Source organism: Mesorhizobium sp. M0815, from assembly GCF_040319995.1.
GTDB lineage: Bacteria > Pseudomonadota > Alphaproteobacteria > Rhizobiales > Rhizobiaceae > Mesorhizobium.
In genome coordinates, this window is the sequence record NZ_JAMYOU010000005.1 from 1 (window position 1) to 56,349 (window position 56,349).

The following is a 56,349-nucleotide window of genomic DNA, read 5'->3' on the forward strand; positions in this document are numbered from 1 at the left end:
GATACGACCGATGTGCTCACACCTTCCTGTCGGCGATCGCATTCGCTGCAGCCTTCATCTTCTGGATCAATGAGTCCTGACCCTAACTGCAGACGTTCGGCTCACCACCCCATTTCAGTCGGGGCTTTTACGCTTACGGCTGCGCACGGACGATGCGAGCCCTATCGAAAATCCCGTGTCTTCACCTTGATCGGCTCAACCTGGAGCGTTGGATCCACGAGGTCCCGTGGCCGCAGGCCCTTCGGCAAGCGTTGCGGATCGGCTTCGTCGCCCCGCCCATGGGAAAGCGGAAACGGCGTCTCGCGATTGCCGACACTGGCGAGTTCCCTAGAGAGGTCGATCAGTTGGTGGGCGACGAGGTGGACCACTTCGCCCTCACGCTGAATCTTGCCCCGGACGCCGAGCATCGAGGAGGAGAGCAGCACGCGGCGAAACTTCTCGAAGACCTTGACCCAGACCACGACATTGGCGGCGCCAGTCTCGTCTTCCATGGTCAGGAACATCACGCCCTTGGCCGATCCCGGCCGCTGCCGGACGAGGACTAGGCCCGCCGCCTCCAGCCAGCGGCCATCACGCGCCTGCATTGCGTCGCGGCAGGTGACGATGCGACGGCGGGCAAGATCCGCGCGCAGGAAGGACAGCGGGTGGCTGCGCAGGGTGAGGCCGACATGGCCGTAGTCCTCGACCACTTCCCGACCGGCCGTCATCGGCCGCAGCACCAAGGCCGGTTCATGGATTTCCGAGACGGTCTGCCGTTCCCGAGCCGAGGCAGCGGCAAAGAAGGGCAGGGGTTCGTCACGCAACCCCTTGAGCGCCCATAGCGCCTCGCGGCGCGCCAAGAACAAATCGGAGCGGAAAGCGTGGCTTCGGCGAGTTGGACCAGAGATGCCGCCGGCACGCCGGCGCGTTGCCAGAGATCGTCGATGGATGCGAAGGCCTCGTCGGCCCGGGCTGCGACGATCGCCGCCGCGTCGGCATTGGCTAGCCCTTTAACTAGCCGCAGGCCGAGGCGAACCGCGAAGCGTCCGTCCTCGCCAATCGATTCCAGCGTGCAGTCCCAGCGGCTCGTATTGACGCAGACGGGCCGGATCTCGACGCCATGGGCTTGAGCATCGCGCACGATCTGGGCCGGGAGATAGAAGCCCATTGGCTGGGAGTTGAGCAGCGCGCAGCAGAAGACATCGGGATGGTGGCATTTCATCCAGCTCGAGGCATAGGCGATGAGTGCGAAGCTGGCGGCATGGCTCTCGGGAAAGCCGTAGCTGCCGAAACCTTCGAGTTGCTTGAACGTGGTCGCCGCGAATTCCGGGGTATAGCCATTGGCGATTATGCCGCCGATCAGCTTGTCGCGAAATTTGCTGACGCCGCCGGTGTGCTTGAAGGTTGCCATGGCACGGCGCAACTGGTCGGCCTCGCCGGCACTGAAGCCAGCGCAGACCATGGCCACCTGCATCGCCTGCTCCTGGAACAGCGGAACACCTAGTGTCTTGCCGAGCACGCGCTCGAGTTCGGGGGTCGGGAACTCGACCGGCTCCTTCCCCTCGCGGCGGCGAAGATAGGGATGGACCATGTCGCCCTGGATCGGACCGGGGCGCACGATGGCCACCTCGACGACCAGATCGTAGAAGGTGCGCGGCTTGATGCGTGGCAGCATCGACATCTGAGCGCGGCTCTCAATCTGGAACACCCCGATCGTGTCGGCCTTGCGGATCATGGCGTAGGTCGCCGGGTCTTCGGCGGGGATGGTGGCGAGGTCGACGGTGACGCCCTTATGTTCCGCCAGCAGATCGAAGCTGCGCTTCATGCAGGTGAGCATCCCCAACGCGAGAACGTCGACCTTCATGAATTTGAGAATGTCGATATCGTCCTTGTCCCACTCGATGACCTGCCGGTCGACCATGCGGGCCGGCTCGATCGGCACCAGGTCATCGAGCCGGTCATTGGTCAGAACGAAACCGCCCGGATGCTGCGACAGGTGCCGGGGCGTGCCCTCGAGCTGCTGCGCGAGTTCGAGGGTCAGTCGAAGCCGTCGATCGGCAACGTTGAGATTGAGCTCACGGGCGCGGGTCTCGTCGATGCCCTCGCCATGGCCCCAGACTTGAGACGACAGCAGCTTGGTCATGTCCTCGGGGAGGCCGAGGGCCTTGCCGATGTCACGGACGGCACCCTTGGTGTGATAGCGGACCACGGTCGAGCACAGCGCACTGTGGTCGCGGCCATAGGTCTCATAGACCCACTGCATGACGATCTCGCGCCGCTCATGCTCGAAGTCGACATCGATATCCGGGGGCTCGTTGCGCTCCTGCGAGACAAAGCGTTCGAAGAGCAGGTTGTTGCGCTCGGGATCAATGCTGGTGATGCCCAGGACATAGCAGACGGCCGAGTTGGCGGCCGAGCCTCTGCCCTGGCACAGGATGTCCTTGCTCCCCGCGAACTGCACGATGGCGTTCACCGTCAGGAAGTAGGGGGCGTATTGCAGGATCTCGATCAGGCGCAGTTCGTGCTTGATGAGCGCCACCACCTTGTCAGGTACACCCTCGGGATAGCGCCGCTCCGCACCCTCCCAGGTCAGCTTTTCGAGCGCCTGCTGCGCCGTCAGCCCGGGCAGCATCTTTTCTTCGGGATATTGGTAGGCGAGTTCGTCGAGTGAAAAACGGCATTGCCGGGCGATCTCGAGCGTTCGCGCGAGGGCTTCGGGATAGCGTGAGAACAGCCGCGCTATCTCCTCCGGCGGCTTGAGATAGCGGTCGGCATGGCGCTCGCGTCGGAATCCCAACTCATCGATCGTGATGTTGTGGCGAATGGCCGTTACCACGTCCTGCAGGATGCGGCGGCCGGGCTCGTGGAACAGAACATCGTTCGTCACCACCGTCGGCACGCGCATTTGAGTGGCAAGGTTGGACAGTTCGTGCAGCCGAACTTGGTCGTTGGGCCGGCGCCGCAAGGTCAGGGCCAGGTAGGCGCGATCGCTGAAGGTCTCCCGCAGTCGGCGCAACTGCAGCGCGCAGGTGTCATCGGCTCGGTCAGGGACAAGAACGGCGATCAGGCCGTCGGCATAGTCGGCCAAGTCGCTCCACTCGAGATGGCATTGCGCTTTGCCGCCGCGTTTCTTGCCCAAGGTCAGCAGCCGGCACAGCCGGGAATAGGCGGCCCGATCGGTGGGATAGACGAGCAGGGACATTCCGTCGACGAGATCGAGGCGACAGCCGACGATGAGCCTGACGCCAGTGTCCTTGGCGGCCTGATGGGCCCGCACGATTCCGGCCAGAGAATTGCGGTCGACAACCGCCAGAGCCTCGATGCCGAGCGCGGACGCCTGCGCAAACAGGTCGTCACAGGAACTGGCGCCGCGGAGGAACGAGAAATGGCTGGTGACCTGCAATTCGGCATAGCGCGGGGAGGTCATGCGAAGACCCCATGCAGGAACCATTTGTGCGAGCCGGTCCCCGGATCCTCGCCGTCGCCGGCCCGGTAGATCCAGAAACGCTCGTCTGACTCGTCCTCCACCTGGAAATAGTCGCGCACCGCGATCAGTTCGCCATCGCGCTCCCACCATTCGCCGAACACGCGTTCGGGACCGTCGGCGCGGGTGACGCGGCGACGGACGCCGCGCCAACTGAACCAGACCGGCGGATGGTCGGGCAGCAGGGCCATCGTCTCAATGGGTTCGGGGTGGGTCAGCAGACGCGGTGGGCGAGGCCAGTCACCGGGCCAACTCGATCCGTCGTCCGGCGCATTCGGCGCGATGTGGCGGACTGAGCGTTCGGGAACGTCACTCTCGACCGGGGCAAAGCGGTAGAGCCGCTGCTCACCAATACGGTTGGCAAGCACGTCGATGAGATCGGTGATGTCGGGCTCCGGCTCCTCGACCAATGAGGAGATGATCTGCTTGGCTCCGAAGGGCTCGGCGAGCGTCGCGGCGAGGGTCATCAGTTCGATGCCGAAACCGGGATCGACAGTTTCGATCCGGTCGGTCAGGAGACGGGTCAGCCGTTTGACATCGCGCACCGGCACAGCGGTGCCGACGCGAATGGTCTCGATGCGGTTGTCGACGCGATGAAAGAGCAAGTCGAGCCGGCGCGCGCCGAGCCCCTTGGCCTCAAGCGCCTCGCAGATGGTTGCGACGAGCTTGCCGGTATAGCGGGCTATGGTTTCGGCGGCGCCGATCGGCTCACCGAAGGCCCGGCGAACCTCGATGAGTTCCGGAGAGCGGGCGGGCTCGAAGGGTTCGCTGCGTCGCCCCATGGCCTGGTCCAGGCGACGGCCGAGTTCGGGCCCGAAGCGCAGGGTGAGAGAGGCGCGCGGCGCCGCCTCGACTTCGCCCACCCGCTCGAAGCCGAGCGTGAGCAGGCCTTCGACGATATCGTGGGGAAGTCGCAGGGCGCCGATCGGAAGGGCGCGCATAATCGCCGGGGCTTGCCTCACTGGCGCGACGAAGGTCGGCCGGGCGAGGAAGCGCGCGCAGGCATGAGCGGCGCCCCACGTGTCCGCGACAGCGGCGCGCGCGTCGATACCGGAGGACGCCATACGCGAGACCAGTCCCTCGAGCATGGCGTCCTCACCGCCATGCAGATGGTCGGCGCCCGTGGTGTCGATGATGAGGCCATCTGGCGGATCGGCGGCGACGATTGGCGCATAGCGGAGCGACCAAAGTGCCATTCTATCGAGTGCCTCGGCATCGCCGGCAGCATCCAGGTCGAAGCTCTGCAGGTTGGGCACCAGCACCTGAGCCTTGCTCGCCGATATGCCCACGCGCAGGCCGGCCGCGCGTGCCGCGGCATCGGCGGCCAGCACGAGCCGCCGGTTTCCCTGCCGGCCGAGCATGACCATCGGGGTTTCAGCCGAGGGCGCGGACTGGCCCATGGCGCGCCGCAGGCGATCGGTCGGCCAGTTCGGAAAATAGAGCGAGACAACCCTTGGCATCGCAGGCTTCCACTTCAAAATCGGCGCTTTCTCCCGCCCGCACCCGGATCAGTTCGAGCTGCCAGTGAGCGCGGCCGATACCGGGGACCGGCAAGGGACGGGAGGGGAGCGCGGTGACGCGCCAGCGGGTGACCGCGGCGGTTGGTTGTCCAAAATCGGTTGCTTCGGTTTGTCGTCGCCAACGGCGGATAGCGATGCCGATGGCGCCGGAGGCTTCGGCGGCGAGTTGCAGTCGGCGGGAGGCGGTCATGGAGAGGCGCGCCAGTTCGGCAACAACAGCGCCCAGACCGCCATGGCGAAGCCCTTCCTCGAAGCAGGCGAGCACGGACGCTTCGTCGCCGGCCTCGACATAAACAACGCGGCCGGGCAGCAGCCCAGCCTGGGCGAGGGCAGGGGCGAAGAGATCCTGCCGGGTGACGCACCAGAGCACCTTGCCCTTGGTGCGCGCGGCAATGCCGGCGGCAAACAGCGCCGCCGCGGCGCCATCGATCGCCCCGTTGCGGCCGCCGGCAACCTCGTGCAGCGCCCCGAGCGCCAGCCCGCCTCCCGGCAAGACCTTGTCGATAGCGGGAATGCCGAAGGGAAGTGTCGCACGGTTGCGCGCCGGCCCGCCTTCGAGGCGCGCGATTCGCTCGCGAAGCGCGGCGATAGCAGGGCTGGCAGCCGGCTGACCCATGAACGAAACACTCTAAACTGTCTTCCCAATGGATTTCGGGGCTGATATGTTCCTTATTTGTTCTCTTGGGTGTCCGAGAGTCAATCGGACTCGTTGCGCCGCTGCGAGAGTTGATCCCAGACTGCCCTTGATCGAGGTGCGGTCTATCTTGATATACCGCAGGTGATGCAGGGACGGCGAAGTGGGCGAGGGAAGCGACAGGAGCCAAGAAGCTGATGCGTCGGGGGAAAGGCATGGCCGTCCTTCGCAAGATCATCCATGTCGACATGGACGCCTTCTTCGCCTCGGTCGAACAGCGCGACAACCCGGCGCTGCGCGGCAAGCCGGTGGCAGTCGGCGGCTCGGCGGCGCGGGGTGTTGTGGCCGCTGCGAGCTACGAGGCCAGAAAGTTCGGGGTGCGATCGGCCATGCCCTCGATCACCGCAAAACGCAAATGCCCCGAGTTGATCTTCGTACCCCCACGCTTCGATGCGTACCGGGCCGTCTCCCAGCAGATCCACGCGATCTTTGCCGAGCATACGCCACTCATCGAACCGCTCTCGCTCGACGAGGCCTATCTCGACGTCACCGACAATCTGCAGGGCATCCCGGTCGCCACGACGATCGCGGAAATGATCCGCGCGAAGATCAAGTCCGAGACCGGCCTGACGGCTTCGGCCGGCGTCAGCTACAACAAATTCCTGGCAAAGCTGGCCTCCGGCCAGAACAAGCCGGATGGACTGTTTGTCATCACCCCGAAACTGGGGCCGGCTTTTGTCGAGGCGTTGCCCGTGCGGAAATTCCATGGTGTCGGCCCGGCAACCGCCGACAAGATGGCTCGGCTGGGCATTGAGACCGGCGCCGACCTGCGCGCACAGAGCCTGGCGTTCCTGGAGGAAAAGTTCGGGAAGGCGGGTCCGTACTATTACTGGATCGCCCGGGGCATCGACGAACGCCCGGTGCGGGCCGACCGCGAGCGCAAGTCCGTGGGGGCCGAGGACACCTTTGCGAGCGATCTATTTGACCTCGAAAGTGCTCGCAAGGAGCTGGCGCCATTGGTCGCCAAGGTCTGGCGGTATTGCGAGGAGAGATCGATCCAGGGTCGCACGGTGACATTGAAGGTGAAATTCACCGACTTCCAGCAGATCACGCGTAGCCGCACGATCGGGGGCGTCATCGAGGGCGAAGCCGACCTAGCGACCGTCAGCGGCACCCTCCTCGATCAGGTATTTCCTGTCAGCAAGGGGATCCGCCTGCTCGGGGTGACACTTTCAAATCTAAGCGGAACGCGAACAGAGGCCGATCGGCAGATGTCGCTGACGATCTAGGACTGGCTGCCGCTATCGGACTGCTTTTCGGATCCGCTCTGTCAGCGTTTGTTCGACATCGAAATAGCCCTCCCAGGCGTCGCACTCCTGAGCCAGGGCGGCGGCAGTGAAAACGTCAAACGCGCTGGCACTCTTGAAGGTCGGTAGCTCATCCCAAGTGACGGGTACGGCGCACGACGCACCGGACCGCGCGCGGGTCGACCACGGGCAAATCGCCGTGGCGCCCTGTCCATTGCGCAAATAGTCGATGAACATGCGGCCTTTGCGCCGCGCCTTGCTCATATTCGCGACGAAGCGGGACGGATCCGTGCGGGCCAGCAGTTCGGCGAAGTCCTGGCAGAAGTTCTTGACTACTTCCCAGTCGGCCTCGGGAACGAGTGGCACGACCACATGCACGCCCTTGCCGCCGGACAGCAGCGGCCAGGATTGAAGGCCGAGTGCCTCTAGAACGCCGCGGATGTCGATCGCGGCCTGCTTGACGTCATCAAAGCCCAGGCCCTCGTCAGGATCGATGTCGAAGATTATCCGGTGTGGAAGGTTTGGCTGCTGGCGCAAACTCCCCCAGACATGCAACTCGAGCACGTTCATCTGGACGCCGGCGATCAGCCCAGCCAGGTCGTCGACCCAAAGAATGCGGCTCTCCTTGCCGGACATCTTCTCCAACTGGCCGTCATGGATGGCCTTGGGCATCCCTGGCAGTTTGTGTTTTTGGAAGAAGGTCTGCTGCAAGTCGCCGTCGGTGTCGCGCACCAACGACAGAGGCCGGTCTTCGATATGTGGCAGCATCTTTTCGGCTACAGCGGCGTAGTAGGCGGCGAGCGTCGCCTTTGTCACCGTAGTGCCGGGATACATCAGCTTGTGTCGGGATGGGTCAGGTTAACGCCAACAGCGCGGGCGATCTCCTTGCCCATGGCGGGATCGAGATTGGCCGTAGCGGCACGCACGACGGTCTTGGGCGTTTCCATCACCACCTGGTCGGCGCGCTTGTCTTCGCGCATGCCTTGGAAGCTCGGGTGACGCAGGCTGCCGTCCGGTGTCACCTCGGAATAGGTGACTTCGGCGACGAGTTCGGGCTTTACCCAGCGGGCGCGGCGCGCAATGTCGTGGGGCACGGACACGAAGGCGGGTTTGTCCAGCGGCCGCTTCTCCAACTGCGCGAGAATGGATTTGCGCATCGCGTCGGTGAACCCGGTGCCGACGCGGCCGCGGTAGATCAGCTGTCCGTTCTCATAGGTACCAAGGATCAGCGAGGCCATGCCGCGGCCCGTGTCGCTCGGGCGGTAGCCGCCGACAACGAATTCCTGTCGTTTCGTGCACTTGATCTTGAGCCAGCTCGCGGTGCGGTCGCCGACATAGCGACTGTCCGCGCGCTTGGCGATGATGCCCTCGTGGCCGCCGGCGCACATGGTGTCGAAGATCTTCTTGCCGTTGTCGGCGATATGGCTGGAAAACTGCAGCCTGTCGTCCGGGTCCCTCTCGCCCAAAAGTTCCGCAAGCCGTTCCTTGCGCTCGAGCAGAGGCCTGCTGGACAGATCCTCGCCGTTCAATTCCAGCAGGTCGAAGGCATAGAACTTGAGCGGCATGCCTGCGGCAATGCCGGTTTTCAGCATTGAGAAGTTTGTGCGGCCCTGACTGTCGATGGCTACAATCTCGCCGTCGATTAGCGCCGAGCCCTTGGTCAGTGCCTGAAGCGGCGGCAGGATCACCTTGAACTGGCGGGTCCAGTCGTGGCCGTTGCGGGTGTAGGCGACGACTTCCGCTCCCGAGATGGCGACTTGGGCGCGATAGCCATCGAACTTCATTTCGAAGAGCCAATCGGCGCCAACCGGTATGTCGTCGGTTAGCGTGCAGAGTTGGAACGGACGAAACTGGGGTAGGGGGTACCTCGGGGTAGATTCTGAGTCCCTGCGCCGTGTGCGCTTTTTGGGGAGGGCGGCCTCTACGGCCGACGTGGGGAACCCGAATACATAGTCCAATTCAATACTCTGCCCTGGGTTTCAGTTCCAGCTGCGCCCCGATGAATTGAACCGGATGAGTCCGGCCGCGTTGTTGGGAAACTGGAACACAATCCTTGGAGGAAAGAAATGGCTACTCAAACAACTCGCGGGCGGAGCCAGGACCACGCAAAGGTCGCTGGTGGGCAGGATCATGAAGTGACGTACGAGGCGGGCAAGACTGGGTCGAGCAAGGCTGACGTCAAGTCGGCTGTGAAATCGGTCGGCAATAGTCGCAAGAAGGTCGAGGACAAGCTCGGCAAGAAGTGAGCCACGGCCGCGAGGGCAGATGGTTCGCATCGCCACCTTCAATGTCAACGGCGTCAATGGTCGGCTGCCCGTGCTTCTCAGGTGGCTAACGGCTACCAACTACGACATCGTCTGCCTCCAGGAATTGAAAACGTCCGATGAGAAGTTTCCGGCCGAGGCCATCCGCGAGGCGGGGTATGGCGCCATCTGGCACGGCCAGAAATCCTACAACGGTGTGGCCATTCTATCTCGCGGGGCGGACCCGGTTGAACGCCGGCGCGGCTTGCCTGGCGATCCTGACGACACCCACAGCCGCTACATTGAAGCCGACGTGGATGGGCTCGCCGTCGGCTGTCTCTACCTGCCAAACGGGAATCCGGCGCCCGGTCCCAAGTTCGATTACAAACTGCGCTGGTTCGACCGCCTGATCAGCTACGGCCAGGACCTGCTCGAAACGGGAGAGCCGACTGTGCTGTGTGGAGACTACAATGTCGTTCCGACCCCGATCGACGCGGTAGCGCCGCGACGATGGCTCGGCGACGCGGTTTACTTCCCCGAGAGCCGGCAAGCCTATGCCGAGATGCTTGACAAGGGATGGATTGATGCGGTTCGGCGCGTCCATCCGGAGAAGGGTATCTATACCTATTGGAATTTCTCTTATGGAGGCGGCTACGACAGGAGTTCGGGCCTGCGAATGGACCATCTGCTCGTCAGTCCCTCGTTGTCGCCCCTCCTCCGTAATGCCGGGGTGGATGTTGATACGCGAGGGTGGGAGAAGCCCAGCGATCATGCGCCCGCATGGATAGAGCTCGAGTAGCGCGATTTTGACGGGCCAATTCAGACGGGCGTTGAACAGGGTTACACGTGCGGTGCTTGTCCAAATTTGTAGCATTCTTCGGACATGCATTTGGTTGAACCTGACAACGGTCCCCTCTTGCTTGCACGGATTGAGGCTAGACCCGACGAGGTCTGGACCGCCGGCAACCTTGGCGATCTCGGCGCGCTCGTGGGCATGGCGCCGAGCCTTGACGACTTCCTGGCGTCGGCGAGGCGGGATCGGGAAGACCCTCAACGGCGGCAGATAGGTTTCACATCCGACTGCGCCGTCTCTCATCCCTCGCGCCGCCCTACGCGCAACCCTGAGTTCATCGAGACTCGGCAGCCGCCAAACCGATCTCTAAAAATTTCTTGCCTCCACCAGTTTAAGCTCCAGAAAGATTATCGATCTCGGGCCTTGTCGGAAAATCCGACATCATCTATATATGTGTCGGATTTCGAGACGCGAGGCACAGATGACTGTTTCGTCCGTATCAATTGAAGCGATTATCCGAGACGAGATCCGGAGCGCTCAGGCCGACAGACCGACCCCAAAGGCGGGTTGGGAGCCGCAAGTCGACTCCCTGATCATGGTGTCGATTGCTCTTCGGATCGAAGAAGAATTCAACGTCAAGCTACCGGAGGCGGCAATGCCCCCAGGCGGCTTCGATGACGAGGAAACATGCGTCGCTGTCTTTACCCAGCGCGTTGTGGAGTTGCTGGAAGAGCAGCAAGCGCAAAAGCAGCCGGAAGGAGAACAAGTGTCATGACCGCTGAACGGATCGGCTTCGCCGTTGCCGAGGATGAGAGCCTGATCCTCGGCGCAAAGCTGCGCGAGGCAAGAGAATATGTTGGGCTTAAGCAGGAGCAGGTCGCAAAACACATGGAACTGCCGCGCACTGCCGTGTCGGAAATCGAGAACGGGCGAAGGGGCGTTAGCGCAATTGAGCTAAAAAAGCTCGCTCGCCTCTATCAACGTCCAGTGACGTGGTTCACCGGGGAGGAACCGGAGGCCGCCGTTCCTGCCGATGTGGCGTTCCTCGCCCGCACCGCGAGCGCTCTGTCAGATAACGATCGCCAGGAGCTGCAACGATTTGCAGAGTTCCTCCGCTCCAGATCGAAGGTCGCCGGTGATGGTCCGTCGTAGCGAGCGCGAATCCATCCTCCGCGGCATTCGCGGCGCCAAGCGCCTACAGCGCGATCTGCGTCTCGACATTGGACCGTCTCGCGCCCAGCGGGTAGATGTCTTTGGATGCATCGCCCGAATGGGGGCGATGCTGATGTTCCAGCCGCTTGAGCCTCTCCTTGGGGCGTTCATTCGCGAAGATGGCGCTGCAGGAATCATCCTGAGCACGCGGCGGCCGCTCGGCATGCAGAGGTTTACGGCCGCTCATGAGTTGGGCCATTTGTTTCTCGGTCACGATCCGCATGCCGATGACGAGGGCATCCTCCGCCGCGCGCCCTGGGCCAATGATGCTGCCAGAGCGCCTGCAGTCCCTCCTGAGGAGCGGGAAGCGGATGCGTTCGCGTCGTATTTCTTGCTTCCTCCCTATCTCATCAAGGAACAGATGGAGCTCCGCGGCTGGGAGCCCCGGCATTTCGAGCAGCCCGAGACCGTTTACCAGGCGTCTCTGCGGTTCGGAACGAGTTACCGCGCCACGGTCTTCGCGCTCGAACGGGAACACGTCATCGGTCGCACCATGGGTCAACAGCTCCGAAACGCGGAGCCACGCGACCTGAAACGACAGCTCCTGGGCGACTACACATTGCAAAACGCCCAACGGGTCGATGTCTGGCACCTGACGGAACGTGACGAAGGCGCTGTCATCGAGGCCAGCCGCGACGACCTCTTCCTGCTGCGATTGAAGGAGGACAGCGGTAGTGGCTACGTCTGGACGTTCGACGAACTTCGCGACGCCGGATTCGCGATTCTGAGAGACGGACGGGAACCTATTGCCGTAGGCCAGATTGGCGCGCCTACGGTGCGCCGCGTGCTAGCGCATGCGGAGCGGCCCTTGGCCGGACTGCTGACGCTGCGTGAGGTGAGGCCGTGGGCGCCGGACGACGATCCGCAGCTTCTCACCCTCTACTGCAAGACCGCAACGAGTGACGAGGCTGGTTTGTTTGAGCCCCAGCGCGAGGAGCTTTTGGCTGCCTCATGACGCTGGATGTCTTGCAAGATCTGCGGTCCGTCCTCGGGCCCGTGCGCGATCAGGGTCGCCGCCCGACGTGCTTGTCGTTTGCTGCCTCAGCGGCACACGAGCAGGCACGCGGTGACGTAGATCCCCTGTGCGTGGAGTGGCTGTTCTACCACGCCGCTCAGCGTGCTGGCACCGGGCCGGGTGAGGGCACCACTCTGCCGGACACCCGCCAAGTCCTGCAGGACATCGGCCAACCCCTCGAGGCGATCTGGCCGTATGATGGTCGCCCCCAAAACGGCGCTATATGGCGGCCTCCGGTCGGCGTGCCGCTCCTTTTTCGGTGCGGCTCAGACGGCTGCGGCACGAACCTTGCGCAAGTTCGCCAAGCGCTGAATGGCGGTAAGCCTGTGGTCCTTGCTCTCTTTGTTTCGGCCGCCTTCACTGCGGCGACAACCTGGCTACGGACAGGGAACGAAATCATCCTCCCCGAGGATGGCGAGCCGATACACCGTCAGCGAGGACACGCAGTGGTCGCCGTCGGGTACGGCCGAATCGGAAGGGAGGATCTCATCTTGATCCGCAATTCTTGGGGTCCAGCATGGGGCACCGATGGGCACGCCTGGGTGCGGGAAACATACCTTAGCCGCCGTCTGTTCGGTGGATTCAGCATCAGTGAAGGAGATGGCGATGTTCTACAATCCGATGCCGGCGGCATCGACGCCCGCGCGCGCGTGGGTTGAGGCAGCGGCCCGCCTCCGGGCACAACCCAACCTCACCCTCGGCGGGCTCATGCTTCACATCGAGCAGCCTCTTGCCGTCGATCCCGACGACGAGGCCGTAATCATGACGATCGACCGCTTTCTGAAGCAGCACGGTGCCCATCCCGTCGTCACCGTGGCCAACACCATCTTTCCCTCCGCGCTAGACCGAGGCGACGGCATCGACGCGCTCCGCGAACGCTACCTGCAAGTCTACAAGCGCCGTATGTGCACGCCCGGCGAATGGGGTCGCTATTTTGAGCGCATGGTCAGTTGGCAAGACCGGAAGGGCGGCCGTATCGACCAGCTCGCCGAGAATATCCGCATGCTGAAGGATGCCCGTGAAGGGCGCTTCTACGAGAACCGCTATGAGATCATCATCTCGGATCCAGCGAGGGATTTGCGCAAGGCGCTGAACCGGCAGTGCCTGAGCATGATCGAGTTGAAGCCGGAGCGGAACGGCTCACTACACATGATCGCGCTCTACCGGAACCACTACTACGTGCAGAAGACTTTGGGCAACCTGTTGGGCTTGGGCCGCCTTCTGGAATTCATCGCGCGTGAAAGCGGCTTCGAGGTCGGCACGCTGACGGTGAACTCCACATCTGCCCGCCTCGACACGGAAGGCTGGGGCAAACCCGAAGTAATCTCTCTAGTTGACGACTGTGCTGCGCGTCTGGTTAGGGCGGCGGCTTGAGAGCCAACCTGAGGCTCGCCTCACCCCAGTGAGCGTCCCAATAGGGCGGCGGCCGGGCCGCCCCCTTAGGCGAAGAGCGGAAAGGTTTCCTGCCTGTCAGCGACCCCGAGACCGTAATGAGTGCTGACGCCCTCGATGAACTCAGCCTGCCCACCGTAGCTGGGATGCCTGACCTTCTCCGCGGTCACACCCAGATCTTCTAGCGCAAGCTGGGCGTCGCGGCCGATGGCTAGGACCCGCTGCGGTGATAGCAGATGGATGAGCCCAACCATCACGTGCCTACATGCCAATCGTTCGCTGCGGGTGTGGCAACGATTGGACATAGGGTCTCCGGCAGCATGCGGATGGAGCGGAAAGACGTTCCAGAGAAATACGGGCCGCCTGATTGCTATCAGCATCTGCCAGATCACGGTCGCGGTGCGCTCAGCCACAACGGGGCCATTGGTAGAACGCGATAGCGGGGGAGTGCCCAAAAGGTCGGCGTGAGCGGTTAGGTGTACTTCGTCGGTCAGGGCCAACCCGGTACGGCGTCCACCGCGATATCCGAGGTCGCGGGCCACCCAGATGGAACCAACGCCTCTGTCGATCGCTGCTTCCAGAACCATCACCAGGTTGTGGCGCCGTATTTGAGCGGCGTCGGGACGGTCAAAGTCTGAGCAAAGGTCCGAGTATGGATTGAAGGCATCCTCGAACCTCAGGGCGGCGACGAGTTCTACGAACTCTGCGGCGTTCTGCGGGTAGTCACTCATGGCAGCTCTTCAAAATCGACCGTCCGCTTGGTGAGGTCAATGATGACCGCGCCATTGCGATGCTTTTTGAGTTCTCGAAAAACGCGAAACCCTTCGAGGATCGCCCGCTCCCATTGCCAGAGCGGACGTTTCTCAACCTCGTAGCCGCGTACCAGCTCATGCACGGCCTTGAGTAGGCCGTAGTCGAGAGAGGTTGCGTTCCGAAACTCTGCCTGCCGTAGACCATGATTGAAGATCCACGTCGAGATGCCTTCTTCTATGATGTTGGCGCGAGCGCCATCCTCGTTTTCATCGATCTCCGGCCGGCTCTTGCGCTTTAGGCGCAGCAGGGCCCGCATTGTGGGCGACCAGCCAAGTATCCCTGCGAAAGCTAGGTGAAAGACGTCGTGGTACCGGTAGTCGTCCTGTTCGTGGCGATTGTCGGTCAACGGGCTGCCGAGATTAACGCCGTTCCATCGCTGGACAACGAACGTTCGACCGTTCACCGTTCTCTCGATGAACTCGACCCGCATCTTGCGCGGCAATTGCTCATATTCGGGGAAGCCGTCATCGAACAGAGGTCCCCATTGCTGCTGATCGGGCCAGCGACCGAGCGTCTTGGCTACATTGTTGCGGGCCGCCTGTTCGAGGCTCACATGAGCGTCGTCTGCCGCCATCAGCATCGCGCGGAAGATCTCAACCAGGTCGGCCGACAGACGGTCGCGGTTCTCCTTGATCTGCCCTTCGCTCCAATCAGCCAAGAGCACTCCAACCTTGCCTGCCAGGGCAAGCAAACGGTGCTCCACCTCCTCGCCAGCCAGGGCACCCGAAAAGGGCACCTCGGGCTGCTGTAGGTCCTCGAACGTCGAGGCTCCTGATCGACCCTTGTAATCCCAGTCCTCGAGTCGAGCGGGAACGCTCCGGGCGATCTGGCTCAGCGGCAGCTCGGCGCGGAGTGCAGCGTTCGCAAAGTACCAAAGAGCGTCGCCCAGCTCTTCGATAACCTCGTCGTGGTAGGCTGCGAAGGCATCCTTGTCGCGCTGCTTTTTCTTGAGAGCACTGAGAAGGCTGCCAACTTCCCCGAACAAACCGAGGAGCACAAACCCCAGGCCATCGACGCCTGCCTTGTCGTTGCGATCGGTTCGGGTGGTGAAGGCTTGGTACTCATCAAGACCGATTGGCCGGTCGCTATCACGGAAGAGGGAGCCTTGGCTCCTTAGCAGCGCGCGCCCGTCTACAGCCATGCTGATTCCCCCTGCCGAGAATCTTTGCCGCACCCTAACCATTGACGCAAGTGAATCGGAGAGCGAATTCTTTCGACATTGGAAGTGGCTAAGCATAGTCGTCAACCGCGATTGGCCACAGGAGGGGAATTAATGGATTCGACTTCAGCGACGTTCCTGCATGTTACGGATGCCCACATCGCCTATGCGGGAACGGCATTGGAGCGGGACGACCGCAAGACCGCTGTCGTTGGCCTGCCGGCACAAACACGTGAGGCAGCCCTTCGACAGGTGTTCGAGCGCCTGGCGGAACGATTGAAGCGCGAAGGTCGCAGTCTCGATGGGGTGATTTTCTCCGGAGACGCGCAGGACCGCGGAAGGCAGGGCGGCCACGAGCTGCTGCTCGATCTGCTGCTCAACCATTTTGCCCCCTTCGGCATAACAGCCGAGCGGATCGTCGCCACGCCTGGCAATCACGATGTCGATCGAGCGTATGACCCCAGTACGGCGGAGCGGTACAGGGACTTCTGCGCGACGTGGCGCGACCGCGGATGCGTTGTACCCTGGCTCGACGGGGTCGATGACGCTGGCTCTACAGCACCCCATTCGCTTGTTGATGCCGAAGGACGCTGGGCGATCTTCCCGATCAACTCGAGCAATTGGTGCCACGCGGCGGCTATCCTTCCCGAGCCTCTCGCAACGGTCTGGGCAAATCTGCCTCGGTTGGCGGCCGGATCTGACAAGGAGATGGAAGCCGACCTGCGCAAGCAGCTCGACGCCCTTGCTCGATACGACATGGCGCGGGTATCCGAACAGCAGTTGGAACAGGTGAGACGGCTGGTCGAAACGACACCGCCCCCGGACTATGGGCGGCAGCTCCGCATCGCGGTGCTACACCATCATTTGCGGGCGCCAAGCCTCCGAGAGGAGATCAAGGCGTTTGCTGACCTCTCCAATCTCGAGCAAGTGCGGGCTTTCCTTCGTGACCGCGAGTTCGATGTCGTCGTTCACGGCCACAAACACGAACATGCAGCGCAGTTCGACCATGCCTATGATCATGCAGGGATCGATGCCCGGCGTGTGTTGATCGTTTCGGGCGCCACCTTTGACAGCGGGCGCGAAGCCGACGCAGTGCGTTTGCTCACCTTCGAGGGATTGCCCTACATCCCATCAATTCGCGTTGAGCCTATTCCGCTGCAGCGCGGCGGAGTCGATGCGCCAGCTATCCCGGCGATCACGAAGCGCCTTTGGGCGTCGGAAAACATCACCGACGGACCGACGACGATCCAAGGCAGCGACATCGACGAGGTCTACGAGCGCGTGGTGGAGGTGGCGCGGTTGGAGGCCGAGGGCAATACGCTAATTGTACATCTCGACCTGCCGTCCCACGAGACCGACAGGTTGCCATTGCCAGACAATTACCCAATGGCTGAGCCCCTTGAACCTGGTGCTCGTCAGGAATGGCTGCGCGAACTCGTTGGCTGGTGGCAACTCGACCGATCGAAGCTGGAACAGCGGATGCCTTTTGTGCATGGCACCCGGCTGCGCCGCTATGGCGGCAAAATCGATCAGATCGAGCGCATCAAGAAGCTTCTCAAGCAAAAGGCCAGCACGCGCGCTCTCGCCGTACTGGTGGATCCGTTTCGCGACTTCACCGCCGATGGAAGCGGCGAGGGAGTTTGCCTCGTTCAGTTTGGTCGAGTTCAAGCGCAGAAACCTTGGAAATGGTCGGAGCTCGGTGGAAGTAATCGCGTTCTATCGAGCGCAGGAGTTTGCGCGATGGTGGCCTATCAACGTAGCCGAGCTGAGATCCCTGCAGATTGAGGTATGCCGTCATCTGAATTTTGATCCGGGGAGGATCACCACCATTGCCGCGGATGCCCGAACGCATTCCCGCAGCCCCACACAGGTCGCCATGCCAATCGTGGATCGCTGGCTCGACCAAGCGCCTGAACGATTGCATGCCCTTGCGAATGCGCTCGTTCAGAAGGGAGCGCGAAATGACAAGGAGCGTGCAGCACTCTCGGGATGGGGCCGCTGCCTCACGGAGCTTGAAGATGTGGCCAAGAACTATAATCCTGATGGCGTGCCTATTGCCGTAGAGGGTCTCGAGGTCCTGGCTTCGTACGTGCAGATTAGCGTCGAAGGTGACCCTGCTCTAAATGGGCTGGTGCGCGAACTGACCAGGCTCGCCGAGGATAATCGGGGTTTCGAGCATGGTGCACGCGATCGATCAGCCTTCGACACCTGGTCCAAGCGTACGCTCGTATCGATCACGGACCTGCGCGAAATGACGGCTCTGCGCATTTCGTCAAAGTCTGCGTAACGCGAATTGTCGCCGGAGCACGCGACCTCGGAGGGTTTTCTCGACGAAGACCTCGTGGTTGTCTTCGAGCATTTCTTGATCAACGGGCTCGGCAACGCTGTAAGGAATTCCGGCGCGTTTCGGCAGGCTTGGGCGGCAAAGAGGCTCCATTTCGTCACACCGCGGCGCTCTCCCCTCGTGGATACCCCCGGCGAAAAGGGATGGTCCCGCTATGGTTCGCCTGCGCTTACCAATCCAAGCCATCACCGAGTGTGAAGTGTACGTCGAGCCTCGGTAGTCGCGAGGCGCCCGCTCTGAAGGTCCGCGTCGGCGTGGGAATTGGCCATGCCGCACGAGTCAGGTAGCTAGGACATTAGAGGCAGCCGCTGTCGTAGTAGGAAGCAAATGAAGCTCGATGACGAATTCGACCTAAGCCCCTTGTCGGCGACTGTGCTTGAGAACGCCGAAAGGGTGCTGGGCGACGCCAGAATCCTGTTTGACGCGGGCTCCTACGCAACGGCTTGTGCGCTAGCATGCGTCAGTATCGAGGAGGCTGGGAAAGCCTGCCTGATTCTGTGGCGGGACAAGGGGCTTATCAAGCGCGACATCGCGAAAGATGTCAGGGACCATCACGCAAAACACCGGGTGTTTGCAGGATTAAAGGAAGCCCTATCTTTTGTCCCCTTGCTTACTGAGAAGATGGATGCGGACGATCTCGCGCGGCGCATTGAGACGGAAGTGCTAGACCCAAACCGCGAGAGCAGTTTTCTCGCGAAGTTGGGCGCCTTCGATGCTTTTAAGCAGTACGGGTTCTATGTTGACGTCGATGATCAAACCCACTTCCAGCCTACGAAGGTAATTTACCGCAAAGATGCGGAGTACTTACTCGCTGAGGCCTCGCAAGCCATCGTTTTGGTCAAGGAGGTCCCGGCCGTGCATTTTGTTGCATGCGGAATGTACCTTGAGGAGGAAGCGCCCAAGCGCGATCCCAAAATGATGCGCGAAATTCGCGAGCTAATGGCATCACGAAAGGTGCGGCCGGCCATCCCGGAAAACCAATCCTAGAAGAACAGCCGCCGCAGGAGCTTCTTCAACCGATTGTCCCGCGTACCGGGCAGCTTGGGCCTCGACAACCACCAAAGCACCAGCGCCAGCAAAGCGGTCAAGACAGTCACAATGTTAGCGGCGTCCTGCATGCCGACCCGCCACGATTCCAAACTCCACATGGTATCGAAACCATGCTGAGCAATTTAAACTCGATTGCTTAACATTCCCTTCGCGCATCCGCGTTTCCGTTAACTTTTTTTACATGCTTTTAACCACTCATTAATCAACGTAAACGTTAGTCCTGACAGACACTTGGCGGGGTTGTGAGGCAGAGAGTGCGCCACTCTCGTCGTCCGAGCAGTAAAAAATACTCCGAAAAACATTTAGTGGTTAACGCCTGTTTGGCTGCCCGTTCCGCGCTGATTCGCGGTTAACTCGAAGGCGCTAAGATATGAGCTCGCTCAAAGCCAAAATGCTGCGGCACAAGCTGGAGGGAAAGCTTGCCCGTGCGGATGACGCCGGATTCCTGCAGCTCATGTGGGCCACGGTCATTATGCAGTCGGGGAACCCCGGACCGGCTATGGCCTATATCAAGGCGCCCGAAGACGCTATTACGGATGACCCACGTTCGAAACAGATCATCCGGAAATGGGAAATTGAAACACTCATCAATCTCCTCCTGACTTCACCTAAGGCTCCAGCGCACCGATATGCGCACCATGAGCTGAAGAAGGGCATCCACCAGGTTCTGACCATCGACAACTTCGACTCGGTTGGTTCTGTATCAACCTTCTGAGGGAACTTGAGAATGCCGAGCACGAGGGGCGTATCTCCAAGGAGAATATCCTTCAGGAGCTAAGCCGTATCGCCCAGCGCCAATTCCATTGGCAGGGAGGGGGTTATTTTCATCCGGAGGCGATCAGACGAACCCTGTTTGTGTACGCCCACGAAGAAGCCAGAAAGTATTTCGAGGCAAGGAACGGCTTCACCATTGATGACCTGACTTTGATGAGCGTCGGCCTGACATTCGAATTCATGCTTCAACCGTGGCTGGTCGCGCCGAAGCACGACATCCTTTCCAGCCGCAAGGAAGCACTCGCAAAGGTATTGGGTGCCGTGTCACTGCCAATCCCAGCGGCGCGCAAGATAGCCTTGGCACTCCGCAACGAGATGATTGCTGCCACGAAAGGTAACCTGCTGACCGCACACCGGCCGAGCATCCTGCGGCAGCATCCTGTCATCCAGAAGGCCGACGGCGCCTATATCGCCCCTATACCCGAGTTGCTCATCCAACGGGCGACCAGCGGCCTGTATTATGATTTCATCGGCGTGGACGCGCAGGGCATACGTCAGCAAGCTGCAAGGCGGTTCGAATTGTACGTGCAGGAGCTGATTCCCGCATACCTGCCCGGGCTGCAATGCCTTGACGAGCAGGAGATCGGGACCAAGAAGAGGAAGTTTCTAAGCCCTGATGTCCTGGTGCTAAATGACGACACGATAACGGTGGTGATCGAGTGCAAAGCCACCAAAAACACGTTCTCTGCGCAATTCGCGGCCGACCTAGCCGTGGGGGCCATCCGTGGAATAAATGAGCTTGCCAAGGGCGTGTTTCAGGTGTGGAGATTTTATGCCGCTGTGAGGCAGGGGATTTATACCGAATATCCTGTCGCCGACACCTTGCATGGTATGGTGGTTACCATGGATGACTGGTTGCGGCTTGACACCTACGTGCGGGCAGAGGTCGTGAAGGAAGCCCATCGGGTCGCAGACAAGTATTCCGAGATAGAGCCCGCCGACCGGCGCCCTGTCGTTTTCACATCGGCACACCAACTCGCTGAAACTCTCGCACTCACCGACGAGCAAGGCTGGTACACCGCGCTCACCAATGCGGCGACCGAGAAGTACCAAGGCTACGACCTAAGTTCGATTCTAGAGGAGCTTGGGGTGCCCGCCGAACGAAAGGCGTTCCCCTTTAACATGGAAGAGGTCATGCCTTGGCAAAAGGAATTGCCCAAATAGCATCATTTTCTTCCCCGCCTTGTGGTAGCGGACAGCGATGACCCAATCCAGCAACCGAGCCTTCGACCTGACAGCGGTGGTCGGCGATTTGCATCCGACGCGGCACAAGGATCTCGTCCGCGCAATAAAGGCGTTCCATGCCGTGGAGTCTGTGGGGCTCGACCTAAAAGATGCTGAAGAATCCATCGCCTTCCTCCAAAAGATCGACCGGGAGGTCTCTGACGAGACCTTGGGCCTCGGTAAAGCGCTTCTCGTCCACGCGATCGTCGTCTACTCCCGCGCCACACACACCAAGGCAATAAACAGGTTCAATGTCGGGGTTATGGGCGGCTACGACCAGGCATTGAAAGCAAAACATGCCGAGGTCATAACTCTTCGTGACAAGTGCATTGCCCACTTCGGACCAGGCAAAGATCTTTGGCACGATGAGCGCGTAATCTACGTCGAGAAAGAAACGGAAAATGGCCTTCACCTGGTCCATCGCCGGACCAATTTTAGCGCGAAGGTGATAGCCGACCTTCATGACCTCCTGACGGCCGCGATCCGTCGAGGGAAAGAACTCGAAAGGGAGCGAGCCATTGATCTCGGCACCCTCATCACCGAAGCGGACAACGATGCCTGGGCTGCCATCGACCGACACCAATTTGATATGGCGGCTTTCTTTCACACCAAGGGCGTCGAGATTTGGCAAGACGGCGCTTTCTCGCAGGACCTTTGGGAGCGTGGCCCAACCAGGCGCTGAACAGTGAAAAGCACCATCACGCGATTACGTGAGCTTTAAGCCAGCACGGGCGGATGAAGACCGCCCGCGCTGAGGGCTCGGGCTACCGCGAGGCGAGCAGCGCCAACAAAGCGAACACCGATCCGACGAAGATATTTTCAGCCAGGCTGGCGATGCGATCAATTTTCGGCGGCTGGACATTTTTGGGCGCGAACTTGTGGAAAGCCATGGTCAGACCCGACCAGAGCAGCAGCATAGTCAATACGGAGAGGAGGGTGTCAGCGGTCATCTACAAGGAGCTCCTATAATAGGTGAGGAGCTCTTGGCGCACGCGCAGAGAACCTCACCTGGTGAAGGTGAAAGTTCCCGACGGGGTGCGCACTTGCAACTTGCGTACAGTCGAGACAGATAACGGGTTAGGGGTTGCCGCGCGCCGCATTGCAAGACTTCCGGCGCACATACTGCTAGTTATGGAGTGATATAGGGGCGAGCACCATTTCCGACAAGGACCAGGTCGCAGCCACCTTATTTTGCTTCCCTTGATGTCGCGACCCGATCGCCCGTTGGGCGGCCACCGCGCGCAGCGAAGGTCAAGGGCAGCCGGACGCTTGCTCGTCCTCCCGGAGCTTCATTGCGCAACGCTTGCGGCAAGCAAGTCCGATCGGCGAAGCCTTGCCCTTGACGGAAGCGAGCACGATGGCAGGCTCACTGTGCCAGCCCTGACAGGAAATTGGCGGCGTCGATGATGCGGTTCAATTGCACCGTGGCGGCAAGCTTGTGCAGTTTGAGTTCATTCCGATCGGCGCGACTTCGATCGGTCGGTGGCTCCTCATCGATAATGCGCTGAAGGACAGCCCGATCTATCTCGGCGAATGGTGGAGAGCCTTGCGATTTCCGAGGCGACTTTGGCCCAATGCCAGAAGCCTACACGATCGCCTGCTTTCGGCTGCGTGCCGCGGAATAGTAAGCACGAGGCCCGGTCTCCGTCGATCAACCGTCGGGCATCGACCTGCCAACGGCGCCAGATGTCGCGCCGTTGCTGGAGCCATCGAAAAAGCGCGCTGAGCATGACCTCCCAGTCGTCCGAGAGGATACGCATTCATGCCGCCAGCGTGAATGTGTTCCGCGCCAGCATCTTTCTTACATATGCGTCCCATTTCTTCATCGCTGCGCGCTTCTCAGGCATGTAGGTCCAGCGATCGTAACTCTTCGAACTGACATCCTGCAGCGCATGGTTCTGCAGGCGGTCGCGGATTTCCTTGGAGATGCCGGCTTTGCCCGCGAGGGTCTTGAAGGTCCTTCGCAGGTCGCGGTTGGTCGCGTAGGGTATGACTCCGCGGTCCCGTTGCCGCCAGACGAAACTGTAGAGCGAGCCGTGGCTGACCGGCCGGGATGGATCGTTCGCCGATGGGAAGTACCAGCCATATTCGTTCGGAGTGATCGACGCGATGAGTTCTGCAGCCAGGGACGGTACGGGCGCGGCGTGCGGCTGATCGTTCTTCGTCTTCGACCAGTCTATTATCTTTTCGGCCGCATCCCATTGTTCCACATGGAGACGTGCGATCTCTTCAACCCGCTGGCCGGTGAGCATGATGAGTTGGATTGCGCGCGGATAGGAGGGGTGGACCGGAACGTCAGGGCAGTCGAGCCACCAATAGAGACGGGCGAATTCGGCCTCATCGAGCCAGCGTGTGCCCCGTACCTTCGGCTCGGTCGGAATCGCGGAAGCGGGATTGAACGGAATGCGGAACCGGCGCGGTGATGAGTTCCGATAATCGTGTTCGGATTTCATGCCCCAGCTATAGGCGGCGTGGACATAGCTTCTGACGTGGTCCGCCATGGCGCGGGCGCCGCGCTCATAGATCGGCCGGATCACCTCCACAATTTCCTCAGGGTCAATTTCGCGGGCAAGGCGGTGGCGGCCGAGCGTGTTGGCGATTTTGTTGAGACCCTTTTCTGTCTCTTTCCAGGAGGGCTTGCCCGCGCTCTTGAGGGCGGCGACATAGCCTGAGAAAAGGTCTTGGACAGTTCCGGCCCGTGCGTCGGTCGCGATCTTGATGCTCCGGCCCTTCTGAATAAGTCTTGCAAAATCGCGGTCGAAAATCTCGCGCGCCGTGGCGAGGGACATCGACGGGTAGGATCCGATCTTCTTTTTTACGCGCTTCTTGTCGCGCCATTGTTGCGCCATCCAATCGGCCGTCACGCGAGTCGGTATGGGCTTGAGAATGAGTGAGTATGAGCCGGCCGGTGCCGTGCCCGTCGCCATCAACAAGCGTTTCCTGCTTTCCACTTTGTTCGATCCGCCTGATTGCGGCGCGTATTTCTCCGTCTGAAATAATCGGCATGCTTGTTCTCCCTTGGGTTGAGAGTGGGCTTTGCCGACGGATGAGGAGTGGGGTTTATACCCACCAAAAAGAAGGGTCGGCAACTGGGGTCTGAAGGGGTTTTGATCCCCCTAAAGGCACCTCGAATCTGCCACGCTAACCGGGTTTACGACAAGCTAGAAAATAGAGATGAATCAGTGTGATAGAGCGTGATCCTGCGGGATCGAAACGGGCGCTTGGGGGTGGTGATGAACCAGTCCTTCCGCGACCTGGCTCTGTACTTCAGGCCGCGGCGCGAGCGAAGCGTGCCGCGGGAGCCAGCAAACCCATGAAAAATGATCTGCTACAGCAGCCAAGCAATGGGCTCGCATCGATCAACGAGCATCGACCTTCAATTTCCTCGCCTATCAACAGTGTCAGGCCAGCCGGATCGCAGATGGGAGATGAGCCCGCCATGAACGATAAACCTGCCATTCTCGAACTGAGAAACGTCAACAAGTCCTTCGGACCAATCGACGTCCTGCACGACATTTCGCTGACGGTGCGCGCTGGCGAAGTTCTTTGTCTGCTCGGTGACAACGGCGCCGGCAAGTCGACCCTCATCAAAACGCTCGCCGGTGTCCACAAACCCACCAGCGGCCAGATATTGATGGACGGTCAGCCGGTTACCTTCTCTGGACCTCGGGAGGCCCAGGCACAAGGAATCGCTACAGTGCACCAGTTCGGCGGCACCTTCCCGCTGATGAGCATCGGGCGGTCCTTTTTCGTCGGTGAAGAGCCGACCAAAGGCTGGGGACCGTTCAAGATCTACGACCGCAAGCGCGCCAACGAAATCGCGGTGAAAGCGGTACGCGATTTCGGAATCACCCGCATCTGCACGGCACCGGTCTCGGCGAAGGCGGTATTCCTATTGTGAAGTCCGAAGTCGAGACCGGCCCTATGTGGCTGAAGGCGCGGGACACCTTGAACCGTATCTGCGACATGGCCGAGGCCGAAGATGTCGTCTTCACGCTTGAAAACCTGAACCTGCTTGACCACCCGGGCTGCCGCTTCGGCTCAACGGCAGCGGTGCTGGCATTGGTGTCATCGATTAATAGACCCCAACTGCGGATCAACCTCGACCTTTATCACACTCAGATCGGCGAGGGCGATATCGTGCGCTGGTGTCAGAAATGCCTGCCCTTCATCGGTGAGGTGCAGGTGGCTGATAATCCGGGTCGTTGCGAGCCGGGAACAGGCGAGATGAACTGGCCCTACATCGCGAGAGCTCTGTTCGACATGGGGTATCGCGGGCCGGTGGGTCTGGAAGCCTTTGCCCAAAACGATCCGGAGGCAGCGCTGGTTGCTTTCCGACGGGCTTTTACCGTGTGAGCCATGCGGGGATGCTCATCGGCACGACGGGGCGGGCGTCATGATCAAGGGCTGCCCTGTCCGACCATGCTTTCCGATCGAGCGCTGCTCGCAGATTCATTTCAAGTTCACCTGACCTGCAGTGGAGGCTGATTATGGCCATGTATCACAAGCGCCCTCATGTCGAGGATATCCGAAAGATGAAGAGGAATGGACAGAAGATCTCCATGCTCTTCGTCAGCACGCCCGACGAGGCAGCCGCCGCTGCCGCGGCAGGCATTCACATGCTCTCCATAGAGGGCCGATACTTTGACCAGGAAATGCGACAGGCAGCCGGCGACTGTTTCGTCCAGGTCGGTCTGCCTTACGGCGGCTGGGGCAGCTTTGCTGGCCGTCCGCTGGCTACGGCAGAGGACTATCTGCGTGCGGCTTTCCACTTTGCTGGCATTGGTGGCGACGCCTTCTACTGCTCCGCGTCCTACGACATCCAGAAGGCGCTCTGCGACAACCACCTCCCTGTCGTCGGGCATATCGGCCTAATCCCTTCGTACATCACTTGGACGGGTTGGCGCGCAGTCGGAAAGAGCGCGGAAGAAGCGATCCGCCTCTGGCAGCACACCCAGAAACTCGAGGAGATAGGTGTCTTCGCGGCGGAACTGGAAGTCGTGCCCGACCGGGTGGCCAAGTTCCTGTCCGAAAACTCGTCGCTGATCATGCTCGGCATGGGCGCCGGTGAGCATGCAGATGCGCAGTACCTCTTTACGGAGGATGTCTGCGGTTATGGCAAGAACCATAAGCCGCGGCACGGAAAAGTCTACCGAAACCTCGGCCCTGAGCTGCAGAAGATCCAGGACGAGCGCGTGGCGGCTTTCAGAGAATACAAGGCCGACGTCGATTCCGGCCGGTACCCCGGTTACGAGCATACTGTTCCGATTGGGGATGCCGAGTTCGACACGTTCATGCAAGCAGCCAAACGGTGACCACCATGAGCGTGGGGCGAAGAGATCTCTCACGGCCGGGCGGTAGACAGTTCGTAGTAGGCAACAGTGCGACGCCAACGCTTGACGAAATCAAAATGCAAATTGCGAAGAGGGAACTCATACTTCCGGCGAAGTTGGAAACTGTTGCCCGGGTGATGTTTGCGGAGCCGGATTATGTCGCTTTCGAGAACGCCGCCGCGATTGCACGCCGGTGCCAAGTGTTCCCGCCAACCTTATCCCGCCTCGCGCCGCGCCTGGGCTTTAGGTCCTTCAAGGAAATGCAGAATTGCTTCCGAAGTTATATCCTAGGTCGAAGAAACCAACCCAAACCAAGCTGACGAACGGTCCCATTGTAGTTGAGTCTCGGCAGACCTGCCCGGCGTATTGCGCCACAGCCTCGCGATCACCGGATTTGGCCTGGCTGGAGTGCCGGAGCCGAGGTTTGCCGGGTAGTTAGCAGTCCCTACCGAGCGCGGGAATCCTTTGGCGTTCCATTGAGCACTGTTGGAGTGCTCGCTACGCATTCCGGCTCCGCGCGCAAATGGCCAAGGTGCGTAGTAACGACGGATAGTTCCGGATAGAAATCGGATGGCGGATGGCAGATAGTAAAATAAAATCAGTCATTTGCGGGAGACCGTGTGCAAAAATCGCACACGAAAGTTCTGCTTCTCTTCTTTTTTCGGACGCTCTTCTGCCGCCGACTTGACCGTTGCTGTGCAGATGTTCGCCGGGATCGTCCCCGCGCTGGTTCGACACCTTCGACGAAGCAATTGATGAAGGCATAGGATACGTCCTGATGCTCCTTCTCCTGCGGGAAGGAGTTGGGGACCGGAAGAGACGCGTTCAGTCCGCCCATGTCCATCTCGCGCGTTGTCACTTCGCGGGTCGGATCAAAGCGGGTATCCTGCAGTAATACGACGTGAGACAGTCTAGGATAAACCGGCGCGGGAGACCGAGAGGCCCAGGTTCTCCAATATTGATTCGTGACTCGCGGCACCGAGGTTGCGGGATCTCCATGCCACTTGCCGGAGACGGCTTTCCTGCCCTGGTCGGCACAAGCGCAACGTTGCGACCGCGCGATCGGTGCTTCAGTCGGCATGAAGCCCGTCAGCAGCGACAAACGATGCGATCAACCAAACGCATGAAACTCACCGGTACATACATCGGCTACTTGGGTTTCTCCTCAAGCTTTTCATCCCCGAAAGAATTGCCTCCCAGGTGCGGCTCGATATCCGAAGCTTGACGATTCTATCCCACATCCGCCTCACGTCCGCACCCTCAGCGCCTGCTCCAGCCTGTCGGCAATCTGTGTGACGATATAGGCAATCACCATATAGATCACGACGGCAATCACGAAGGCTTCGAGGTAGTAGTAGTTCAGCGCGGCGGTCAACTGGGACTGGGCGAAGATATCGACAACCTCGATGGCGAATCCGAGAGAAAGGGCCTTCATGATGACCATCATCGAAGTTGTCAGGTCAGGAATTGCCGTGAGGGCCACCTGGGGAAACAGGATACGTCGGAACAGTTGGCCGCTCGTATAGCCCAGCGAATGGGCTGCGTCCGACTGACCGGTGTCGAATGCATTCAGGGCTCCCTTGATAATCTCCGATTGGAACGCAGCGACACAGCCGGTAATCGCAACTACAAGGATGACCCAATTGGGGGTTTCGTGGGCGTTGAAGTTGATCCCGAGCAATGAGAACAGGAACTGGAATGCGGGCGGCAGACCGAAATAGGCGAGGAAAATCACGATGACCATCGGAACGCCCTTGAAGACGATCTTGTAAGTCATGATGAGCTCTCGCAGCACCGGCACCCGTCTGTATTCGATAAGCGCGAATATGCTGCCGACTATCGTCGACAGGACGAAAATCATGAGCGCCATTCCAATCGTCACGGGTACGGCACTCAGAATTTCCTGCGTGTCCTGGAGCAAAATATCGGTATCAAACATGGTTGAATACCCTTACGTCAGACGCTCGCGAGGAGCTCATTCTTGATCGGAGTTGTTGTCGTCGCCTCAGGCGCTTGCATCGGTGATCGAAGCTCGAAGAAGCGCACGATGAGCCATGCGACCAGGCACATCAGCGAATAGATGACCGCCAGGACGAGGTAGGTTTCGAACTGGAACTGGTTGTAGTCGCGCTCCATGATCAGATGCGCAGTCGCCATGACATCGGCCGCCCCGATGTACATGACCAGCGCAACATTATGGATCAGGTAGATGATGGAGTTCCCATAGCCCGGCAAAGCGAAGTGCACCGCTTGCGGGCCGACGACCCGAGTAATTTTCTGTCGGAACGTATATCCAAGGCTGTCGGCCGCATCGTGCTGGCCGCGATCGACGGCCATGTATGCAGGCCGCATGACTTCCGACAGATAGCCGCCGTGGTAGAGGCTCAACCCCACCATGGCAGCCATCGTCGCCGAAATAAAATCTTTGGCGCCGAACAGGATCACCATCAGCGGAAGCCCATAAAACGCGACGAACAACTGCAGTACGACAGGAACACTCCGGGCATAGGACACGTAGAGGTCCACCAGGTGACTGATGACTGGCACTCTGCGGACCCGGAGGGTTGTCGCGATGAGAGCCAGGCAGAACCCGGAAATGAGGGCTGTAAACGTGATGGCGAGCGTCAGCGGCAGTGCCGAGAGCAACTCGGGAATCATAGCAGATACATCCACTTTGAACGCTCCTTCTTGCAATTCAGCCTTGCCGCTGACTAGCGAATATGGTCGTCGACGGCCGTGCTATTTCATGTACTGGACGATGCCCTCGCCGAACCACTTCTGCGAGAGCTTTTCGATCGTGCCGTCGTCTTTCAATTCCTTGAGAACCTTGTTCACATCGTCGGCCAGAACCTTGTTCTCGTCAGATCTGTGTATCAGCATGTAGGTGTTGTTGCTGAACACTGGTTCGGACGCCACGATATCGAGTTTCTTTTGCTCGATGACGGTCTGCTCACCGAGATTCGACGGCAGGACGAGAGCGTCGAACTTGCCATTCTGAACTTCGTCAAGCCGGTTCGGGTAGGGAATACCGGCACTCGACGCCGTAACATCGAGCTTGTATTGCGGGTTTTCTTTCTGCCAATTCATGATGAACTTGTAGGTTCCACCGCCGGCCGTGGTCGGAACGATCCTCTTGCCGACCAGGTCTTTCATTTCCTTAATGCCGCTGTCTTTCTTGCTGTAAATCTTCATCAGGCTGGCGCCCATAGGATTTTCCGGAATGAGGAACTGCTTGGCGCGCTCGGGCGACTTGTAGTAGCCACCGACTGCGATGTCGTACTTGCCCGTGGCGAGGCCAGTTTCCTGCGCGATATCCGAGACACCTTCCATCTCGAACTTGTATTGCGGCAGCTTTGCGTTGATCGCCCTCAGGAGATCGGGCTCATAGCCTTGCGGCTCGACGCCGATCGCGCCCCATGCCAGCGGCTTGGATTCGGCAGATGTCGCGATCTTGATCGTCCGGACCGTTTCGCCGTGACTGATCACCACGGTTGCAAGGGCGATTGCGATGCCGCCGGCAACAGCCAAGGCAGCGCGGCGGGACAAACTGGATGTGATTGCAGACATTTCTTAGGTTCCCTTCTTGTTGAGCTATTGAAAAGCGAGTTCTGACTGCAGAAATTGAGCAAGTCGTGGGCTGGAAGGCGCATCGAAGATGTCAGCCGGGCTGCCATCGGCGGCGACCACGCCACGATCCATGAAGACGATCCGGTTGGAGATGTTCTTTGCGAATTGCATCTCGTGGGTCACAAGCAGTGAAGTGATCCCTGACGAGGTGACATCCTTGATCACCTTCAGGACTTCACCGACGAGTTCGGGATCCAGCGATGAGGTCGGCTCATCGAAGAGTATCACGTCGGGACGAACCGCCAGGGCGCGCGCGATGCCGGTGCGCTGGAGCTGGCCGCCCGACAGCTGGGAGGGATAGCTGTCCCGCTTCGGGGTGAGGCCGACCCGCTCGAGCTCCCGTAAGGCGATCTCCCGCGCCTCGTCCGCGGACTTGCCCTGCACGACGACCAGGGGATCCATCACGTTCTGGAGGACCGTCATGTTTTTGAAGACGTTGAATTGCTGAAAGACCATCGCCGTTCGCAAGCGGATCGCCTGGACAGCGGCCTTGTCGGCACGCTGGTAATCCATCCGAATCTGATCGAATGCGATGGTTCCTGAGGACGGCTTGGCCAGGTAGTTGATGCATTTCAGCAACGTGGTCTTGCCGGTGCCGCTGGGGCCGATGATCGACACCACGTCACCCCGCTTTACCGAGAGATTGACGCCGTTCAGAACCTGCGTGCTTCCGTAAGACAGCTTTACATCTTTGAGTTCAAGCATTGCTGGTTAGCCCTTCGGAAAGTGTGAGACGGACTGCTTTGACCGTATGCGACATCATCACCCGCTCTCCGCATGGCCGAGAACGTGCATTAGCCGGTTTGCCCAGCCGAAAATCGATATGGCGTGGATCAGGTCGATGATCTCGCAGTCATCCATGCCGACTGATCGAAGCGCCGCGATATCGTCTGCCGTCGCTTCCGACGGCGCCGCCGACAGGCGGCGGGCAAAACTGTAGATTGCCGCATCGCGCGGGCCGAGCGCTTCGGGTTTGTCGAGATACAGCGCGGTGACGACTTCGTCGCTCTTGGTCAGCTCTGCATGCCTGCGGGCGTGAACAACGGCACAGAATTTGCAGCCATTGACGATCGAGGCACCCAAGGCGCCAAGCTCGCGGTCGGGACGGGCAAGCCCGCCTTCGACATACATGATCGCGTTGAACAGAATCGTGCGGGCAAGATAGCTCTCTGGGTCATGCGCAAGGGTGCGCACATATTCCGAAACTTTCTTGGCCGATGGCGTGACCTTCATCGCTTCAAGCTGTTCCGGCGTGGCCTCGGATAGCTTGACCGGCGCGATGTACGGATGCCAATTCAATGGCTTTAGACGAACCGAGGAAATCATGTCGACCTCATCAGGCGCAAGCCGGTCGCCACCCGTGTCTGGAAGTTGACAAAGGCAATCAGCTCGGAGAGCGCGACAATTTGAGGATTGTTCAATCCGGCCTTGGCGAGGCGGGCAATATGGCTCGCTTCCGCCTTTTTCGGCGTCAGGGTGATCAGGTCAACATGGCGGACGATGGTCGCCAGGGGTTCCTTCAAATCCGTTTTCCCCTGGGCCAAGGCCAGGAGCTGTTCAGTTGGACCGAGCTGAGCCAGCTGCACATCATATTCGGCCACCAGGACGGGATCGGCGTTCAGGGCGGCCATGCGACGGGCCAGAGCAGCACGCAAATTCGGCGCCAGCCCCTGATCGGTTGCCGGGTGCAGCACCGAGAGGCGACATTCCTCCGCCCCTTGCACGAATTCCGGCCGAAATCGCCGTGCGGCGAAAAGGGCATCGTCCGGGGAAATACCGGCGGCCTTGTCCATTGCGTCGATCACAGCGCGGCCTCCTTCTGCAACAAGGGGGTTGAATCGACCCATTCGTCGCCCAGGAGTTCGGGCGTGTCGTAGGCGATCAGATTGGCGAAGTGGGTTTCGACATCCTCGGCAAACAGCGATGCGGCAATGCCGCGGACCAGACGGTCGGCACCGGCGCTGACGGCCGGGATATCGCCGGAGACCTTGCCGTGCGTCAGCATGGCGGCGTCGTTGAAGCAGTGGATATGTGCCAGCATCGGGCAGGAGCCGGGAACGCGTTCCCGAAACTCGAAGGCGGGACCGAGATCCGGCGCATCGGACATGCCTGCACGAGCCGGCCCCATATCCGGCGTATATCGGCCATCCGACCAAATGCGGATATGTGGGGCGATCGCCGCGAATTCCGAGCGGCCGTTGAAGTCGTTTAAGAAGCCGGTTGCCGCGATCAGAAAGTCGAAGCGCATCGGCCCCTGCGTGGTTTCGACCAGCAGGGCCCCTGCCTCCTCCTTCACCGCAACTATGCCGCAGTCGAGAAAGAACCGAGCATTCGCGTGGCCAGACACGCGAAGCGTCGATGAACGCGGCGGCGGCGTCTGGGTGGTGGCGGTGTAGTCGAAGAACTTCCACTTCCAGGCATCGGGCAATTCATGCATGCCGAGTACAACACCCGGGCTGCCGATGCCGGTCAGCTTGTTGATGCGCGGCATCTCCTTGCGCCGGATCAACATGTCGACAGAGCCGGCGCCCGCCTCGAGTGCCGTTGCGGCATTATCCATGGAAGAGGCACCGGCGCCGATAACTGCCACACGCTTGCCTTTCAGCGCATCGAAATCGATGTCGTCGGCAGAATGGGCCCAATAGGCGCGATCGATGCCGTTGAGGAAATCGGGTACGGCAAAACCGCCCAAACCGGACCGACCGGTGGCCAGAACGAGACGACGGCTGAGAACCCGGCCGGTTTCCGCGCCCTCGATGTCGATCGCAATCAGATCTCCAACGGGTGCCAGTCCGGTCATGCGCACGCTATTGCGCACAGGCAGACCGAGAACCTTGCGGTACCAGACCAGGTAGTTCATCCACTGGCCCTTGGGAATTTTGTCCAGCGACCGCCAGGCCTCAACGCCCCATTGCGCCGTGAACCAGGCGCGGAACGTCAATTGCGGCAGGCCGAGCGACGGACCGTTGAGCGTCTTCGGCGACCGGAGCGTTTGCATGCGGGCAAACGTTACCCATGGTCCTTCGAGCCCGGCCGGAGCCGCATCGTAGGCGACGACGTTGGTAATCCCGGTAAGCACCAGCTTTGCAATGGCTGCAAGTCCGCACATGCCAGCGCCAATGACAACGACATCACGGACCGGGGCGCCCTCATGCATGCGTGTGGGGACCCAAGCCTTGGCAGGCAGCTCAAGCAAGTCGAGATCCTGCGCGAGTTGGGCTTCCATCGCGGCAAGGCCTGTCGATGCTGCCGGGGTAGGAGTATGCTTCATATTCCAGTTCCGTTATTTGTGCCCGACGCGGGATCGTTCACCAATTGGCTGGCCAAGGCCGGATCGAGTTTCTTGAAGCCGACGATCGATCGTTCAGCCACCGCTTCGACCGCATCCATCAGCGCCTGCGCGACTGGGCGAAGGGGACGTTTTGCGGCAGCCACAACCCCCCAATAAAAGAGAACGGTCGCGTCAATCGGGCGGATGGCGACCCCAGGCAAGGCCACGCCATAGGCGGTGAGGGGATCAATGACAGCGGCAACGCCGGTCCGGCGCACAAGCTGCAACGCGCCATAGGCAGTATTCGTCCGGATCACTGGCCCGGTGTCGATGCCCCTGGCGGCCAATGCCTTGGAGACGTGCAGTTGAAAACGCAGCGGGTTGAGCAACGTAGCGACGCGACGGCCGGCAAAGGCCGAAAGCGGTATGACATCAAGTTCTGCCAGCGGATCGTCCTCCCGCACGGCGGCAACATCGGGCGCCGAATAGAGCCGCAGGACATCCAGACCGGGCGTATCGAGCGGCAGGCTTGAAAAGCCGATCTCGGCACGACCGCTGCGCACTTCCTGGGCGACGATGGAGGGAAGAAACTGTCCGAGATGTGTCTCGTGCGGAAGCTCGACACCCTTGAGCTCGGCCATGGCCGTCGGGATTAGGCCAGTGCCGATCGCAGAGGTTGTGACAATCTGCAGGATCCGACCCCGGCCGGCGGCGATCATCTTGGCCCGCGCCGCGAGTTCGGTGAAGGACATCAGCAGTCGCCGCGCTTCTTCTTCAAATGCGGCACCCTCTTCAGATAGCTGCACCCGTCGACCGACCCGGTGCAGCAATTCGAAGCCAAGTTCGGCCTCAAGATCCTGAATGGTGCGTGTCACCGCAGGTTGGGAACGCCCGAGCATGTCAGCCGCCTTGGTAATGCTGCCGCTGGCAGCAACCGCAAGGAAGGTCTGAAGGTCCCGAGTTTCCATATTCTCCCTACATGTGAAATCCGTATGATTGACATCGTCTCATTCATTTTTGATATATGTCAAGCGGAAACTAATGTTCGCAGCGGCGCTTGCCGCTCAGAGCCGGAGCCCTTGGTCGAAACGGCTGGGGGCAACTGACGTGACTCCAATTCGGAACCTCGTGATGAAAAAACTTGTAGGCGGGGACGGCAAGGATTCTCGAACCATAAAGCCTGCAACAGGAGGAATGTTATGCGCGTGAGTATTCTGGGCGCCGGAGCAATTGCCTATGGCCTTGCGGCCTATTTGGCACAATCGGGACACTCACCAACACTTTGGTCACCGTCGGGACACCGCACCAGAACGTTGGCTACTGGCGAATTATTGAAGGCGACGGGTGATATCGAGGCGACGGTGCCGGTGCGCATTGCCAAGGATTGTAGAGATGCTATCGACCACGCGGACGTGGTGGTGATCGCGCTTCCGGCTTACGGCCACAAGATGGTGATGGACGCCGCCGTCCCTCATCTGGCAGATGGAATTCCGGTCATCGTCAGTTCGCATAGTTCGTTCGGGGCTCTGTATCTTCGGAAGCGGTTGACGGAGCGCAAGGTCAGGTTGCCGATCGTCGTTTGGGGCACAACACTACTGACTGGTCGCCAGCTCGGATCAACCGAAGTCAATGTCACTTCCATTCGCCAGAAGCTTGACGTTGCGACGCTGCCTTTCGATGCGCTCGACCAAGGGTACGAGCTTTGCACGGCCTTGTTCGGCGATCGTTTCGTCAAGCGGGATGGTCTGCTGGCGATTGCGCTCAGCAACCTCAATCCGCAGAACCATCTGGGAATTGCCCTTCTCAATCTCACACGCATGGAGAAGGCCGAGCAGTGGAGCCAGGGGGGGAATGTCACTCCTGCCGTTGGCCGCTTTATCGAGGCTCTGGATGCCGAACGGTTGGCCATAGCTGCCCATTTCGGTATCGCGGTTCGTACCGTCCAGGAGCATTTTTCATTGTCGTTCCACGTCCCCATGAGCACTGTTTCGGAAATGAACCAGGAGATGGATCGTCAAGGCCGCGGCGGGTTTGGCCCGACAACCATCGAGAGCCGCTATATTCTCGAGGATGTTCCGTTCGGCCTGCTAGCGACTGCCGTTCTGGGGAAGATCAGCGGGAATCCGGCGACACTCCATGAATCCGGAATTTCCATCTTGTCGGCGGCTTATGGCCGGGATCTCAAGGCCGACAATGATATTCTTCCTGCGCTCGGCATCGAGGGAATGGCAAAAGCGGATCTCGAAAACCTTTGCCTCAACGGGTTTTAACAGTGGATTGCAGCATCGGCCAATACAAACAAAGCCGATCGTCTAGGATGTTATCAACGCATCGGCCGACGCGCTCACAGCGGATACCAATCCAGTTGTCGGCAAGCGTCGGGGATCGATTTTGGCAGAATGTGCGAACAAAATCGACATAGAGACATTGAACTCGTCAAGGCCGACGAGTTCAATTACTTAATTCAGAATCTGGCTAAGAAACAGCTTGCTGCGTTCGTGAAGCGGGTTTGTGAAGAACTCGACCGGAGTGTTGGTCTCGACAATCTCGCCCTGGTCCATGAACACAACGCGGTCCGCAACCTGGCGGGCGAATCCCATCTCGTGGGTGACGCACAGCATTGTCATGCCATCACCGGCCAATGACGCCATTGTATCTAGCACCTCCTTGACCATTTCGGGATCAAGTGCCGAGGTCGGCTCGTCGAACAGCATAATTTTTCGGGTTCATGCAGAGTGAGCGAGCAATGGCTACCCGCTGCTGCTGGCCGCCAGAGAGCTGACCGGGATATTTGTGCGCCTGATCGAGAATCCCCACGCGCTCGAGATAGTGGATGGCCGTCTGTTCAGCTTCATTGCGCTGAAGTCTGCGCACCCAGATCGGCGCCAATGTCAAATTCTCCAACACGGTCAGATGCGGAAAGAGGTTGAAATGCTGGAACACCATGCCGACGTCGCGGTGGATTTCATCGATCTTCTTCAGATCGTTCGTTAGCTCAGTGCCATCTACGACGATATGACCTTTCTGATGCTCCTCCAACCGGTTGACGCAACGGATCATCGTCGACTTGCCAGAGCCAGACGGTCCACAGATCACCAGCTTTTCGCCGCGACGAACGGTGAGATTGATGTTCTTCAAGACATGGAAGGTCCCGTACCACTTGTTGACGCCAATCATCTCGACGGCAGCCATCTCGGCAGTAGAAGATCCAGGTTCAGCATGTCGCGTGCGAGGAGTGGAAGACAACATGTTCTTGTTCCTAGTGCGATGTCGGACCGCGCCGTTCGAGGAAGTCGGCGAAACGGGCGAAGGAGAAGGAGAGCGCAAAGAAGATCGCGCCGATGAAGAGAAAGGTCTCGGCCGCCGGCGATGGCCATTCGGGATCCGCAAGCGCTGCCTTGCCGGAACTGATCAAGTCGAACAGGCCCACGACGAGGACAAGACTGGTGTTCTTGATCATGACGATGATGGTGTTGGCTAACGCAGGGATGGCCACGCGGATGGCCTGTGGCAGGATAACGAGGTAATGGGTGCGCCAGAAGGGAAGGCCGAGCGCGGCGGCGGCCTCGTATTGCCCATTGGGGATAGCCTGTAGCCCGCCGCGGATGACCTCGGCCAGATAGGCCGCCGCAAAAATGGTCAGAGCAACCAGCGCGCGCACGAATTTGTCGGGCAGCAGCGATTCCGGCAGGAAGAGCGGCATCATGATCGATGCCACGAACAGGATAGATAAGAGGGGAAGGCCGCGCACTGATTCAATGAGTACTACCGCGCCGATCCGCACCGCAGCCATTGAAGAGCGTCGGGCCAGCGCAAGCAGGATGCCGACCGGAAAGGCGACGCCGATGGCAACGACGGTCAGTATCAACGTTACCGGAAGTCCGCCCCATGAGGACGTGGGGACCTCGACCAGGCCAAGGCCACCGCCCATCAACCAGACGATCAACGCGAATGCTGCCAACCAGAGCACGAGCAATCGGGGTCTCCAGCTCGCCGGGCGAACGGACCAGCCCAGCAGCGCCAGGATGAGTAGGCACACAATGGCGGGACGCCAGCGGTCATCAATCGGATAGATGCCGAACAGGAGTTGGCCGGACTTGGCGTATACGAAACTCCAGCAGGCTCCAGCCGCCGCACGACAGGCGTTCGGGTCGCGTTCGAACAGCACTGCGTCTATGACCAGCCAGCGCAGCACTGGCGGGACGGTGACCATCAGCAGAGTGCCAAACACCAGCGTCAATGCGGCGTTGAGAGGCGTACCGAATAGGAGCCCGGCAGTACGCTGCAGAACTGGGAAGCGAACACGTCGCTCCAGGGGCTCGACGGGTAACGGGAGAGAAACGGCCTTCATGATTATCGCTCCACGATGGCGATGCGGCGGTTGTACCAGTTGGCTGCGCCTGACATGGTGAGATTGAGGGCGAGATAGACGCCGAGAATGATGAAGACGCCTTCAATGGAATGGCTGGACTTGCTGATGGTTGTATTCATGACTGCAAGGAAATCCGGATAGCCAACCGCAATCGCCAAGGTCGAGTTCTTGACGACGTTGATGTACTGGCTGTTGAGCGGTGGCACGATTACCCGCAGCATCTGGGGGATGACGATCAGGCGCAATATCTTGCCGCGCGGAAGGCCAAGCGAATGGCCAGCGTCCCACTGGCCACGGCCGATCGACAGGACACCGCCACGCACGATTTCTGCTACGAAACCCGTTGTGTAGAGGGTCAATCCGATGAGGATCGTGCTGAGCTCTGGGGTCAGTTCTTTGCCACCTTCAAAGTTCGAACCGGTGAAGAGCGGCCAGTCGATGGTGAACCGCGCGTCAGCGAGCCAAACTCCTGCGGCGCCAACTGCCAGCACACTGGGCACGACGGCCTTCGGCGACCAACCTTTGCGTACTGCGATCCAGCCTGCGATAGCGAACGCGATGGCGCACAAGATCATGAGGAGACCGGTCATGCCTACGTCGATGCCAACGGCTGGCACCACGAAACCGCGCATGGAAGCATAGACGCCAGGCAGCGGGTTGAGCGCCTCGCCGACTGGCGGCAACATTTTCCACCACAGCGAATACAGGAAGATCAGAAGGACGATAGGGGGCGAATTGCGCGCCAGTTCCACCCACACGCGACATGTTCTCGCAGCCAGTGGGTTGCTGCTCAGCCGCGTGATGCCCACGATCAGTCCTAGAATGGACGAGAAGACGATGACCAGCGTGGAAATGAAGACTGTGTTGGTCAGCCCGACTACAATGGCCCAGTAGTACGGATCGCGCGACTTGTATGTGAGGATTGCCTCGGAGATGACGATCCTGGACGGCATGGACAAGAAGTCAAAGCCTATCGGGATACCGCGCGCCTCAAGGTTGGCGAAGGTGGTGCTGACGAGTAGCGCGGCGAACGCCAGGAAAGCAGTCGCCAAGGCGGCCTGAATGATGATTGATCTGGTTTTGGCGTCGCTCAACATGCTGACCTCGGATCCACATCGCTATCGGAAGCGAGGAGAGCGCCGGGCGCTCCCCTCGACGCGCCTCAATCCCACGGGAAAGGGTAGTTCAAGCCGCCATCTTTCCACAGGGCGTTCAAGCCGCGTTCGACCTTCAGCGGGCTATCCTTGCCAAGATTACGATCCCAAATCTGGGCGTAATTGCCGGTCTGCTTGATGACGTTGTAGACCCAATTGTCATCCAGCCCGAGGGGCTTGCCGAAGCCGGCTTCCTTGCCCAGCACTCGCTGGACCTCCGAATTGCCCCCAGCGAGCTTTTCGTCGATATTTTCCGACGTGATGTTGTTGGCCTCTGCCCAGAACAGGGCATTTATCGTCCATCGAACGATGTCGAAGAGCTGTTCATCGCCGCGCGCGATCGCCACGCCATTGGGCTCGGCAGCCTTTCCGACTTTGATGATGTCGTAATCGTTAGGATTCTTTGCGACCGAGGCACGCTGCCCTGCTGCCGCGGTTCCATCGGTGACGTAGGAATCGCAGCGGCCGCCGAAAAAGGCATCGCGGGCCTGGAGGGTCGAGTCGTAGTAGACCTTCTTCATCGAGATCCCGAACTCCTCCTCGGTTTCCTCGATCGCCTTCTCGGTCAAGCTGCCGCCGCCTTGAAGGCAGACAGTCTTTCCGTCGAGCAGCTTCGGCTCGGTGATTTTGTCCGCTTTGCGGACGAGGATGCCATCCGTGTCATAGAGGTTGATCCAGACGAAACGGACCACGGCATCGCGCGTGTAGGTGATCGTGGACGTGCGCGACAGAATGTCGATTTCTCCAGTCTGTAGCGCGGGAAGTCGCTGAGCGGCATTGAGCGGCACGTACCGGATCTTATCCTTGTCCCCAAGAATGGCGACCGCGAATGTACGACAGATGTCCGAATCGAAGCCGCGATAATACCCCTTTTCGTCGGGTCGAGAGAGACCGGGCACTCCCTGGCTCGCGCCGCAACTGACGTAGCCGCGTGCCTTTATCTTTTCGACGACGCTTTGCGCGGTCGCATTTCCCGCGCTTGACGCCAGGCCGACCAGCCCGATCGCTAAGGCGGCAAGCCATTTATGCCCTTCGCATTTCATATCCATTCCCCTTTCGTTGAAGTTGTTGTCATTCTGCAGCCTTGGCTTCGCCAACTGTGGTTCGTCGCGTTTCCGCAAAGTGCTCGAAGGCCTGTGACAAATCGGCGAGAAGGTCGCCGACGGCCTCCAGGCCGATAGAGAGCCGCCAAACTGGGCCAGGCTTAAGCCAGTCGAGGCCACTGCGGCCCTTTCGAGGATCACTGACTGAGATCAGCGAATGCACCCCACCCCAGCTTGCACCTAGCCTGAACAGTCGCATGCGACGCAGGGCCTCGGATTGGTGGGGCGCTAGTTCCGGCTGCAACACAAACGAGAAGACACCTGCCGATCCGGCGAAGTCACGCTTCCAGGTCGAGTGGCCGGGATGGTCGGGCTCACTCGGATGCAGGATCTGCGCAACCTCGGGACGCTCCGACAGCCACGATATGATGTTCTGCGCGGTGCTGTCAGCTTGGCGCATGCGCACCGGCATGGTCATCAGGCCACGCTCGCACAATGCGCAATCCTCCGGCGAAACGCCGTAACCGAGAAAACGCGCGGTATCCTTTAACCGCCGGAACAAGGTCTCGTCGTTCATCGCCACCGAGCCCATCAGCAGGTCGCCGTGGCCGCCAGCATGTTTGGAAAGTGCCTGCATCGAGATGTCGACACCATGCTTGAGTGGTTTGAACAGCAAGTGTGAGGCCCAGGTGTTGTCGACCGCGACAAGCGCGCCAGCCTCGTGGGCCGCAGCCGTGATTGCCGGCACGTCCTGTACCTCGAAGGTCGCGGAACCCGGCGATTCCACCCAGACCAGCTGCGTCCTGCCATCGATCAACGCCGAAATGCTTCCATCGAGCTTGGGGTCGTAGGTCACCGTATCGATGCCAAGGGGAGCGAGAAGGCGGGCGGCCATTTCGCGTGCCGGCCCATAGAACGTCTCCGGGATCAGAACCCGATCGCCACCATGGCAGACGGCCATGGTCGTCAGCGTTATGGCCGCCATTCCGGAAGGGACGACGAGCGCCCGAGATCCACCTTCCAGTGCAGCGATATGGTCTTCCAACTGGCGGCTGGTCGGAGTCCCGTAAAGTCCGTAACTGAAGCCATCGTACAGTCGATCGACGCGGCGCTCGAAGGAATCCAAATCGTCGAAGACGACCGTGGAGGCGCGTTCAACTGGCATCGCCAACGACTTGAATGGCTCCTCCGAGCGCCTGGGAGGATGGATATGTGAAGTGTCGTCGTGTCGGGTCATGGGCGGACTTTAACTGGCTCGCCCATTGCCATCTATGACCGTGGCGATAAAGGTAATCCACTTTTGATATGGAACGCCAATGAACCCGCGCGACATCGATGTGTTCAACGCAATCATGATCACGGGTGGCGCCGGAGCAGCGGCGACGCTGCTGGATACTTCGCAGCCCGCGATAAGTCGCTCTCTGACGAAGCTGGAATCGGAGCTCGGTTTCAAGCTGTTCGACCGTATCCGCGGCAGGCTGGTGCCGACCCGGGAAGGAGAACTTTTCCACATCGAGGTAAAGGCCAATCTGGTGGGGTTGGGTCGGCTCAAGCTGCGCGCGGCCCAGATCAAGGAAGTCGGGACGGGGACGATCCGCGTTGCCAGCCTCTCGGCACTCGGCCACGGTCTGGTGCCACGTGCCATCGCGGCTTTCTCGAACAAACATCCACAGGTTCGCATCAGCTATCAGGTGCGCACGTCCAACGTCGTGCGCGATCTGGTGGCATCTGGCAGTTTCGACATCGGTCTCGCTGCCGACGAGATCGACACGACAGGCGTTCTGCACAGCATCTTCACCACCCCGCGCGCTGTCTGCGTGATGCCGAAGAACCATCGGTTGGCCCGCAAGCCCGTGGTCAGGCCTGCTGATCTTGAGGGTGAGGCGTTCCTGGCACTGTCGCCGGAAGACACGGTGCGGCTCGCCATGGACAAGATCTTTGCCGAGCATCGTGTGCGGCCGCGCGTCTTGATCGAAACACCTTACGGTCTGACCATTGCGATCCTTGCCGCGAAGGGCATGGGTATCGGTCTGGTCAATCCTTCCGTCATTGCCGACCGCATGATCGACGGCATCGTCGCCAAGCCATTCGAGCCAGCCGTGCATTTCCGAGCACTGATTTTGCGCCCGCCAGACGGCATCAACTCGACGTTGACAACCGATTTCATCGCCGAGCTTTATGCAGCGCGCAATGCGCTGTCGAGCGAGGTCTAGGCGAAGGAACTATCGCATTTGTGAGCCCAACCCCAGCGACCGCCCCAGGTGTTTGGTGATGGCCTTGAATTCGTCGATCGACTGACCCTGGTCTCGATCCAGCATGCCGTATCAGGCCACAGAATAGTAGACAGCTCAAGCCAGAGCTTGAATCTCACGGCCCCACGCTCTCGGGTTGCGTCAGGTTTTAATTGCGTGTGTTCGCTGAACGAGAGATTTCGCTTGCCGCATAGTTGTCGGCCCTGCTCCTTGCCCTAATGGAGGCTATCGAACTCACTCAAAGTCCGCGCGGCTGGTCTCTTCCCGAATGGATTTCAGCACTCTTGCCTGAAGCTCCAGGACATCGCGATCATGCTGAATGCCGGTCGGCCGCGGCCTGACGGCAGGCACCGTAATGCACTCCTTGATACGACCCGGGTTGAGGCCCATGACGAAGATGCGGTCGGACAGATAGACCGCCTCCTCGACATCGTGCGTGACGAAGATCACGGTCAGGCGATGCTCCTGCCAGATCTGCATCAAGAGCTCCTGCATCTGGCCACGGGCTGGCTGATCCGCCGCTTCATCGACCCGGATGCACAAGATCAACTCAAACCGGAGAACGGCCATGAAACGGCTTCTGACGGTCGCTGCTCTTTTGGCGGCAGGCAGTTTGGTTACGATGCCAGGCGCAGCCGCCGACGACGCTGCGATGATCAAGAGCGCTGAATCCGCTGCACCTCCTGCCGTGGCAAGCGGCGCTGCCGTCTACGCCGCGGATGAAAAGGGCGCATGCTCGATTGGTCGAGGCTACTCCAGAGATCAATAGCACCATTGCCGCTCCGCCCACTGAGATTCGACTGCGCTTTAGCCGCAAGCGCCTGGCCGGATAGTGCCCCAGCAGTAAGCGTGCTCTGGTTGCGGTTGCCCGGTTTCGTGGACCATGCGAATTGGACGCATTTGTCGTCCAAAGGACTGCTATAGCGCTTAGGCTCCAAAGAGATGCGCTAAACATCTTGGATTCGAACGCGCAGCAGTTTTGCCGAATTCAGGAACACCAGGACATCTGGCCCCAAGTGCAAAATCGCTGCCTGGATAGGACCGATCCAGCCCATCAGCGCTGCGGTAATGCCTAAAACGTGCACAACACCGACACCGACGAAGATATTTTCCTGAATTGTCCGGTAAGCGCGTCGCGCAATCGCGCGGGCGCTGACAATTCTTGCCAGATCATCCTTCATCAATGCGATGTCGGCGGCTTCCAGAGCTGCCTGCGCGCCGCCGCCGCCCATCGCAATGCCGACATCGGCGCGTGCCAGCGCCGGCGCGTCGTTGATCCCGTCGCCGACCATCGCCACGCGATGGCCCTGCTTTTGTAGTTCGGCGATGGCGGCGACCTTGTCCTGCGGCATCAGATTGGCACGCACTTCATCCATGCCGAGCTCCTTGCCGATGGTCCGCGCTGTGGCCTCATTGTCACCCGTCACCATCACCATGCGCTTGACCCCGGTTGCACGGAGCTTTGCCAGCGCTTCGCGCGCACCTGGTCGCAATGTGTCGGCAATAAAAATCACGCCCGCGAATGTCCCATCGACCGCGACGTGAACCGGCGTCTGTCCGCCCTTTTCGATCGCATCGGAAAGCGGCACGCCGGCCTCGCGCAACAACGATGCATTCCCGACCAGCACGGTGCGTCCGGCGACCGTCGCCTTCACACCGCGCGCCTGCAACTGCTCGTACTGCTCCGGTTCCGGGACATCGATTTTCATCCGGGCGGCATAGTTGACGACCGCCTTCGCCAGGGGGTGAGCCGAGCGCCGATCGGCGGCGGCGGCAAGGCTGATCAGATCAGCTTCCGAAAGCGTGCCGTCCTGTATCTCCACGCCGACAACCTCGGGCTTGTTCGCCGTCAGCGTGCCAGTCTTGTCGAACACCAGGACGTCGACCTTGGCCAAAGACTCCAGATAGACGCCCCCCTTAACCAAAATTCCACTGCGTGCGGCTCGCGCAATGGCTGCGATGATCACCAGAGGGGTCGCCAATCCGAGTTCGGCAGGCGATGTGAAAATCAGCAGAGTGACGATCATCCGAACGTCGCGGGTATAAAGATAAACCGCAACGAGGAAGATCAGCACGACCGGGATTAGCCATGACGCGACCTTATCCGCCAGTTTCTGGACGGGTGCCTGTTCCGCTTCGGCATTCTCGACCAGACCGATGATGCGGGCAAAGGTGGTGTCGGCACCAACCTTCTCGGTCTCGATGTCGAGGGCGCCGGATTCGACGATAGTTCCGGCAAAGGCATCGGCGCCATCGCTCTTGTCCTTCGGAATGCTCTCTCCTGTGATCGATGCTTCGTTGACCGAAGCCGCTCCACTGACGACGGTGCCATCGACCGGGATCCTCTCGCCGGCCCGCACCAAGACAACGTCGCCTGCGCGCAGATTCTCGATCGGGACCTTGCGTTCGCCACCTGCGTCCCGCATAAGCGCCACCTGCGGCACTGAGCCGATCAGGTCTTTGATCGAGGCTCGCGCTCGATCCATATTCACATCGGCGATGAACTCCGCGATCAAAATGATCACCATGAGGACCGCGCCGGCGACAGTCTCGCCTCCGATCAGAGCCACCACCGTGGCAATGGTGACGAATATTTCGGTACCGATCTTGCGCTCTTTTACGAGATCAACGACGCCGGTCTTGACGAGCGGATACAAGCCGATGGCAACCGCCACCCACAAGGCTTGTATTGGTATGAGCTGCTGCCAATACAGCAACGCCATCAAGCCGCTAAACAGGATGCGCGCGACTTCGAACCAACGTTCGCGCGTCATCAGCGATCGCCAACCCGATGGAGCCGCTTTAGGCGCCGGTGCAACGCTTTCGGTGCTTGCTATCGCGGATTTCATGATTGGTTCGCTATCTCGGAGTGCGGTCTTGGCGTGAAGCGTGAGCGCATCAGGCCCCCGCGGCGGCTAGTCCTGTCCAGCCATGGTATCCGACATAGAGGCCCACGGCGATAATGAGAATGCTCGAGAAATGGGAGCCCAGCGCGGGACGGTCGAGAACCAGGACCAACGCCTGGTCGCGTGCAGGACGCTCGGGGCAGCGGCAGCCCCGACCGTGACGACAGTGATCGTAAGGCCGATCGAGAAGCACAGCACCAGCTAGTGCATGAAAGCTTTCGATACAATTTCGCGCTCCACGGTGGAACAGGCAAACAAGTCACGCCCGGCACCACAAGTGCCGGGCGTACCTGGTACTGCTTTAGATCATCCGCTTGATGTCGATGTAATCGCCTTCGGTCTGGATCGTCAGCGTCACGTCGCTGTCACCGCGGTTGCGCCAGAACCAGCCATGATTTCCATCGAAGGCGGCTTCAATGGCACCTTCGTCAGCTGGAACGCTGCGGCCCTTTTCGTAGCTTACGGACTGACCGCCGCCATCGCCGTGCGTCTCGAAGTTCACCACGCCACCGTCCGCTGTCCAGGAAAAGTTTGCCTTGGCACCCTGCCGCATCACGAGCTTGACCTCAATGCCCTGACCCGGTGTCAGTGTGAAGGACATTTCATCTCGCCTTCCGGTGGTCGGGGCCGGCGCTTCCGCGGGGATTTCTGCGACCTGCGGCGCCGCACTCGGATTGACTGGCAGGGCTTCGGCAGGAGCAATCTCTCCAACTGTCACATTGTCTTGGGCAATGGCCTCCCCAGTTGGGGATGGCTGCGACGCGGGCTGTTCGGCGGTAAGGGCAACGAGGAGGTTTTCAATTCGGTCCATGCGCGCCATCAACTCGGCTGGAGGGACCATTTGCGTCATCCGCTCGGCCGAAGCCTTCGCGCTGGCCATTTCGTCCGCTGCCGCCTCGGCTGCCAACTGTGTTTTGATTTCGCCCATTCTGGTGAGGCCGAGCAATCTGCCCGCCCCCGTCGGGTCGATTGCATACTCGGACGGCATAACGACCGTGACAAGCAAGGCGAGCGCCGTCAGCGCGGCAATGAAGGTGGAGCGCTTGAGCTGTGCCGAAGTGGGCAATTCGGCGCGAGTGGGCAAGTCAGTATTGTACATTGTTGCGGTTCCTATGCTGCGACGAACAGGCCGGTGAGCTGATATCCGATCAGCAGGAACCCGGCCGTCATCATGATGACGTTTGCGGTATAGGCGTGACGCCAGAAGCTTCGTGTGCGGCGCCAATAGCCCATCACGATCAGGATGGCTCCAAGAGCCATGAGCTGGCCGATCTCGACACCGACATTGAAGGCGAGCAGATTGGGCACCAGGCCGTCCGGCGAGATGTTGTATTCGATGATCTTCGTCGACAGGCCAAAGCCGTGGAAGAAGCCGAAGACCAGCGTCGCGACCTTGGTGTTCGGCTGGAAGCCGAGCCATCGCTGGAAAGCGCCCGTATTGTCGAGCGCCTTGTAGACCACGGACAGGCCGATGATGGCGTCGATGATGTAGCTGTTGATGCCGACGTTGAAGTAGACGCCAAGCAGCATGGTCGTGGAGTGACCGAGCGCAAACAGGCTGACGTAGATGCCGATATGCTTCATCCGGTAGAGGAAGAAGATCACGCCGAACAAGAACAGGATGTGGTCGTATCCGGTCACCATGTGCTTGGCGCCGAGATAGATGAAGGGCAGCACGTTGATGCCCGAGATTTCCTGGATATAGCCCTTGTCGCCGGCGGCAACGGCATGGGCAAAGGCTGCTCCTGCCAGCAGCGGCAGGGTCAGCAGAGCGATAAGCAGGGGCAGGGCGGGTCGCCAACACGTGCGACGCGCGCGTGATCGGCTCCGATCGAAGGGTCCTTGCATGAGATTTCCAATCTTCGTCGTTGAGGGTGGCCGCGTGAGCGGCCGCGATCATGCTGCGAGGAATGGTCTCGGCGGTCGATCAAGCCGGAATGTCGTGTCCGGATCGACGAAAGTCGACTGATACTTTAGCCAGCCCCGCTCGATCTGTGGAACGGTCGGCGCGAAGTCGGCGGGCGTACTCGCCGTTTCGTGCGAGTGGTCGGCCGCATTGTGCCCGTGAAAATGGCCAGGGCTCTGCTCGTCGGCGACGCCGTCATCATGTGCGTGGCCATGATCTTCGATCTGCGCGGCGGCTCCGGCGTGACGCTCGGCCGCGGCGGCGGCAAGCGCGATCGGATCATGCGAGGCTGAATAGCCGAAAGGACGCAGCACGCCGAACATCATCGCCAAGGCGATGACGAGACAAAGGACTGGGCTGCTGATCCGATTCGGCATGACTGGCGATTAGTCTCTAAAATCTTTACGAATGGTTGCCTGCACCGGAATCGGGGCCTCTTTGAGGCTTGTCATATCCCCTCCAGGAGGATAGTTACAAAGAATGAGCGAAGAACTCCACGCCCACGAAACCCATCCCGATATCGTCAAGCGCCTGAAACGGGCTGGCGGACATCTCAAGGGCGTCATCGAAATGATCGAGGCGGGCCGGCCCTGCCTCGACCTCGCCCAGCAGCTTCATGCTGTCGAGAAGGCCATTTCGCAAGCCAAGAAGACCCTGATCCAGGATCATCTCAACCATTGCCTTGAAGACGTCGTCGGGCCGCTGGCGCGCGAGCAGCGCCGCTCGATCGACGAGTTCAAGGATATCACCAAGTACCTGTGAGAAGCGCCATTATGGACAAAGTTCGCGACTGGTTTGGATTTGGCCCGATGACGCATGGCATGGGCAGCCACGGGCATGATCACGATGATGGTGGCCATGGCCACACACACGGTGTCATAGATCCGACGATCGCCACGACGACGCGCGGCATCTGGGCGATCAAATGGTCATTCGTCGTTCTGGCCATCACGGCAGCGCTCCAGCTTGTGGTCGTGTTCATCTCCGGCAGCGTGGCGCTGCTGGCCGATACGATCCACAATGTCGGCGACGCGGCCACTGCCATACCGCTGTGGATCGCGTTCGTGCTGGCCCGCCGCAAACCGAGCAAGACGTTCACCTACGGGCTGGGCCGGGTCGAGGATCTGGCTGGGATCGTCATCGTTCTCATCATCCTGTTCAGCGCCATCGTCGCCGGCTATGAGGCGATCGACAGGCTGATCAATCCGCGTCCCATCACATTTCTTGGCTGGGTCGCCATCGCCGGCCTCATAGGCTTCATAGGCAACGAGGCCGTCGCTGTGTTCCGTATCCGTGTCGGCCGCGAGATCAACAGCGCGGCACTGATCGCCGACGGTTATCATGCGCGCACCGACGGCTTTACCAGCCTGGCGGTCGTGCTGGGCGCTATCGGCGTCTGGCTGGGCTTTCCGCTTGCCGATCCGATCGTCGGGCTGCTGATCACCGTGGCGATCTTCGCCATCGTCTGGCAGTCGTCGAAAGCCGTATTGACCCGCATGCTCGACGGAGTCGAGCCCGGCGTCATCGACGAAATCCATCATGCCGCCGAACACGTGTCGGGCATCGGGCGCGTTGAAGGCGTGCAGGCACGCTGGATCGGACATCGTCTGCATGCCGACGTCGCCATCAGTGTTCCGGAGACGGCGACGGCCAAGAACGTGCTGGGCGTAACCGAAGCCCTCAAGGAGGAGCTGTTCGCCCACTTGCCGGCGTTGGCGGAAGCCAATGTCCGCCTGGTGAGTCCGGCCGGGCCGGCCGTCACTGGCAGGGAACCCTCTCATGCTCACCATCATGCGCCGGAGCCCTTCAAGGTCGCCTGCGATCTGGCTGAAGGGACGTTGGAAATCGTCGACACGGCGGCCGGCGAGCGCATGCGGCTGACCATAGAACGGCACGCCGATGATTTGACAGCGACTGTGATCATCGACCGGCCCAACGGGCCAGAGACGCTTCGCCTCGAAGCCGTCGCCGACAACCATCATCGGCTTGAGAGCACGGTTGCTCCGGCCGAGCCGCATGAGTTCCAAGCGAGGTTGATCCTGGCCGCGAATGGTCGCGAGCAGGTGCTGCCGTTCAAGATGGTTGAACCCGAAGGTCACCACCACTGAGACAGGCGGGCTGTTCGCGCTACATTCTTGGCTCGACGAACCCCAATCCGCTGCAAGAAGGCAAAATATGCTTCAGGTCCTGGCCAATCGCACCTACCGTCATCTCTTCCTGGCCCAGGTCATCGCCCTGATCGGCACTGGCCTTGCCACCGTGGCGCTCGGGCTGCTGGCCTATGATCTTGCCGGCGCCGATGCCGGCGCGGTGCTCGGCACGGCGCTCGCCATCAAGATGATCGCCTATGTCGGCGTGGCGCCTGTCGCCGCCGCGTTCGCGGAGCGCCTGCCACGCCGGACCATGCTGGTTTCCCTCGACCTCGTCCGGGCCGCGGTCGCCGTGTTCCTGCCTTTCGTCACCGAAGTCTGGCAGGTATATCTTCTCATCTTCATCCTGCAGTCGGCGTCAGCAGGCTTCACCCCGACCTTCCAGGCCTCAATTCCTGACGTGCTGCCCGAGGAAAAGGACTATACGCGGGCCCTGTCGCTCTCGCGACTGGCCTACGACCTGGAAAGCGTCATCAGTCCCATCCTCGCTGCGGCGCTGCTTTCAGTCATAAGCTTCCATAGCCTGTTCGCGGGTACGGTTGTCGGATTCCTGGCGTCAGCGGCGCTGGTCGTCTCCGTGGTGCTGCCCAGCCCGCAACCCTCGGAGCCGCGCGGCATCTATGAACGCACGACGCGTGGAATCCGCCTCTATCTGGCGACGCCGCGATTGCGCGGCCTGCTGGCCCTTAACCTTGCCGTCGCTGCGGCAAGCGCCATGGTTATCGTCAACACGGTCGTCCTGGTCCAGGCGCAGTTCGGCCTTTCGCAAAGCGACACGGCGTTGGCGCTCGCCGCCTTTGGCGGCGGATCGATGATTGCAGCCCTTGCCCTGCCGCGGCTGCTGGAGAACGTCCCAGACCGGGTTGCGATGCTCTCGGGCGCCGCGATTCTGGTCGTGGGCGTGCTGATGGGACCTCTCGCCGGCAGCTACTATCTGCTGCTGGCGCTCTGGTTCGTGCTCGGGCTCGGCTATTCGCTGGCACAGACGCCTTCGGGCCGATTGATCAGGCGTTCCGCCGATGCCGTCGACCGGCCCGCTCTGTTTGCCGCCCAATTCGCGCTTTCGCATGCCTGCTGGTTGATTACCTATCCCATTGCCGGTCGCGTCGGTGCGGCGATGGGATTGCCTTTCACATTCATTCTGCTCGGCGTCATCGGCGGCGCCGCACTGCTTGCCGCGATCTGGCTGTGGCCCAAACACGATCCCGACGTGCTTGTGCACACGCATGTCGATCTGCCCGAGGACGACCGGCACATCGGCGACGCGGTATGGTCGGAAGCGGGCTATGAGCATTCGCATGGCTACGTCGTCGATGATCAGCATCCGAAATGGCCAAAAGCAAGTTGAGCGCTCAAAATGCCTGGCGAGCTCGCCGTCTACTGTGGTCTCTTTCTGACCGCATTCGCTGCGGCGACCATTCTGCCGATGCAATCGGAGGCAGCTCTTGCGGGACTGCTTCTGACAGAAAGCTATGCTCCGGCTCTGCTCATCGCCTCCGCAAGCGCAGGCAATGTGCTCGGCTCGATCGTCAACTGGTGGCTCGGCCGGGGGATCGAGCGCCTTCGCGACCGCAAATGGTTCCCAGTAAAGCCCTCCGCGCTGATGCGCGCGACGCGATGGTACGGGCGCTATGGACGATGGTCGCTGCTGTTGAGCTGGCTGCCTCTCGTCGGCGATCCGCTGACGGTTGTGGCGGGAGCGCTGCGGGAGCCATTCTGGAGCTTCCTTGCGATGGTCACGATCGCGAAGGTTGGCCGCTACCTAGCGCTCGCGGCGGTGACATTGAGTTGGATGTAGCAGCTCGTGGCAACATATCCGTGACCATCGCTTCTGACCTTGTTTTCGAGCCGACGCAGACCGAATAAGTATAGACATATCGCATATCCGAATTAGGATGATTCAAAATCAATCAAAAATGGGGAACTGAAAAATGATCACTCTCGACCGCCGCAATTTTCTCGCCTCCACCGCTGGCCTCGCCTTCGTCGCCGCCTTTCCGCGCAGCGCCTTTTCCGAAACCAACGACACGCTGAAGATTGCCATCGCCGCGGAGACCGGCGATCTCGATTTGCTGCAGAACGTTTCGACGCTGAGCACCTACACCATCGTCTTCGATGCGCTGATCCATTATGGCCAGAACGGCGCGCTGGAGCCGGGCCTTGCAACCAAATGGACCGTCGCGGACGATCAGCTGTCGATCGCCTTCGATCTGCGCGAGGGCGTGACTTTCAGCGACGGCACACCGTTCGATTCCACCGCAGCCGAATGGAACCTCAAGCGCTGGATGGGGGTGAGCGACTTCTCCTGGATTGGCGTCTCCGATGCGTACGACAGCATCGTCACCGATGGGCCGAACAAACTGACGGTCAAGCTGAAGCGGCCGGTGCCGGCCGCATTGCTTGAACTCACCATCGTCCGCCCAGTTCGTTTCCTGTCGCCCAAGGCAGTCGACAAGGATGGCAAGCAGACCGCGCCGATCGGAACCGGTCCATGGATCGTCGAAAAATACGATTCGAGCGGCACCAGCCTCGTTCGCAACGACAAATACTGGGGCGAGAAGCCCCTCTTCAGCCGCATGGAATTGAAGGTGGTTCCCGATGAACTCGCTCGCGCCAACGGCCTCCGCTCAGGCGACCTCGATGTCATCGGTGGCGACTGGGTGGCGACGCTATCGCCGCGCCGCGCCCGTGCCCTGGAAAGCGACGGCATGAAGGTCGTGGCCGAGCCGGGCACCGCGACGATGCTGCTCGGCTATTCGCCGAAATCGAAGATCATCGCCGACAAGGCCGTCCGTGACGCCGTTTATGCGTCGATCGACCGGGTGGCGATCGCCAAGGTCCTGTTCGAAGGCTTTGCCGATCCGGCCGCCGATCTGTTCCCGGCGAATGTGCCTTCGTCGGGCAAGCGGCATGACGTGCCGGTGCGCGACGTGGCGGCGGCCAAGAAGATCCTCGCCGATGGCGGCTGGGTCGACAGCGGCGGGGCCTGGACCAAGGCTGGCTCTCCTCTGACCGTCGACTTTCTGGTTTCCGAAGAATCCCTGCCAGGGTCGCGGCGCATCGCCGAAATGATCCAGGGTCAGTTGTCCGAGGTCGGTTTCCAGGTCCAGGTGTCCTCGGTGGACAATGCCACCATGCATGAACGGCGTCCCGCCTTCGACTATGACCTGGCCTTCTTCACCACCTATGGAGCGCCCTACGATCCGCACGGTACGCTAGGCAATGCTTTCGTCTCGACCGCCGACAGCGGTCCTGACGGCAAGATCTATGTCTCCGACGCGCTCGACGGCGTGGTCAAGGCGGCGCTCGAGGCGAGCGGCGCCGAACGCGACCTGAAGATGCAGGCCCTCTACGATTGGCTCTACGACAACACCGCCATCTGTCCGCTCGTCGTCAGCCAGCGACTGTGGGCCCACAATCCGCGCGCGGAGAATTTCTCGCTCCCGGCGACCGACTATGATCTGCCGTTCAAGGCGATCACGCTGAAGGCCTGAAGACTTCGAGCCCAAGCGAGGCCTGACGATGAAACGCACGATCCTGCGACGGATGCTGCTTGCCTGCCTTTTGATCCTGGCGGCATCCGCGCTGACATTCGCCCTGGTTGCGGCCGCTCCGGGCAATGTTGCGGCGCTGATTGCCGAGCGTGCGGCGGGCCCCGGCGCGGACGCCGAAATGATCACCAAGATCGGCAACGAGCTTGGCCTTCACGACCCGCTGCCGATCCGCTATGGACGCTGGCTGGCCAGCGCGCTGGCTGGCGATTTCGGCATTTCGCTGCGAACGGGAAAGCCGATTTCTCAGGAGTTTGCCGCCCGCATTCCGATGACGGCGGCTCTGCTTGCCGGCGGCGGCGTTCTCGCCTTCATCCTGTCGATCACGCTTGGCATTGCCGGCGCCGTCAGCAATGGCGGCGTGATGGACAGGTTCCTGCACGCATTTTCCTTGATCGGCGCGTCGACCCCAAACTTCTTCGTGGCGGCACTGCTGGTCATCGTGTTTTCGGTGATGCTTGGCTGGGTGCCAACCTTCGGTACGAGCGGCTTCACCTCATGGCTTCTGCCATGGGTGACGATCGCGTTGTTCCCGGCGTCGGTGCTGAGCCGCGTCGTTCGGGTCAACCTCCAGGAAGCGATGTCGCGGCCGTTCGCGACGACGGGATTCGCCAAGGGCTACACCAGAACGCAGGTGCTGCTGCGCGAGGCGCTCCCCAATATCGCCATTCCGTTCCTGACGACATTCGGGGCGCAGTTCACGCTGATGATCATCGGATCGATCGTCGTCGAGACGGTGTTTGCATTGCGCGGCGTCGGTGCTTTCTTCATCGAGGCGATCCGTTTCCGCGACTTCATCGGCATGCAGGCGGTGCTGCTGCTGTTTGTCGTCTTCTTCGTCATGGTCAATTTCATCGTCGACATGATCTGCATTGTTGCGGATCCGCGAATGCGCCGGGCGCGGGGAGCATGAGACGATGAACATTTCCGCAATCAGGAATATCAAGGACTGGCCGTGGCTGGTGCTGCTCCCCGTCATCGGCTTTGTGCTGGTCGGCATCTTCGCTCCGATAATCATGCCTTACGATCCAAGCGCGCAGGACTATTCGGCGACACTGGAGGGCGTGAGCTGGAGCCACTGGCTCGGCACCGACTATCTCGGCCGTGACGTTTTGAGCCGCATCGTCGGTGGCGCGCGCATTTCCCTGGTGGCCATGGTCATCGTGCTCGTCGCCGCACTGGCGATCGGCGTGACGATCGGCTCCTTTGCTGGCTACGTCGGGGGACGTGTCGAGCTTGTCCTGATCAGCCTAATCGATATTGCGCTGGCGCTTCCGAGCCTGGTGATCGCGCTGGCGCTGATCGGCATTCTGGGCACCGGCTATTGGTCGATGATCACAGCGCTCACCTTGGCGTGGTGGGCGAACTATGCCCGCATGAGCCGCGCCGTCGTCACCGCCGAGTTGCAGCAGCCTTATATCGAGGCGGCCAGGGTCATGGGCGCTGGCCATCTCTGGATCTTTGTCCGCCATATCCTGCCGCATGTACTTGCACTGGTCGTCGTCTATGCAAGCGCCGACGCCGGCGCGCTTGTACTGGCCATCGCGACGCTCAGCTTTCTTGGGCTTGGCGTCGCACCCCCGACACCGGAATGGGGCCAGATGCTCGTCGACGGCATGAGCTACATCGAGGAGGTTCCACGCCTTGTCGTGCTGCCCGGCCTCGCACTGACACTTGTCGTCGTCAGCTTCAATCTGCTTGGCGAAGCCTTCGCGCTGCAAAAGGTGCCACGGCCAGTTCGCGGCGCGACGTTGCGCAAACGTCGAAGGGCGCGCGCTCGCGAAGAAGCCGAGCGCAATGCCGTCGAAACGGGAACGACCTCATGAGCGACGATCAGCCGATCTACTCGATCGAGAACTTGGTCATCGATCTCTACGCCACCACCGTTTCGGTGCGGGCGGTAGACGGGGTGTCGTTCAACGTCCGTCCTGGAGAAACGGTCGCGGTCGTCGGCGAAAGCGGTTCGGGAAAGACCGTCATGACGCTCGGCCCCCTCGGCCTGCTGCCCGAGGGTGTGACGGTGGACATGAGGGGTTCGGCGCGAGCCGACGGAAGCGAACTGCTCAGCATCGGTTCCCGGCAATTGTCGGATCTGCGCGGACGCTATTTCGGCGTGATTTTCCAGGACCCGATGAGCGCGCTGAACCCGATGCTGAAAATCGGCCCGCAGTTGGCCCGGCAGGCGCGCCGTTTCGCCGGCCTGTCGCGCGAGGCTGCGCGCAAGCAAGCGGTTTCGCTTCTGGCACGCTCCGGCATTCCGGACCCTGAGGATCGCTACAACCGCTATCCGCATGAAATGTCTGGCGGCATGCTGCAACGCGCGATGATCGCGCTGGCGCTGGCGGCCCGCCCGCGCGTGCTGATTGCCGACGAGCCGACAACGGCGCTGGACGCCACCGTCCAGGCGCAAATTCTGGAGCTCATTCGCCAGATTCAGCGCGAGGACGGCATCGCGGTCGTGCTGATCACGCACGACATCGGCGTGGTTGCTTCCGTCGCCGACCGCGTCATCGTGCTTTACGCCGGACAGGTGGCAGAGGAGGGGACGGCGATGGATGTGCTGACCCAGCCGGTCCATCCCTATACGCGCGGGCTGCTCGCATCGGTGCCGGATTTTCGTGCTGACGACAATGTGGCTACGCGCGAGATACCGGGCCTGCCGCCAAGCCAGATCAGGCTGGAGCCGGGTTGCCGTTTCGCCGACCGCTGCGAATTGGTCGAACCCGGTTGCCGAAAACACCGACCTCCGCTTCAGACGATATCGATCTCGGCAAATCCGCATCGCGTGGCCTGCCCGGTCGTGCTTCGGCGAGAAGGGATTGCTGTCCATGTCTGATGTCCCGGCGATCGAGGTCAAGGGCCTGAAGGTGCATTTCGCCAACCGCTCGGGCACCGGCGCGGTGCGGGCGGTCGACGGCATAGACCTGACCGTCGCGCGCGGAGCGTTCCACGGCATTGTCGGCGAGTCCGGCTGCGGCAAGACCACGCTGGCGCGCACCATCGTCGGTTTGCAGAAAGAGAGCGAGGGCACCGTCCTGATTGGGGGAAGAGATCGCGCCGAATGGCTGAAATCGGATAGGAAGTCGTTTAGCCGCGAAGTCCAGTTCGTCTTTCAGGATCCGTTGGGATCGATGAGCCGCCGCCAGACCGTCTATCAGACCCTTGAGGAGCCGCTGCAGATCCACCGCCTCGGCTCATCGGCCGAGCGCCGCCAGCGCATCGCCGAGCTTCTGGACCTGGTGGCGCTGCCGCAGACGGTGCTTGACCGTTTGCCAAGGTCGCTCTCCGGCGGCCAGCGCCAGCGCGTTTCGATTGCGCGCGCACTCGCCCTCAAACCATCCATATTGGTCTGCGACGAACCGCTCAGCGCGCTCGACGTTTCGATCCGGGCGCAGATCGTCAACCTGTTTACGTCGTTGCAGAAGCAGCTTGGTCTGACCATCGTCATTGTCGCGCATGACTTGGCGATCGTGCGCGAAGTCTGCTCGAACGTGACAGTGATGTATCTCGGCCGCATTTCGGAAGCCGGTGTGACCCGGCCGCTGTTTCGCGAGCCGGCCCACCCCTACAGCCAGGCGCTGCTGTCGGCTGTTCCTTCTCCCGATCCCCGCATCGAAGCCGGGCGCCGCCGGATCATCCTCGCCGGCGATCCACCGAGCCCAAGCGCGCCGCCTCCCGGGTGCCGGTTCAACACGCGTTGTCCCGTGGCGATCGATATCTGTCGGGTCGAGGAACCAATTTTGCGGATGGTGCCCCACGGCGGCGTTGCCGCCTGTCACCTCGCAGATAGCGCCCACCGCCCGGTGATCTGAAGGATGGTCGTTGCAGCCCCTCTTGACCA

General features: G+C 60.6%; 51 protein-coding genes and 5 pseudogenes. 29 read left to right on the forward strand and 27 right to left on the reverse strand.

Annotated elements, in window-relative coordinates; all coding sequences use genetic code 11:
- Window positions 1–161: 161 nt before the first annotated feature.
- The 3 genes and pseudogenes from NKI01_RS08000 to NKI01_RS08010 all read right to left on the reverse strand — a co-directional run bounded on the left by NKI01_RS08000 (window position 162) and on the right by NKI01_RS08010 (window position 5,599).
- A pseudogene (locus tag NKI01_RS08000) lies at window positions 162–3,406 on the reverse strand (error-prone DNA polymerase).
- Window positions 3,403–4,923: a Y-family DNA polymerase gene (locus tag NKI01_RS08005; RefSeq protein ID WP_352962616.1), complete on the reverse strand. Its 1,521-nt coding sequence runs from the start codon at window positions 4,921–4,923 to the stop codon at window positions 3,403–3,405. The pseudogene NKI01_RS08000 and the gene NKI01_RS08005 overlap by 4 nt, the downstream one beginning before the upstream one ends.
- A complete protein-coding gene (locus tag NKI01_RS08010) occupies window positions 4,838–5,599 on the reverse strand; it encodes an ImuA family protein (protein WP_352962619.1) in 762 nt (253 codons plus the stop codon). Before NKI01_RS08010 ends, NKI01_RS08005 begins: the two co-directional genes overlap by 86 nt.
- Before the next feature lie 215 nt (window positions 5,600–5,814).
- Here NKI01_RS08010 and dinB point away from each other — a divergent pair, with 215 nt between their 5' ends.
- A complete protein-coding gene (gene dinB / locus NKI01_RS08015) occupies window positions 5,815–6,906 on the forward strand; it encodes a DNA polymerase IV (protein WP_502899424.1) in 1,092 nt (363 codons plus the stop codon).
- Between the two features lie 12 nt (window positions 6,907–6,918).
- Here the strand turns inward: dinB and ligD (NKI01_RS08020) are convergent, their stop codons facing one another.
- Together ligD (NKI01_RS08020) and ligD (NKI01_RS08025) are read right to left on the reverse strand one after the other, a co-directional pair.
- On the reverse strand, window positions 6,919–7,740 hold the full coding sequence (gene ligD / locus NKI01_RS08020) for a non-homologous end-joining DNA ligase (RefSeq protein ID WP_352962623.1): 822 nt from the start codon (window positions 7,738–7,740) through the stop codon (window positions 6,919–6,921).
- Between the two features lie 17 nt (window positions 7,741–7,757).
- Window positions 7,758–8,708, reverse strand: a complete 951-nt coding sequence (gene ligD, locus NKI01_RS08025; RefSeq protein ID WP_352962625.1) for a non-homologous end-joining DNA ligase — start codon at window positions 8,706–8,708, stop codon at window positions 7,758–7,760.
- A 282-nt stretch (window positions 8,709–8,990) separates the two neighbouring features.
- On the opposite strand from ligD (NKI01_RS08025), the gene NKI01_RS08030 reads away from it, so the two are divergent.
- The 7 genes from NKI01_RS08030 (at window position 8,991) to NKI01_RS08060 (ending at window position 13,561) form a co-directional block, all read left to right on the forward strand.
- Window positions 8,991–9,170 (forward strand): DUF3606 domain-containing protein, encoded by a 180-nt coding sequence (locus NKI01_RS08030; protein WP_352962627.1) that lies wholly within the window; start codon window positions 8,991–8,993, stop codon window positions 9,168–9,170.
- 19 nt (window positions 9,171–9,189) lie between these two features.
- The gene (xth, locus tag NKI01_RS08035; RefSeq protein ID WP_352962629.1) at window positions 9,190–9,966 is read left to right on the forward strand and encodes an exodeoxyribonuclease III; all 777 of its coding nucleotides are present in this window, start codon (window positions 9,190–9,192) and stop codon (window positions 9,964–9,966) included.
- Window positions 9,967–10,441: 475 nt separating this feature from the next.
- Complete coding sequence (locus tag NKI01_RS08040) at window positions 10,442–10,735, forward strand: hypothetical protein (RefSeq protein WP_352962630.1); 294 nt, start codon at window positions 10,442–10,444, stop codon at window positions 10,733–10,735.
- Complete coding sequence (locus tag NKI01_RS08045) at window positions 10,732–11,112, forward strand: helix-turn-helix domain-containing protein (protein ID WP_352962632.1); 381 nt, start codon at window positions 10,732–10,734, stop codon at window positions 11,110–11,112. Before NKI01_RS08040 ends, NKI01_RS08045 begins: the two co-directional genes overlap by 4 nt.
- On the forward strand, window positions 11,099–12,127 hold the full coding sequence (locus tag NKI01_RS08050) for an ImmA/IrrE family metallo-endopeptidase (RefSeq protein ID WP_352962633.1): 1,029 nt from the start codon (window positions 11,099–11,101) through the stop codon (window positions 12,125–12,127). The genes NKI01_RS08045 and NKI01_RS08050 overlap by 14 nt, the downstream gene beginning before the upstream one ends.
- Window positions 12,124–12,846, forward strand: a complete 723-nt coding sequence (locus NKI01_RS08055; protein WP_352962634.1) for a C1 family peptidase — start codon at window positions 12,124–12,126, stop codon at window positions 12,844–12,846. The genes NKI01_RS08050 and NKI01_RS08055 overlap by 4 nt, the downstream gene beginning before the upstream one ends.
- Window positions 12,794–13,561 carry a hypothetical protein gene (locus NKI01_RS08060; RefSeq protein ID WP_352962635.1) on the forward strand — a complete coding sequence of 256 codons (768 nt, stop codon included), beginning with the start codon at window positions 12,794–12,796 and terminating at the stop codon, window positions 13,559–13,561. The genes NKI01_RS08055 and NKI01_RS08060 overlap by 53 nt, the downstream gene beginning before the upstream one ends.
- 65 nt (window positions 13,562–13,626) lie before the next feature.
- On the opposite strand, the gene NKI01_RS08065 is transcribed toward NKI01_RS08060, so the two are convergent.
- Together NKI01_RS08065 and NKI01_RS08070 are read right to left on the reverse strand one after the other, a co-directional pair.
- A complete protein-coding gene (locus NKI01_RS08065; RefSeq protein WP_352962636.1) occupies window positions 13,627–14,310 on the reverse strand; it encodes a uracil-DNA glycosylase in 684 nt (227 codons plus the stop codon).
- The gene (locus tag NKI01_RS08070) at window positions 14,307–15,533 is read right to left on the reverse strand and encodes a nucleoside triphosphate pyrophosphohydrolase family protein (protein WP_352962637.1); all 1,227 of its coding nucleotides are present in this window, start codon (window positions 15,531–15,533) and stop codon (window positions 14,307–14,309) included. Before NKI01_RS08070 ends, NKI01_RS08065 begins: the two co-directional genes overlap by 4 nt.
- Window positions 15,534–15,665: 132 nt before the next feature.
- On the opposite strand from NKI01_RS08070, the gene NKI01_RS08075 reads away from it, so the two are divergent.
- From NKI01_RS08075 to NKI01_RS08100, 6 genes are all read left to right on the forward strand, one after another.
- Window positions 15,666–17,336 (forward strand): metallophosphoesterase, encoded by a 1,671-nt coding sequence (locus tag NKI01_RS08075; RefSeq protein ID WP_352962639.1) that lies wholly within the window; start codon window positions 15,666–15,668, stop codon window positions 17,334–17,336.
- 91 nt (window positions 17,337–17,427) lie between these two features.
- A complete protein-coding gene (locus NKI01_RS08080; RefSeq protein WP_352962642.1) occupies window positions 17,428–17,838 on the forward strand; it encodes a hypothetical protein in 411 nt (136 codons plus the stop codon).
- 384 nt (window positions 17,839–18,222) lie between these two features.
- Window positions 18,223–18,882 (forward strand): AbiV family abortive infection protein, encoded by a 660-nt coding sequence (locus NKI01_RS08085; protein ID WP_352962643.1) that lies wholly within the window; start codon window positions 18,223–18,225, stop codon window positions 18,880–18,882.
- A 433-nt stretch (window positions 18,883–19,315) separates the two neighbouring features.
- The gene (locus NKI01_RS08090) at window positions 19,316–19,660 is read left to right on the forward strand and encodes a hypothetical protein (protein ID WP_352962645.1); all 345 of its coding nucleotides are present in this window, start codon (window positions 19,316–19,318) and stop codon (window positions 19,658–19,660) included.
- Between the two features lie 140 nt (window positions 19,661–19,800).
- Window positions 19,801–20,883, forward strand: a complete 1,083-nt coding sequence (locus NKI01_RS08095; RefSeq protein ID WP_352962647.1) for a hypothetical protein — start codon at window positions 19,801–19,803, stop codon at window positions 20,881–20,883.
- 37 nt (window positions 20,884–20,920) lie between these two features.
- Window positions 20,921–21,625: a hypothetical protein gene (locus tag NKI01_RS08100; protein ID WP_352962649.1), complete on the forward strand. Its 705-nt coding sequence runs from the start codon at window positions 20,921–20,923 to the stop codon at window positions 21,623–21,625.
- Between the two features lie 82 nt (window positions 21,626–21,707).
- Here NKI01_RS08100 and NKI01_RS08105 read toward each other — a convergent pair whose 3' ends face one another.
- A complete protein-coding gene (locus NKI01_RS08105) occupies window positions 21,708–21,893 on the reverse strand; it encodes a hypothetical protein (protein WP_352962651.1) in 186 nt (61 codons plus the stop codon).
- 810 nt (window positions 21,894–22,703) lie between these two features.
- Window positions 22,704–23,949, reverse strand: a pseudogene (locus tag NKI01_RS08110) (tyrosine-type recombinase/integrase).
- A gap of 433 nt (window positions 23,950–24,382) precedes the next feature.
- Between NKI01_RS08110 and NKI01_RS08115 the strand changes: the two are divergent.
- From NKI01_RS08115 to NKI01_RS08125, 3 genes and pseudogenes are all read left to right on the forward strand, one after another.
- A pseudogene (locus NKI01_RS08115) lies at window positions 24,383–24,802 on the forward strand (ATP-binding cassette domain-containing protein); the annotation flags it as partial.
- A pseudogene (locus NKI01_RS08120) lies at window positions 24,799–25,299 on the forward strand (TIM barrel protein); the annotation flags it as partial. The pseudogenes NKI01_RS08115 and NKI01_RS08120, both read left to right, overlap by 4 nt.
- A gap of 134 nt (window positions 25,300–25,433) precedes the next feature.
- Complete coding sequence (locus tag NKI01_RS08125) at window positions 25,434–26,258, forward strand: 3-methyl-2-oxobutanoate hydroxymethyltransferase (RefSeq protein ID WP_352962653.1); 825 nt, start codon at window positions 25,434–25,436, stop codon at window positions 26,256–26,258.
- A gap of 1,264 nt (window positions 26,259–27,522) precedes the next feature.
- Here NKI01_RS08125 and NKI01_RS08130 read toward each other — a convergent pair.
- The 8 genes from NKI01_RS08130 to NKI01_RS08165 form a co-directional block, all read right to left on the reverse strand.
- Window positions 27,523–28,215: an amino acid ABC transporter permease gene (locus NKI01_RS08130; RefSeq protein WP_352445343.1), complete on the reverse strand. Its 693-nt coding sequence runs from the start codon at window positions 28,213–28,215 to the stop codon at window positions 27,523–27,525.
- A gap of 17 nt (window positions 28,216–28,232) precedes the next feature.
- The gene (locus NKI01_RS08135) at window positions 28,233–28,949 is read right to left on the reverse strand and encodes an amino acid ABC transporter permease (RefSeq protein WP_352962654.1); all 717 of its coding nucleotides are present in this window, start codon (window positions 28,947–28,949) and stop codon (window positions 28,233–28,235) included.
- Between the two features lie 66 nt (window positions 28,950–29,015).
- Window positions 29,016–29,843 carry a transporter substrate-binding domain-containing protein gene (locus NKI01_RS08140; RefSeq protein ID WP_352962655.1) on the reverse strand — a complete coding sequence of 276 codons (828 nt, stop codon included), beginning with the start codon at window positions 29,841–29,843 and terminating at the stop codon, window positions 29,016–29,018.
- A gap of 24 nt (window positions 29,844–29,867) precedes the next feature.
- The gene (locus NKI01_RS08145; RefSeq protein WP_352962657.1) at window positions 29,868–30,608 is read right to left on the reverse strand and encodes an amino acid ABC transporter ATP-binding protein; all 741 of its coding nucleotides are present in this window, start codon (window positions 30,606–30,608) and stop codon (window positions 29,868–29,870) included.
- A 57-nt stretch (window positions 30,609–30,665) separates the two neighbouring features.
- Window positions 30,666–31,229: a peroxidase-related enzyme gene (locus NKI01_RS08150; protein WP_352962660.1), complete on the reverse strand. Its 564-nt coding sequence runs from the start codon at window positions 31,227–31,229 to the stop codon at window positions 30,666–30,668.
- Window positions 31,226–31,708, reverse strand: coding sequence for a CMD domain-containing protein (locus tag NKI01_RS08155; protein ID WP_352962663.1), 483 nt, complete (start codon window positions 31,706–31,708; stop codon window positions 31,226–31,228). The genes NKI01_RS08150 and NKI01_RS08155 overlap by 4 nt, the downstream gene beginning before the upstream one ends.
- The gene (locus tag NKI01_RS08160) at window positions 31,705–33,174 is read right to left on the reverse strand and encodes an NAD(P)-binding domain-containing protein (protein ID WP_352962666.1); all 1,470 of its coding nucleotides are present in this window, start codon (window positions 33,172–33,174) and stop codon (window positions 31,705–31,707) included. The genes NKI01_RS08155 and NKI01_RS08160 overlap by 4 nt, the downstream gene beginning before the upstream one ends.
- On the reverse strand, window positions 33,171–34,142 hold the full coding sequence (locus tag NKI01_RS08165) for a LysR family transcriptional regulator (protein ID WP_352962669.1): 972 nt from the start codon (window positions 34,140–34,142) through the stop codon (window positions 33,171–33,173). Before NKI01_RS08165 ends, NKI01_RS08160 begins: the two co-directional genes overlap by 4 nt.
- Window positions 34,143–34,373: 231 nt before the next feature.
- On the opposite strand from NKI01_RS08165, the gene NKI01_RS08170 reads away from it, so the two are divergent.
- Window positions 34,374–35,444, forward strand: coding sequence for an NAD/NADP octopine/nopaline dehydrogenase family protein (locus tag NKI01_RS08170; protein WP_352962672.1), 1,071 nt, complete (start codon window positions 34,374–34,376; stop codon window positions 35,442–35,444).
- 189 nt (window positions 35,445–35,633) lie between these two features.
- On the opposite strand, the pseudogene NKI01_RS08175 reads toward NKI01_RS08170, so the two are convergent.
- From NKI01_RS08175 to metC, 5 genes and pseudogenes are all read right to left on the reverse strand, one after another.
- Window positions 35,634–36,366 (reverse strand): annotated as a pseudogene (locus NKI01_RS08175) (amino acid ABC transporter ATP-binding protein).
- A 67-nt stretch (window positions 36,367–36,433) separates the two neighbouring features.
- On the reverse strand, window positions 36,434–37,525 hold the full coding sequence (locus NKI01_RS08180) for an amino acid ABC transporter permease (protein ID WP_352962675.1): 1,092 nt from the start codon (window positions 37,523–37,525) through the stop codon (window positions 36,434–36,436).
- 2 nt (window positions 37,526–37,527) lie between these two features.
- Window positions 37,528–38,643 (reverse strand): amino acid ABC transporter permease, encoded by a 1,116-nt coding sequence (locus tag NKI01_RS08185; RefSeq protein WP_352962678.1) that lies wholly within the window; start codon window positions 38,641–38,643, stop codon window positions 37,528–37,530.
- A gap of 65 nt (window positions 38,644–38,708) precedes the next feature.
- Window positions 38,709–39,797, reverse strand: coding sequence for a transporter substrate-binding domain-containing protein (locus NKI01_RS08190; RefSeq protein ID WP_352962681.1), 1,089 nt, complete (start codon window positions 39,795–39,797; stop codon window positions 38,709–38,711).
- Window positions 39,772–40,980, reverse strand: coding sequence for a cystathionine beta-lyase (metC, locus tag NKI01_RS08195; protein ID WP_352962684.1), 1,209 nt, complete (start codon window positions 40,978–40,980; stop codon window positions 39,772–39,774). The genes NKI01_RS08190 and metC overlap by 26 nt, the downstream gene beginning before the upstream one ends.
- A 79-nt stretch (window positions 40,981–41,059) precedes the next feature.
- Here metC and NKI01_RS08200 point away from each other — a divergent pair, with 79 nt between their 5' ends.
- Window positions 41,060–41,956, forward strand: coding sequence for a LysR family transcriptional regulator (locus NKI01_RS08200; protein WP_352664953.1), 897 nt, complete (start codon window positions 41,060–41,062; stop codon window positions 41,954–41,956).
- A 273-nt stretch (window positions 41,957–42,229) separates the two neighbouring features.
- Here the strand turns inward: NKI01_RS08200 and NKI01_RS08205 are convergent, their stop codons facing one another.
- Window positions 42,230–42,475, reverse strand: a complete 246-nt coding sequence (locus tag NKI01_RS08205; protein ID WP_352962687.1) for a hypothetical protein — start codon at window positions 42,473–42,475, stop codon at window positions 42,230–42,232.
- 88 nt (window positions 42,476–42,563) lie between these two features.
- On the opposite strand from NKI01_RS08205, the gene NKI01_RS08210 reads away from it, so the two are divergent.
- A complete protein-coding gene (locus tag NKI01_RS08210) occupies window positions 42,564–42,764 on the forward strand; it encodes a hypothetical protein (RefSeq protein WP_352561894.1) in 201 nt (66 codons plus the stop codon).
- Between the two features lie 178 nt (window positions 42,765–42,942).
- Here the strand turns inward: NKI01_RS08210 and NKI01_RS08220 are convergent, their stop codons facing one another.
- The 4 genes from NKI01_RS08220 to NKI01_RS08235 form a co-directional block, all read right to left on the reverse strand.
- Complete coding sequence (locus tag NKI01_RS08220) at window positions 42,943–44,769, reverse strand: heavy metal translocating P-type ATPase (RefSeq protein WP_352962693.1); 1,827 nt, start codon at window positions 44,767–44,769, stop codon at window positions 42,943–42,945.
- Between the two features lie 433 nt (window positions 44,770–45,202).
- Window positions 45,203–46,000: a hypothetical protein gene (locus tag NKI01_RS08225; RefSeq protein ID WP_352962696.1), complete on the reverse strand. Its 798-nt coding sequence runs from the start codon at window positions 45,998–46,000 to the stop codon at window positions 45,203–45,205.
- A gap of 11 nt (window positions 46,001–46,011) precedes the next feature.
- Window positions 46,012–46,749, reverse strand: coding sequence for a HupE/UreJ family protein (locus NKI01_RS08230; RefSeq protein ID WP_352962699.1), 738 nt, complete (start codon window positions 46,747–46,749; stop codon window positions 46,012–46,014).
- Window positions 46,750–46,797: 48 nt separating this feature from the next.
- A complete protein-coding gene (locus NKI01_RS08235; RefSeq protein ID WP_352962702.1) occupies window positions 46,798–47,184 on the reverse strand; it encodes a hypothetical protein in 387 nt (128 codons plus the stop codon).
- A 103-nt stretch (window positions 47,185–47,287) separates the two neighbouring features.
- Between NKI01_RS08235 and NKI01_RS08240 the strand changes: the two genes are divergently transcribed.
- The 9 genes from NKI01_RS08240 (at window position 47,288) to NKI01_RS08280 (ending at window position 56,320) form a co-directional block, all read left to right on the forward strand.
- On the forward strand, window positions 47,288–47,569 hold the full coding sequence (locus NKI01_RS08240; protein ID WP_352787545.1) for a metal-sensing transcriptional repressor: 282 nt from the start codon (window positions 47,288–47,290) through the stop codon (window positions 47,567–47,569).
- An 8-nt stretch (window positions 47,570–47,577) separates the two neighbouring features.
- The gene (locus NKI01_RS08245) at window positions 47,578–48,915 is read left to right on the forward strand and encodes a cation diffusion facilitator family transporter (protein WP_352962896.1); all 1,338 of its coding nucleotides are present in this window, start codon (window positions 47,578–47,580) and stop codon (window positions 48,913–48,915) included.
- 67 nt (window positions 48,916–48,982) lie between these two features.
- Window positions 48,983–50,305 (forward strand): MFS transporter, encoded by a 1,323-nt coding sequence (locus tag NKI01_RS08250; protein WP_352962705.1) that lies wholly within the window; start codon window positions 48,983–48,985, stop codon window positions 50,303–50,305.
- Between the two features lie 9 nt (window positions 50,306–50,314).
- On the forward strand, window positions 50,315–50,755 hold the full coding sequence (locus NKI01_RS08255) for a YqaA family protein (protein ID WP_352962708.1): 441 nt from the start codon (window positions 50,315–50,317) through the stop codon (window positions 50,753–50,755).
- A 133-nt stretch (window positions 50,756–50,888) separates the two neighbouring features.
- Window positions 50,889–52,451, forward strand: coding sequence for an ABC transporter substrate-binding protein (locus tag NKI01_RS08260; protein ID WP_352962711.1), 1,563 nt, complete (start codon window positions 50,889–50,891; stop codon window positions 52,449–52,451).
- A gap of 28 nt (window positions 52,452–52,479) precedes the next feature.
- Window positions 52,480–53,421, forward strand: coding sequence for an ABC transporter permease (locus NKI01_RS08265; RefSeq protein WP_352962714.1), 942 nt, complete (start codon window positions 52,480–52,482; stop codon window positions 53,419–53,421).
- A 4-nt stretch (window positions 53,422–53,425) separates the two neighbouring features.
- Complete coding sequence (locus NKI01_RS08270) at window positions 53,426–54,334, forward strand: ABC transporter permease (protein WP_352962717.1); 909 nt, start codon at window positions 53,426–53,428, stop codon at window positions 54,332–54,334.
- Window positions 54,331–55,344 (forward strand): ABC transporter ATP-binding protein, encoded by a 1,014-nt coding sequence (locus NKI01_RS08275; RefSeq protein WP_352962720.1) that lies wholly within the window; start codon window positions 54,331–54,333, stop codon window positions 55,342–55,344. Before NKI01_RS08270 ends, NKI01_RS08275 begins: the two co-directional genes overlap by 4 nt.
- Window positions 55,337–56,320, forward strand: a complete 984-nt coding sequence (locus NKI01_RS08280) for an ABC transporter ATP-binding protein (RefSeq protein WP_352962723.1) — start codon at window positions 55,337–55,339, stop codon at window positions 56,318–56,320. The genes NKI01_RS08275 and NKI01_RS08280 overlap by 8 nt, the downstream gene beginning before the upstream one ends.
- Window positions 56,321–56,349 lie beyond the last annotated feature (29 nt).

Excerpts from the sequence above, each read along its gene's own strand:
- NKI01_RS08180 (WP_352962675.1), bottom strand. The coding sequence starts at position 37,525 with ATGAAGGCCGTTTCTCTCCCGTTACCCGTCGAGCCCCTGGAGCGACGT.
- NKI01_RS08150 (WP_352962660.1), bottom strand. The coding sequence starts at position 31,229 with ATGATTTCCTCGGTTCGTCTAAAGCCATTGAATTGGCATCCGTACATC.
- NKI01_RS08040 (WP_352962630.1), top strand. The coding sequence starts at position 10,442 with ATGACTGTTTCGTCCGTATCAATTGAAGCGATTATCCGAGACGAGATC.
- NKI01_RS08055 (WP_352962634.1), top strand. The coding sequence starts at position 12,124 with ATGACGCTGGATGTCTTGCAAGATCTGCGGTCCGTCCTCGGGCCCGTG.
- NKI01_RS08210 (WP_352561894.1), top strand. The coding sequence starts at position 42,564 with ATGAAACGGCTTCTGACGGTCGCTGCTCTTTTGGCGGCAGGCAGTTTG.
- NKI01_RS08140 (WP_352962655.1), bottom strand. The coding sequence starts at position 29,843 with ATGTCTGCAATCACATCCAGTTTGTCCCGCCGCGCTGCCTTGGCTGTT.
- NKI01_RS08085 (WP_352962643.1), top strand. The coding sequence starts at position 18,223 with ATGAAGCTCGATGACGAATTCGACCTAAGCCCCTTGTCGGCGACTGTG.
- NKI01_RS08105 (WP_352962651.1), bottom strand. The coding sequence starts at position 21,893 with ATGACCGCTGACACCCTCCTCTCCGTATTGACTATGCTGCTGCTCTGG.
- ligD (WP_352962625.1), bottom strand. The coding sequence starts at position 8,708 with ATGAAGTTCGATGGCTATCGCGCCCAAGTCGCCATCTCGGGAGCGGAA.
- NKI01_RS08185 (WP_352962678.1), bottom strand. The coding sequence starts at position 38,643 with ATGTTGAGCGACGCCAAAACCAGATCAATCATCATTCAGGCCGCCTTG.
- NKI01_RS08100 (WP_352962649.1), top strand. The coding sequence starts at position 20,921 with ATGACCCAATCCAGCAACCGAGCCTTCGACCTGACAGCGGTGGTCGGC.
- NKI01_RS08070 (WP_352962637.1), bottom strand. The coding sequence starts at position 15,533 with ATGGCTGTAGACGGGCGCGCGCTGCTAAGGAGCCAAGGCTCCCTCTTC.
- NKI01_RS08220 (WP_352962693.1), bottom strand. The coding sequence starts at position 44,769 with ATGACGCGCGAACGTTGGTTCGAAGTCGCGCGCATCCTGTTTAGCGGC.
- NKI01_RS08145 (WP_352962657.1), bottom strand. The coding sequence starts at position 30,608 with ATGCTTGAACTCAAAGATGTAAAGCTGTCTTACGGAAGCACGCAGGTT.
- xth (WP_352962629.1), top strand. The coding sequence starts at position 9,190 with ATGGTTCGCATCGCCACCTTCAATGTCAACGGCGTCAATGGTCGGCTG.
- NKI01_RS08280 (WP_352962723.1), top strand. The coding sequence starts at position 55,337 with ATGTCTGATGTCCCGGCGATCGAGGTCAAGGGCCTGAAGGTGCATTTC.
- NKI01_RS08010 (WP_352962619.1), bottom strand. The coding sequence starts at position 5,599 with ATGGGTCAGCCGGCTGCCAGCCCTGCTATCGCCGCGCTTCGCGAGCGA.
- NKI01_RS08050 (WP_352962633.1), top strand. The coding sequence starts at position 11,099 with ATGGTCCGTCGTAGCGAGCGCGAATCCATCCTCCGCGGCATTCGCGGC.
- NKI01_RS08265 (WP_352962714.1), top strand. The coding sequence starts at position 52,480 with ATGAAACGCACGATCCTGCGACGGATGCTGCTTGCCTGCCTTTTGATC.
- NKI01_RS08075 (WP_352962639.1), top strand. The coding sequence starts at position 15,666 with ATGGATTCGACTTCAGCGACGTTCCTGCATGTTACGGATGCCCACATC.
- NKI01_RS08260 (WP_352962711.1), top strand. The coding sequence starts at position 50,889 with ATGATCACTCTCGACCGCCGCAATTTTCTCGCCTCCACCGCTGGCCTC.
- NKI01_RS08030 (WP_352962627.1), top strand. The coding sequence starts at position 8,991 with ATGGCTACTCAAACAACTCGCGGGCGGAGCCAGGACCACGCAAAGGTC.
- NKI01_RS08235 (WP_352962702.1), bottom strand. The coding sequence starts at position 47,184 with ATGCCGAATCGGATCAGCAGCCCAGTCCTTTGTCTCGTCATCGCCTTG.
- NKI01_RS08160 (WP_352962666.1), bottom strand. The coding sequence starts at position 33,174 with ATGAAGCATACTCCTACCCCGGCAGCATCGACAGGCCTTGCCGCGATG.
- NKI01_RS08065 (WP_352962636.1), bottom strand. The coding sequence starts at position 14,310 with ATGAGTGACTACCCGCAGAACGCCGCAGAGTTCGTAGAACTCGTCGCC.
- NKI01_RS08205 (WP_352962687.1), bottom strand. The coding sequence starts at position 42,475 with ATGCAGATCTGGCAGGAGCATCGCCTGACCGTGATCTTCGTCACGCAC.
- NKI01_RS08225 (WP_352962696.1), bottom strand. The coding sequence starts at position 46,000 with ATGTACAATACTGACTTGCCCACTCGCGCCGAATTGCCCACTTCGGCA.
- NKI01_RS08005 (WP_352962616.1), bottom strand. The coding sequence starts at position 4,923 with ATGCCAAGGGTTGTCTCGCTCTATTTTCCGAACTGGCCGACCGATCGC.
- NKI01_RS08275 (WP_352962720.1), top strand. The coding sequence starts at position 54,331 with ATGAGCGACGATCAGCCGATCTACTCGATCGAGAACTTGGTCATCGAT.
- NKI01_RS08240 (WP_352787545.1), top strand. The coding sequence starts at position 47,288 with ATGAGCGAAGAACTCCACGCCCACGAAACCCATCCCGATATCGTCAAG.
- NKI01_RS08080 (WP_352962642.1), top strand. The coding sequence starts at position 17,428 with ATGCCAATCGTGGATCGCTGGCTCGACCAAGCGCCTGAACGATTGCAT.
- NKI01_RS08090 (WP_352962645.1), top strand. The coding sequence starts at position 19,316 with ATGAGCTCGCTCAAAGCCAAAATGCTGCGGCACAAGCTGGAGGGAAAG.
- NKI01_RS08045 (WP_352962632.1), top strand. The coding sequence starts at position 10,732 with ATGACCGCTGAACGGATCGGCTTCGCCGTTGCCGAGGATGAGAGCCTG.
- NKI01_RS08200 (WP_352664953.1), top strand. The coding sequence starts at position 41,060 with ATGAACCCGCGCGACATCGATGTGTTCAACGCAATCATGATCACGGGT.
- NKI01_RS08130 (WP_352445343.1), bottom strand. The coding sequence starts at position 28,215 with ATGTTTGATACCGATATTTTGCTCCAGGACACGCAGGAAATTCTGAGT.
- NKI01_RS08250 (WP_352962705.1), top strand. The coding sequence starts at position 48,983 with ATGCTTCAGGTCCTGGCCAATCGCACCTACCGTCATCTCTTCCTGGCC.
- NKI01_RS08060 (WP_352962635.1), top strand. The coding sequence starts at position 12,794 with ATGTTCTACAATCCGATGCCGGCGGCATCGACGCCCGCGCGCGCGTGG.
- dinB (WP_502899424.1), top strand. The coding sequence starts at position 5,815 with ATGCGTCGGGGGAAAGGCATGGCCGTCCTTCGCAAGATCATCCATGTC.
- NKI01_RS08270 (WP_352962717.1), top strand. The coding sequence starts at position 53,426 with ATGAACATTTCCGCAATCAGGAATATCAAGGACTGGCCGTGGCTGGTG.
- NKI01_RS08125 (WP_352962653.1), top strand. The coding sequence starts at position 25,434 with ATGGCCATGTATCACAAGCGCCCTCATGTCGAGGATATCCGAAAGATG.
- NKI01_RS08170 (WP_352962672.1), top strand. The coding sequence starts at position 34,374 with ATGCGCGTGAGTATTCTGGGCGCCGGAGCAATTGCCTATGGCCTTGCG.
- metC (WP_352962684.1), bottom strand. The coding sequence starts at position 40,980 with ATGACCCGACACGACGACACTTCACATATCCATCCTCCCAGGCGCTCG.
- NKI01_RS08165 (WP_352962669.1), bottom strand. The coding sequence starts at position 34,142 with ATGGAAACTCGGGACCTTCAGACCTTCCTTGCGGTTGCTGCCAGCGGC.
- NKI01_RS08230 (WP_352962699.1), bottom strand. The coding sequence starts at position 46,749 with ATGCAAGGACCCTTCGATCGGAGCCGATCACGCGCGCGTCGCACGTGT.
- NKI01_RS08255 (WP_352962708.1), top strand. The coding sequence starts at position 50,315 with ATGCCTGGCGAGCTCGCCGTCTACTGTGGTCTCTTTCTGACCGCATTC.